This window comes from Campylobacter concisus (assembly GCF_902460415.1).
Taxonomy (GTDB): Bacteria; Campylobacterota; Campylobacteria; order Campylobacterales; family Campylobacteraceae; genus Campylobacter_A; species Campylobacter_A concisus_Y.
Genome location: NZ_CABPTY010000003.1, coordinates 1 through 56800 on the forward strand (window position 1 = coordinate 1; position 56800 = coordinate 56800).

Here is a 56800-nt window from a genome sequence, read left to right on the forward strand (position 1 = left end):
ACTTTTTAAATTCTATAACCTAGTTTGCCTGTTTTTTAAATTTTATAAATTAATAAGCTCATCTAATAGATCTTGTAAAGTAATACTTCTTAAACTATTCTCTAAAGCTTCTTGTGCTTTTAGGAAGTGACCAGTTAAGAGTCCCTCGATCTTGCCACCAAGCGGGCAAGCTTTAGGTGAGTCAGAGTGGATCTTAAAAAGTTTTTCTTTATTATTTACTGCGTTAAAAATTTGAAGCAAATTTATATCTTTTGGCTCTTTTGTAAGACTCACACCACCAACTCCAGCTACGACATTCACGAGTCCTGCAGCCTTTAGAGTACCAAGCAGACGCCTAACTATGACCGGATTCGTGTTTATACTACCTGCTATAAATTCGCTCGTGACTTTCTCGTCTTTGAAAAAACAAGCTGCTAAGACTACATGAATCGCGATTGAAAACTTAATCCCTACTTGCACAATCGTCCTTGAAATTTTTTCTGATTATACTTTAAATTTTTACTAAAAGCAGTTTATTTTTTAGTTTAGATTTGACAAGCCGGCTTTTTATGCCAGCTATGTCAAATCTATAATTTCATGCTCGCTCACTAACTGCTGTGAAGCGTTTTTGTATAAATTTTTTGTTTTTTAGCTCGTCTATGATCGCAAGCGCAAGGTCCGCATAGCTTATATAGCTCTCATTCTTTGAGTTTAAGATGAGATTATCTCCACCAAGCACGTATTTACCAGTACGAGCACCATTTGCGTCGTAGTCGCCTGCTGGACTTACGTATGTCCAAAGTAAATCGCTCCTATCTTTTAGCTCAAAATAAGACTCCGCAGTCGCCTTTGCCACACCCATATATGCAACTGGGAAGTCTGGCGTATCCATCACCATTGTGCCCTTATCGTCTACAAATAATGTACCAGCGCCACCAACTACAAGTAGTCTTGTGTTGCTACCCTCTAGCAAATTTGCAAGATGAGCAGCAACCTTTCTGTGGAGTGGGAAGGTCTCTGGTGTCCAAGCGGCAAATGCACTGATAACTACATCAAAGCCTGCTAGATCGGACTTGGCTAGATCAAAAATATCTTTATATATGACTTTAACGTTGTCATTTTTATACTCTTTATTTCTAACTATTGCTGTGACATCGTAGCCTTGTTTTAGCGCCTCATTTACTAAATTTGCACCGCTTTTGCCGTTTGCTCCGATGATTGCTATTTTCATTATTTCTCCTTTAAATTTTGTTTTTAAATTTTACAGCCAGCTTGGCTTTACGTCTTCAACTATCACGCCGTCACTCATAGTGTATTGTTCTAGGCTACCTTTTTTACTTTGGATACACATCATTTTTATACCACTTGTGCCAGCTCTAAAGCACCTTTTGCCTTCTGGATCTATGCGTAGTGCGTCTCCTTTGCTTACTTTTAGCACTTCACCGTCGATAAAAAGCTCACCATCACCTTCTAGGATGATGTAAAGCTCCTCATTTTGTTTGTGTGAGTGGACAAATGGCACGCTCACATTGGCTGGAAGCTCGTTTATAGATACCTCACAGCCACTTAAATTTAAAGCTTCTTTTAGCTCAACTCTTGGCTCGTTTGCGATCTTTGCAATCTGAAAATTTTTCATTTTGTTCTCCTTGTCTTTGTGTTGTAATATTTTTATTTACAACCGATGAGCGAAGTATAATAATTTTTTGTTGTAATGTCAAGAGTTACAACAAAAATTTATCAAAATTTGCAAATTTAGGCTATAATTTACGAAAAATTTATGATAACTTGGAGTTAAAATTTGCAAAATAACGCCTTTAAAACGCTAAAGAGCATAGCGACCGAGCACAATAAAAATCTCATTTTGACCTTTGCTTTGGTGTTAGCAGAGAACGGACTTTTTCTTGCTTATCCGATATTTGCGGGCTTTGCGATAAACGCAATCATGCAAGGAAATACGTTAAATGCCCTCATTTACGCACTTTTTGTGCTCATAGCGTGGCTTGTAGGAGCCATTAGGCGCCGCGTGGATACGCAAGTTTTTGCAAATATCTACGCAAAGCTTGCTGTAAATGTCATCATGAATGAAAAACAAAATGCCAAAGACGACTCCGCCATCATCGCTAGAGTAGCGCTCTCACGAGAGTTTGTAAATTTCTTTGAGACGCATTTTCCTATGTTTTTTACATCGGTTATTTCGATCATCGGCTCAGCGTTTATGCTCATCTTTGTCGAGCCAAAGGTCGCTGTGGCGTGCTTTGCCGTGATGACCTTTTTTCTTATATTTTTGCCAAGATATATCAAGAAAAATGACGACCTTTACCTTCGCTTAAATGACCGCCTAGAAAAAGAGGCAAAGGTGATAGGTGCTTTTAACAAAAGCACGCTAAATAGGCACTATGATGTCGTTTCTAAATTTCGTATAGCGATCTCAAACAGAGAGGCGATGAGCTATTTTATCATCGGCATTAGCGCTTCGCTACTCTTTTTGGTGGCGATAATAGTGCTAAGCTCGCAGCAGACAAATGCCGGCCACATCTACTCTGTGATGACCTATATATGGAATTTCGTCATCAGCCTTGACGACTCGCCAAAGCTCATCGAGGAATTTTCAAATTTAAAAGATATAGGCAAGAGGATCGACGCCCAAAAGAAGGATAATGATGCACAACAAGAGCGTTCTTAGAAATTCATTTTTTTTAATTTTCACGTTTATGATAGTTGAGGCCGTTTTTGGCTTTGTTTCAAACTCGCTTGCGCTCATTAGCGACGCATTTCACATGCTCTCAGACGCTGCGGCTCTCTTTTTGTCGCTGGTTGCTTTTAAGATCGCAGAAAAAAGGGCAAATTTACAAAAGACCTTTGGCTACAAAAGGGTCGAGATCATCGCTGCTTTCATAAATGCTATCGCTCTTATCGCGCTGGCTATCTTTGTCATAGTTGAAGCGATCATTAGGCTTTTTAATGAGCCAGAGATAGAGGCTAAAACGATGCTTTTTGTTAGTATTTTGGGGCTTGTGGTAAATTTGGTCGTGGCTGTTTATATGCATAAAAGCGCTGATACAAAAGAAAATTTAAACATGAAAGGCGCATATTTGCACGTACTTGGCGACACGCTTGGCTCAGTTGGTGCCATCATTGCAGCGCTTCTTGTGATGAAATTTAACTTCACGCAGGCCGATAGCATCGCAAGTATCTTTGTCTCGCTACTCATCATAAAAAGTGGCGCTAGCTTGCTAAAAGATAGCTTTAATATCCTGATCGAAGCCGTGCCACTTAAGCTTGATACGGATGAAATTTTAGGCATTATAAATGGTGTAGATGGCGTTAAAATCGTGCATGACCTGCATATCTGGGCGATAAATGCTGGCACAAACGCGCTCATAGCCCACGTGGTGGTGGATGATGCTTTAAGCGTGGCTGAAATTTCAAAGATGATAAAGCGCATCGAGCACGAGCTTTCTCACGTTGGCATCGGCCATGTCACGCTTCAGTTTGAGAGTGAGAGCCTTGGACATAAAGACGATCTCGTCTGCGAGCTAAATGATGATGAAGGACATGAGCACTTTGGACATTGTCATTAAGATTTTTGAGAATAGAGCCAAGTTCTATTGGCGGGCTTATGATAAAAATATATTTATTGGCATTTAAATCAACTTTAGGCAAAATAAAGCCCAAAATTTAGTAAAAAGTAAAGCTTATATGAAAAACATTAGAAATTTTAGCATTATCGCTCATATCGACCACGGCAAAAGCACGCTTGCTGACCGCCTCATACAGGAGTGTGGCGCCGTCAGTGACCGTGAGATGAGCAGTCAGATCATGGATACAATGGATATCGAAAAAGAGCGTGGCATCACGATAAAAGCCCAGTCTGTGCGCCTAAACTACGCACTAAATGGCGAAAATTTTGTTCTAAATTTGATAGACACTCCGGGTCACGTCGACTTTAGCTACGAGGTGAGCCGCTCTTTGGCTAGTTGTGAGGGCGCACTGCTAGTCGTGGATGCTAGCCAGGGAGTGGAGGCACAAACCATCGCAAACGTCTATATCGCACTTGAAAACAACCTAGAGATCATTCCAGTGATAAACAAAATCGACCTACCTGCGGCTGATCCTGCCAGGGTAAAAGACGAGATCGAGCATATCATCGGACTTGACTGCTCAGGAGCGATCGAAGTGAGCGCAAAAACAGGCGTTGGCATAAAAGAGCTGCTTGAAGCGATCATCACGAGGATCCCTGCGCCAAATGGTGATGCAAATAAGCCAACAAAGGCGCTAATTTATGATAGCTGGTTTGACAACTACCTTGGCGCGCTTGCACTTGTGCGTGTTTATGATGGTGAAATTTCAAAAAATGATGAAATTTTGGTTATGGGCACAGGTAAAAAACACATCGTGCTTGACCTCATGTATCCAAATCCTATCGCACCGATCAAGACCAAAACGCTTAGCGCTGGCGAGGTCGGTATCGTTGTTTTAGGACTTAAAAATGTTAGTGACGTGCAAGTTGGAGATACGATAACGCAGTCAAGAAATCCTCTAAAAGAGCCAGTTGGTGGCTTTGAGAGGGCTAAGCCGTTTGTTTTTGCGGGACTTTATCCTATTGAAACTGATAAATTTGAAGATCTGCGTGACGCGCTTGATAAGCTAAAGCTAAATGACAGCTCGATAAGCTATGAGCCAGAGACTTCGGTTGCACTTGGATTTGGCTTTAGGGTTGGCTTTTTAGGGCTGCTTCATATGGAAGTGGTAAAAGAGAGGCTGGAGCGCGAATTTGATCTTGATCTTATCGCCACAGCGCCAACCGTGACTTATGAAGTCATACAAACTGATGGGCTAAATTTAAAGATTCAAAACCCAAGCCAGCTACCACCAGTCAATAAAATAGACTCAATCCTTGAGCCATACGTGAAAGCGACTATCATCACACCAAGCGAGTTTTTAGGCAACATCATCACGCTTTTAAATAATCGCCGTGGCATACAAACAAAGATGGACTACATCACGACTGACCGCGTTTTGCTTGAGTATGACATACCGATGAACGAGATCGTGATGGACTTTTACGACAAGCTAAAATCAAGTACCAAAGGTTACGCGAGCTTTGATTATGAGCCAAGCGACTACCGCGTGGGCGATCTAGTAAAGCTTGATGTCAAAGTGGCCGGCGAGACGGTCGATGCGCTCTCCATCATCGTTCCTGAGAGTAAGGCACAAACAAAGGGTAGGGACTTTGTAAAAGCGATGAAAGAGATAGTGCCACGTCAGCTCTTTGAGGTGGCGATACAAGCTAGCATCGGTAATAAAATAATCGCTAGAGAAACCGTAAAATCAATGGGTAAAAACGTCACAGCCAAGTGCTACGGCGGCGACATCACTCGTAAGAGGAAGTTGCTAGAAAAGCAAAAAGAGGGTAAGAAGAGGATGAAGGCGATAGGAAAGGTGAATTTACCGCAGGAGGCATTTCTCTCAGTCCTAAAAATAGACTAGCGGCGTGCCGTGAGCGCCTTTGAATGAGCTTTAAATTTTCTCTCTTCGATGGACTATTTGTCCTATCTTGATCGAAAATTTATGCGCAACATCCAAAATCATCTCACGACATTATGACTTGTCTTGTGTTGTTTTGATAGGTTTAAATACTAAATTTGCAAAAAGGAGCATTATGCCGTTTGTGAAAATTTGCGTGACAAAAGAGGGTGATAGCCCAAGTGTGGAGCAAAAAGAAAAAATGATAAGCGGAGTTACAAAGCTAATAAGCGAAATTTTAGGTAGAAGCGCTCAAAATACCGTTGTCATTATCGATGAGATTGATACGAATAACTACGGCATCGCAGGCGAGAGTGTGAAAAATCTCCGCAAAAAACAAAAAGAGCAAAAGGAAGTGAAATGCTAAGAGCGACATTATTAGCAATTTTTGCAGCCGTCTTTCTAACTGGCTGCGTGGCAAAAGCTAGCCTTTGTCTATCGTGCGAGGGCATAGACGGCGTGCAAAGTGCAAGCATAAGTAGCGAAGATAAGACCTATTTTGAAGAGGTTATGAGGATCCCAGCTGACTGCAGCGCTTGCAGGGGCAGGGGCGATGGCGTCTTTATAAATGGCGTCAAGTATAGAAGCGACGTGGCGATAAACTGCTGCTTAGAAAAAAATATGATCGACATAAATGTTGGGCTAAAGAAGGTCTATTTTCATAGGATCGTGGATGCTAGAAGCAGCGCAAGGTCGATTTACTATACAAGAGAAGATGGTAGTGGCGTAGTCTTTAACTCAAATCCACGCCTTGAAGTGCTTTTTTACATGTTTTTGCAGCGTGAGTTAAATTCTCGCGGAATCGTTGTTGTCGATACTCAAACATCACCTTATACGTACAGGCTTGATTTTAGATTTGACGAGCTTAGAGGAAGCTATTCGGGAAGTTCAGAAATTTTAAATGGACATCTAAATGGGCTTCTTATTCTTTCAAATATAAATTTCAAAAAAACATTACCTATCTCGACCAGGCACCATGTGGAGAAGCTAGAGGCTTCAGAGTCTGGTCAGTTTGACTTTTTTATCGCACTTTTAGTTAAACAAGCTGCGATAAAAGTAGCCGATGAGATCACTAAACTTTAAAAGGAAAAACGATGAATAAATTTAAATTTTTAGCTATTTTTGGACTTTTTGTTTTGTTTTTAACTGGTTGTGCACCAAGTCAAAGTGTTGTCGCATTTGATCCATATAAGGCTGCTGCGAACCAGCAAAATAGCGGCTTTGAGGCCTATATAAGCGCAGTGCATGACAACCGCAAAAACAAAAGCACCATTGCTACGATCACTGATAGTAAAGGCACAGTAAAAGAATATGTCGTGCTTCAAAACGATCTTGCTACTTATTTTAGTGATTCGCTCAAAAAAGAGCTTATGGCGCGCGGTGCAAATGTAAATGGCATGGGTGGCGTCGTAGTTGAAATTTTTATCAACGAATTTGAAGCAAATATGAGTGGATACGGTACTGATAATACAAAAGGCAATATTAAGATTACACTTAAGATCCAAAAAGGCGATCAAAGCATCGTTAAAAACATTTCAAATAATCAAACCAAATTTGAGTTAATTCCCACAGGTGGAGCATTTAAATCATTTTTAACCGAGATCATAAATGATGCCATCAAACGCACAGCAATTGCTATTTTAAATAGCTAATGTTTTGTGCGTTTTGCAAGAGCTTTACGCTAAATACATTTTGTAAAATTTGCTCACAAATTTTAAGCGAGCCAAGCCCGATAGTAAGAGAACTAGAGGGCTTTAAAATTTATAGCTTTTACGGCTACTCTGAAATAAAAGAACTCATCCACTCCAAGCATCAAATGCACGGATATTTTATATATAAAAACTTAGCTAAATTTGCATTTAATCAATTTGCTAAAAGCTTTAGCTTACCGGAGAAAGTCTATGCTCTGCCGATAGATGATAGAGTGCATCACGGCTATTCGCATACGGCTATTTTGGCAAATGCGCTAAGGGCTAAAAATCTAAAGCCCATATTTCATGCACTGCATGCAACAAGCAAGATCAGCTATAGTGGTAAGGATTTGCAATTTAGACAAAACAACCCAAGAAATTTTAAAATCCTAAAAAAGATCACTGCGCCAGTTATTTTAGTAGATGACATTGTAACCACTGGCACAACGATACTTGAGGCTAAAAACACTCTAGAAAAAGCTGGCGTAAAAGTACTTTTTGCTCTAGTTTTGGCTGACGCTAAATATTAAAATTTTATTTTTTGCTCAAGTCTTTTTAGTAAAAATTTATCAAGCTCTAGCAACAAAGGTAAATCAGATAAAAGCGATAAAATTATAAATAAAGCATAGTGCCAAGGCGAATCATATTTGAGCCACATTTTATCGCTAGCTCGAAGTCGCTACTCATGCCCATCGAGCATATAGCTGCACCTTTTGGCTTTAGGCTCTCGTAAATTTTATAAGTTAGCTCAAAGCTCTTTTGAATCTCTTTTGGCTCATCCACATGCGCTCCTATACTCATCACGCCTTTTAGATTAATATTTTTACACTCGCTTTGGATACGCTCATAAATTTCTGCCGCATTTGCTACGCTTACACCTTGCTTTGTATCCTCATCAGCCGAGTTTATCTGAAGCAAAGTATCTAGCTTGTAGCTAAGCCTTTTATCAACCTCTACGGCCCTTTCAAAGCTATCGCAACTTTGCCAAAGTGTTGGCTTTAGACTTATCATTTGATTTATTTTGTTATTTTGCAAGCGGCCGATCATATGCCATTTTATATCAGCAAAATTTTGCAGTTCTAGCTCTTTTTTGGCTAGCTCTTGGACTCTATTTTCTCCAAAATTTCTTTGCCCTTGTGCGTAAAGCTCTCTTACTTCGACACTTGTGACATTTTTGCTAACGGCGATTAGTGTCACGTCGTTGCTTAAATTTTCGATCTTTTCTAATAGCTCTTTTAAAACTATCATCATAAACCTCCGCTTAATCTCATAATGTCATTAAAGGTTGCAAGCATCATTATACCAAGCAGTAATGCCCAGCCGCAGTAGGTAAGCGTCGTGAGCACTCGCTCATTTACCTCGCGTCTAAAAACTATCTCATATAGGTTAAAAAGTATGTGGCCGCCGTCAAGTGCCGGGATGGGGAATAAATTTAATACGCCTAAATTTACTGAGATTAAAGCGACAATCGTCAAAAGCACGCCAAGACTTATTTTTGCAGCTTTTGAGGTGACATCGGCGATTTGTAGGATACCGCCGACCTCTTTTAGCGGCACAGCTCCACTTACTAGTTTGGTAATGCTTTTAAAGATTAGTTTTGACGCCTCGATCGTCTCACTAAAGGCAAAATTTATGCCTGCAAGACCAGTGTGGTAAATTTTTATCACTTCTCCATTTGGAGAGATCCCGATCAATGGGCGTTGCACCTTTTCATTAAATAGATTTATCGTCTCGCCTATCTTTGGTGTTAAATTTATAGTCATTTGCGAGCCGTTGTGATCTATCAAAATGGTGCTTGGCTCAAGTTTTACATTTTTACTGATCTCATCCCACTCGTTTATCTTTATACCATTTATCGCTAAAATTTTATCATTTTTAACTAGTCCAGCGCTCGCAGCTGCCGAGCCTTCAGCTATGTGGCCTACACTTGGCGCAAGTCTTTCAACTCCGATAGATCCAAGCAAAAGGTAGATAAAAAAAGCTAGGATAAAGTTAAAAAATGGCCCTGCAAAGAGGATGTAAATTCGCTTTATGGGGCTTAGCACGTTGTAGCTGTCCGCGTCGTAGTTTTTGGCTTTTGGGTCGGTGTCATCTTGACCTTTTAGCTGTACGTATCCACCAAATGGGATCGCACTTAGGCAGTAGTCGGTGCCACCAATGTTTTTGGTATAAATTTTCTCACCAAAGCCGATACTAAAGGTATTTACCTTTACGCCAAGCGTTCTTGCTGCCAAAAAGTGGCCAAGCTCGTGAAAAAATATGAGAAAACTAATGGCTAAAACGGTCACTAAAAAATAAAATGAATACACATAAAGCCCAAGACAAAGTAGGGCTAGCGTGAAGAAAATACCTTTCAAAACTTACCTTTTTTTGAAAAATTGATGAGATTTTAGCCAAAATTTATAAATTTACTCTCAAACGGCGTTTAGCTAAAAATTTCTTTTAGCTAGGAGAAATTTTTAACTTAATTTTACTTATTTAGAAAATGAAGATTTGATTATTTTATATAAAATTTTGCAAGTAAAAACTTTAGGTCTTACGAACGAAAAAAATTTAGCTCTTTTTCATCGCCTTTACATAGGCAAAGATATATTCAAACCCAGAATAAAGCGTGAGCGCAACAGCGATCCAGAGTAAAAGTTCGCCACCAGGCCAGCTCATCAGTAAAAATCCAACCGCAAACATCTGCGAGACTGTTTTTACTTTGCCAGCCATCGAGGCCGCAACCTCTACACCATCACTTGCCATCACGACACGAAAGCCAGTTATAAAAAATTCTCTTACCAAGATGAGATAAACGGCCCAAGCACTCGCTCTACCAAGCATCATAAGACCTAAAAATGCAGCTAAGATCAACATCTTATCAGCTAGTGGGTCAAGGATCGCTCCAAGCTTGGTCTTTTGATCCCAGCTTCTGGCGATGTAGCCGTCAAAAAAGTCAGTCACCGAGGCGATCACAAAAATAAGAGCTGCGAAGTAGTTTATCCAACTTATGTGAATTTGCGTAAAAATTCCTGGCGCATTTACAAGCATAAAAAACATAAGCGGAGCCAGCAGTATCCTAAAAAATGCCAATGCGTTTGGTAAATTTAAACTCACAAATATGCCTTTATGCTTAAAATTTTAATTTTCTCATTTAAAAGTCGTGCCGCCATCTATTATAAATGTGTGCCCAGTTACCCAGCTAGCCTTAGATGAGCATAAAAATAGACATGCTCCGGCTAGGTCAGTTGGCTGTCCCATGCGGTTTAGTGGACTAAGCTTTGCTGTCATATCGCGCACCTCTTCGTAGTTTGTAAAGGCTCTTAGTGCGTCTGTCTCGATAGGACCGCCACTTACGACGTTTACGCGGATATTTTTTTCGCCAAGCTCGGTCGCAGCGTATCTTGCCATGGCTTCAACGGCTGCTTTTGCTGTGCCATGGCCTGCATAGTTTTCGATATAGACTAAATTTCCAGTTGAGCTTAGGCTAATGATACTACCGCCACCCACCTTTTCCATGCGTTTTGCAGCCTCTTGAGTACCTACGACAAAGGCATTTACTGTTGCTGTAAAGATATTGTTTATGCCTCTTGGTTTTAGTTTCATAAATTTAGTGTATCCGCCAGCTACTGCACGACCTGAGATGATAGCATTTGAGATGAAAAAATCAATCCTATCAAAATCCTCGTCTATCTTTAAAAATAGCTCTTTATAAGTCTCTGGCTCGAGGATATTTAGTGCATATGCTCTTGCTTTTATCTTGTAAGTAGTCTCAAGCTCTTTTGCTTGTTCTTTTGCAAGCTCTTCGTTTGAGTTGTAGGTAAATGCTATATTTACACCAGCTTTTGCAAATTCTTCAACTATGGCTCTACCGATGCCTCTGGTGCCGCCACTGATAACTAGCGTTTTACCTTTAAATTCGTTTAGTGTGTCCTTCATTAAAATCCCTTTATTTCGTAATTTTTTATTACTTCTTCGATTTTTTTAAAATTCTCTTTACTTGGTTTGCAAAGTGGCAAGCGATACTCTAAAGAGTCGATGAGTCCGGCTAGATACATCGCTGCTTTGATCGGTATCGGATTGCTTTCGCAAAAGAGTGTTTTATTTATCGTGTATAGATTGTCGTTTATTAGTTTTGCTTTTTTGTACTCTTCGTTCATTGCAAGGTGCGTAAGCTCTGAAATTTGATCTGGTAAGAGGTTTGCAGTGACTGAGATGACGCCCTTGCCGCCGTTTGAAAGGATAGGGTAGTTGATCGCATCTTCGCCGCTGATAACTACTAAATTTGGCTCGTGAGCCAGTAGATCGACACATCTATCTATGCTACCTGTAGCCTCTTTGATACCATAGATATTTTTACACTCTTTAAAAAGTCTAAAAACGGTCGCTGGCAAGATATCCACGCCAACTCTACCTGGAACATTATAAAGAAGCACAGGAATTTCAATGCTATTTGCAATGGCTTTGTAGTGCTCGTAAAGCCCTTCTTGTGTTGGTTTGTTGTAATAAGGCGCAACTGAAAGGATACCATCAGCGCCATGAGCTTGAGCAAATTTAGCGATACCAATAGCCTCGTGAGTCGCGTTGCTGCCAGCTCCAGCTAGTACTTTTACATTTGTGCCTTTACATGCATCTACGGCTATTTCGATACAAATTCTATGCTCATCATGCGTTAGTGTTGCACTCTCGCCGGTAGTTCCAACTGGCACAACGACATCTATGCCGTGTTTTATCTGTCTTTTTATTAATTTTTCAAAACTGACTTCATCCACTTTTTGATTTTTAAATGGCGTAATGAGTGCGGTCATCGCACCTTGAAGCGAATTTTCCACGTTTATTCCTTTTTTAATATTATTGTTGTGCTGGTTTTTTCATTGAAATATTTATTTGCTATCTCTTTTAAAAGCTTGGCATCTATCTTATCGATATTTTTTTCAAGCTCGTAAAGTGGCTTTATGTCGCCTCTAGCAAGATATGAGCCATATAAATTTGCAACTTTGCTTGCACTCTCAAATGAGTAAATAAAATCAGTTTTTATCAAATTTTTAACTCTTAAAACATCATCTTTGTCGATTGGTTTATTTTTTAAATCATCTATGATCTTTAAAATTTCAGCCTCAACTACACTTGCTTCGGCATCTGGGTTGCAAACTGCTAAAAATATAAATAAATTTTCATCAACGCAGCTCATATTATAAGCATAAATTTGATTTACGAGCATTAGCTCATCGATTAGACGTTGCTGTAAAACAGAGCTTTTGCCAGTGGCTAGATACTCGCTTATCGCATTTAGCCCCACTTGATCGGCATGCCTAAAGTCCGGGATCTTATAAGCGATAGCTAGCATTTGTGTTTGGCTATCTTTGTAGATGATAGCTCGTTTTGCGCCGTCTTGTTCAGGCTCTTTGCAGTGCAGTTTTGGTATAGCTCTTTTGTTCTTTATGCTGCTAAAGTTTTTCTTAGCTAGCTTAAATGCCTCGTCCTTGCCGATGTCGCCACTTATCATCAAAATGGCGTTTTTTGGCTGATAATACGTAGCGTGAAATTCTTTTATATCAGCGATCTTCCAGTTTTCGATATCTTTTATAAAGCCTATCGGAGTCCAGTGGTATGGGTGGTAGATAAATGCGTGGTTGTAGAGCCTAAAGTAGAGGTATCCCATGGGGTTGTTGTCTGTTCGCCACCTGCGCTCTTCGTGCACTACCTCGCGCTCTGGCTGAAATTCTTTATCTTTTAGGCTTAAATTTTTCATAAGCTCAGCAAAAAGACCAAGCGTTTTGTCTAAATTTTCATTTGAGGCTTTTATAAAGTAGTGAGTGTAGTCAAAGCCTGTACTTGCGTTATTTACGCCGCCAAAGCCCTTTACGATCTCGTCAAACTCCCCAGCGCGTAAATTTTTGGTTGATTTGAAATTTAGATGCTCTAGCATGTGAGCGATGCCGCTTTTGCCCATCACTTCGTTTCTGGAGCCAACTTTATAAAAGACATCGACGCTTATCACTTTTGAGCCAGGATTCACTGGCACGTGATAAATTTCAAGTCCATTTTCTAGTTTAAATTTATTAAATTTTATCAATCTCTTGCCCTCTATTTTTTAACATTTGCGCCGACTGCTTCGCTGATAGAGGCAAAGCCATCTCTTTTTAAAAGCTCTAAAATTTCTAAATTTATATCTCTTGCGATCATCGGCCCTTTAAAGATAAAGCTTGTAAAAATTTGGACTAAATTTGCTCCCATTTTTATGCGCTCATAAGCCTCTGCACCGCTATCTATGCCGCCACACGCGATAAGCGTCGTCTTGCCATAAAGCTCATCTGCCACGGCTTTAAATATCTCTTTTGACTTTTGAGTGATCACCTTGCCACTTAGTCCGCCAAAATCCTTTAAATTTGACGAGTGAGAGAGCGAATAATCAACGCTTGTGTTTGAAACGAGCACACCACTAGCGCCGTTTTCTACCGCACAGCTACAAAGTTTGATCGCATCTTCGTGGCTCATATCGGGAGCTATCTTAAAGATGATCGGCTTTTTAGTGAGTGGCAAAATGACGCTAAAAAGCTCTTTTATAAAGCTCTCATCTTGCAAAGCCCTTAAATTTGGCGTGTTTGGCGATGAGACGTTTATGACAAATGTATCGCAAATTTCACTAAATTCTTTTACTAAAATTTCATAGTCTTTTATCGCATCTTCGTTTGGTGTAACCTTGTTTTTACCGATGTTTGCCCAGATCGGTATGGTGAAAGGATATATTTTTTTTACTCTATTTTTGATAGCCTCACAGCCTTCGTTGTTAAAGCCCATCGCATTTTGAATACTCTCTTCATCTATGAGTCTAAAAAGCCTTGGTTTTGCGTTGCCAGGTTGTGGTTTTGGTGTAAATGTGCCAAATTCTAAATGTCCAAAACCAAGAGCCGTGAGTGCTTCAAACATCGTGGCGTTTTTATCAAAGCCACCTGCTATGCCAACTGGATTGTGATAGGTGCTTGAGAATAAATTTTGTTTTAATGCATTGTCATCAACAACGCACTTATTTGCTACAAAGCTTAATGATCCTGGAAAAATTTTATTTGCTCCGATCATTGCAAGTTCTGCGATTTTATGGGCTGTTTCAGGATCAAATTTAAAAAAAATAGATTTTAAAGTTTCGTAGTTTAAACTCATTTTAACCTCTTTAAAATGCCTAAAAATTTGTGCAAATCTTAGCAAAAATCGCCTTAAACTAAGGCTTTGCCTTTAAGTTTTGCATAAATTTCATTTCTCTTGCTAAGTTCTTCATCACTTCCAGTATCAACTATCCTTCCGTTACTTAAAACTGCGATCTTATCAGCACTTTCAACCGTACTTAGACGGTGAGCGATGACAAAGATGATCTTCTTGCTTCTTAGGTTGTTTATAGCCTTTGTGATCTCTTTTTCACTCTCGTTATCAAGCGCTGAGGTAGCCTCGTCAAAGATTAGGATTTGTGGGTTTTGATAAAGCGCTCTAGCGATAGCGATGCGTTGTCTTTGACCGCCTGAAAGGTTTGTTCCAAATTCGTTTAAAGTAGTGTTAATGCCGTCTTCTAGTTTACTCACAAACTCATAGGCATTTGCCATTTTTAGTGCATTTATCACGGCTTCTTCGTTAAATTCTCTGCCGTAAGCCACGTTTTTAGCGATTGTATCGTTAAAGATATAGACACGCTGTGTGACAAGACCGATATTTTGGCGAAGTGAGTGGATTTTGATATCTTTTAAATTTGTCTCATTTATTAAAATTTCTCCGCTATTTACGTCGTAAAATCTCATAAGCAGATTCATGAGCGAGGTTTTTCCGCCACCACTTGAGCCAACAAGGGCTATAAATTCTGACTTATTTGCCTCTAAATTTATCCCTCTTAAAACTTCTTTTTCACCGTAGTTTAGACATACGTTGTTAAATTTGATAAGTTTTATCTCTTCGCTTATCTCTTTTTCGCCATCTTTTATCTCGCTTACTTTATCCATCAAGAAAAAGGTTCTCTCGCTTGCAGCAACGGCGTCTTGCATTTTGTTGTAGATATTTACGATGCGTTTTAGTGGAGTGTAGAGCATAAAAAGTGCAGTTAAAAATGAAAAGAAAGCACCCATATTTATGTTGCCATCGATGACATCTTTGCCACCCACTATGATAACGGCTGCAACTCCGATGGAACCTATAGTTTCCATAAGCGGGCTTACTAACTGCTCGATTTTTACGGTTTTGAGATTTAGTTTAAAAAATTTATTATTTTCATCAACAAAGCGTGAATGCTCGTATTTTTGGGCATTATTTGCTTTAATTATCTCGATATTTGTAAAAATTTCACTCAAAGCCGAAGTGATATCGGATGTCTTTTCTTGCGACTGCTTTGAAATTTTTTTCATCTTTTTTGCAAGACGAGAAATCGGATAAATCGCTATTGGCATAACTACAAGTGCAAAAAATGCTAGTTTAGGGCTTTGATATATGACTACACAAAGTAGGCCAATGATCGTTATAAATTCCCTTGCAAACTCAGGTATCATGCTTGAGACTATCGATCTTATTCGGTCGATGTCGTTTGTGGTTCTACTTATTAGCTCGCCTGTTCGAAAATCATTAAAAAATTTCATATCCAAAGTTAGTAAATTTTCGACCATCTTCTCACGAAATCTTCTAATCGTATCTTGTCCGATATATGCCGTAAAATAGGCCTGCATAAAGGTTCCTATATTTTTTAGTACATAAATGGCAATGATCGCACATGGCAGCATATAAAGCAGTGTTTCATTTTTTTCAACGAAAATTTTATTAAGTACTGGCTCTACCAAATACGCACTGACCGCTGTTCCGCCACTTGCAAGGGCCATACCAATAAAGGCTAATATGAAGTGTGGAATGTAGTCTTTAAAATATGGAGCAAAGCGTTTTAGTACATCTTTTAAGCTAAAGTTATTCATTGTTTCTCTCCCAGACTACGCCATTTGGTGTGTCCATGATAGAGATGTTTATCTTTGCTAGTTCATCTCTTATCTCATCAGCTCTTGCGAAATTTCTCTCTTTTTTAGCTGCCGCGCGCTCATCAAGAAGCCTTTGGATATGCTCTTTTTGCTCGCCACTTACGCCAAACTGAAAATACTCCACATAGTTTGTGATAGCAATGCCTAAAATTTCGCTTATAAGACCCAAATTTGCCACCACTTCGGCCTTATATGCTTTATCTTTTGGGTTATTATCAAGTCTTTCATTTGCCGTTTTTACAAACTCATCGACACTTGCAAGTGCTTTAGATGCGTTTAGATCATCGCTTAGTGCTTCAAGTAGCTCATTTTTAAAGCTCTCATTTACTGCGCCTCCTTGCACACCGTCAACTCTTTTTTTGAGGCGGTAAATTTTATCAAGCCTCTTTTTAGAAGCTGAAAGATCCTCGTCTGAATAGTTAAAGTGTGCCCTATAATGGCTTGTCAGCAAGTAATATCTAAGTACCTCGCCATGGACATATTTCAAGGCATCTTTTACAAAAAAGCTATTGTTTAGGCTCTTGCTCATCTTTTCGTTATTTACTTTTATAAAGCCATTGTGCATCCAGTATTTGCTCAAATTTTTGTGATAAGCACATCTGCACTGGCTTGCCTCGTTTTCGTGGTGAGGAAAGAGTAGGTCGATGCCGCCAGCATGGATGTCGATCTCAAATTCTTTATTTTCTTTATCGCTTAGAAATTCTCTTATCATGGCCACACACTCGGTATGCCAGCCAGGACGACCCTTGCCAAATGGACTCTCGTACCATTTCTCATCAAATTTCCAAAGCACAAAGTCTTTTTCGTCTCTTTTTTCACCAAAGCTTGCCACGCGTGCGATGAGCTCGGTGTTATTCTCCTTACCGCTAATACTAAAATATCCACTATCCTTACTCGTATCAAAGTAAATTCCATCGCTGGTCTTATAAGCAGCTCCTTTTTTCATAAGCAGCTCGACATAGCTAATGATCTCCTCCAGACACTGCGTAGCCTTTGGTTTAAAGTCTGGATCAAGCACATTTAGAGCCTTCATGTCGCTCTCATAATGCGCTATATATTTGTTTGTGATCTCTTCTAGGCTTTGGCCAGTTTCAGCCATTTTCTTTAAAATTTTATCGTCAATATCAGTGTAGTTTCTTGCAAATTTGATCTTGTAGCCAAGCGCTTTTAAGACCCTTCTTAAAAGATCAAAGCTAACGGCTGACTTTGCATGTCCTAAATGCGCGTCGTCATAGACCGTTGGACCGCACAGGTAGATGCTGACCTCTTCATCTTTAATAGGGCTAAACTCAACCTTTTCTCTTTTAGAAGTATCAAAAATTCGCATTAAATATATCCTTTAAAAATGTTAAACCAAAATAGAGCAAAACCGCCAAAATAGCGATGGCGGCTATAAATTTAGGCTCGATTATAGCTAAAAATCGCTTAGCTCCAAAGGCTCTAATGTATAAAATAAGCTGTAAAAATCCCCCGAGCGAGCTTGCAAATGCAAGGCCAGCAGCTCCAAATTTTTGCATCAAAATGACTGCTAGAATCAAATTTATCACAAGGCAGATGATAGAAATTTTGGCTGCCTCTTTTTGCTTCATATTTGCATAGAGCCAAAGTGAGAAAATTTTAGCCAGTCCAAATGGCGTAAGCCCCACCAAATAGGCACTTAGCACCTTGGCACATTCAATGGTGTTTGCCCTTACGAAATTTCCTCTCTCAAACAATAGCCAGATGATAAACTCACTTAGCACGACGCCCGTGATCGTGGCTGTTAGCAGGGCGCAAAGTAGCAGATAAAAGCTCTTTTTTGTCCAAACTAGGGCGTTTGCTTCGTCTTTTTGCTTTAAAAGTCTGGTGATCTTTGGAAATAGCGCCTGAGAGAGCGCGATCGCGAAGATGGCAAGTGGGAGCTGAAAAATTCTATTTGCATAAAAAAGGTAGCTTATCGAGCCACTTACCAAAAAGCTAGCTAGCCAAGTGTCCATAAATGCGCTTATTTGCATCGCACTTGAGCCAAGTAAGCCGTGGTAAAAATTTACAAAAAAACCTTTGCTACTAGCTCTTTTGCCTTTAAAATATCCGCTTAGACCGCCCCAAAAAATTTTATTTAAGGCGTTAAATTTCATAGCAACTAGATGCACCAAAACTTGCAAAATGCCGCCTGCAACGACACCAAAACTAAGATAAAGTGCGACCACGCTCTCGCTCTTGCCGCTAGCCAAAAGTAGTGAAGTGATCATGGCTAAATTTAGCAGCGCAGTAGAAAATGCAGTCGTTGCAAAGTGCCCTTTATACTGAAGTAGCGCACCCATGAAAGTGACGATATAAACAAGGGCTAGATAGTAGAAATTTATGCGCACAAGCGGCACTGCGTCTGTGATATTTTGCTCGCTTAAACCGCTTGCGATGATCTTTATAAAATAAGGCGTAAATAAATTTACAAAAAGCGTCAAAACGCCTATAAAAAGTAAAAATTTGATAAAAATTTCAGCTTGAAAGACTGCTTTTTTCTTGCTATTTGTAAAATTTGGTAAAAATGCTTGTGTAAAGGCGCCCTCGCCAAAGATACGCCGAAATAAATTTGGGATTTTAAAAGCTATAAAAAAGAGGTCGCTAAATATGCCAGCACCAAGAATGGAGGCCGTAAGAAGATCTCTAACTAGCCCTAAAACCCTTGAAGTCATGATGCCAACCGAGTTTGAAAAAAAACCTTTTATAAACATCGCTCACCTAAATTAAATTTGAAAACGCAATAGTAACAAAAGATGCTTTAAAGCTTACATAACCCAAATTTAATAAAATTTTGGCGATAATAAGAGCCAAATTTTATGTGAAATGGATCAATTTTGAGCGAGAACGTGCAAGAAAACGAGAGATTTTTACCGCCAACGCAAATTCAAACTTCAACGCCTTATATATCGCTTAAAGAACTAAGCAAGCAACACAGCGTACCGGTAGAATTTATAGATTTTAAAATTTTAGATATTTTGACTTATTATAAAAATAAAGATAATGAAGAGCCAGTTTTTGTCCCTGAAGAAAATTTAGACTTTTTTGATGATAATGCATTTTATCTTGACGAGACACTAGAGATCGAGCAGGTCTATGACGTGGAATTTTTTGATGTTAGGCTAAATGCTGTACCAAAGCTTCCAAAGATAGAAATCGGTGTAAATTCAACGGTTACAAAAGTAGTCGCAAAGGTAAAAGCTACAAAAGATTGTGAATACGAACAGCATTACGAAGATAAACTTTTTGAATATATCGCCAAACAGCTTATGAAAGCTCAAATTTTAATAGGTATAAGGATCGGCAAACTAAAAGACGAGCTAAAACAAATCGCCTCAGTTGTACATGTAAAGGGCGAACTTGATAAAGACTACATACTAAACATAACACAAGGTATAAATCCAAAAAAAGCTACCGATGCAAAGATACTTTACTACTACAAAGATAAGCTTGATGCGATAAAAGAGGAAGATAAGGTTGATTACGCTGATAGAGGTTTTGTTTTTGGCGTGGCACAAGATGAAGTGATAATGGAAGAGAAAAAGTCTCACGAGGGGCAAAATGGCCGTGATGCGAGAGGTAAATTATTAGCAGTAGAAAAGCCAAAAGAAGATACTGGCAAAGAAATAAGTATAAGCGAAAATATAGAGAGAGTAGAAAATGACGATAGCATAATATATATCGCTAAAAAATCAGGATATGTAGTTGAGAAAAATGGCTCATTTGACATCGAAGAGCGTATAGAGATAAATGAAGCAAATTTTAAAACAACTGGCTCTATTCAAGCAGGTACTGATACAAATGTGACTTTGGTGGTTAGGGAAACCGATACTATAAAAGATGCCATCGGCACTGGTATCATCGTGGAGGCTGACGAGATCGAGGTTAAAGGAAATGTCGGCGCAAATGCGATGGTTAAAGCAAATGAAGTAATAATCGGCGGTCAAACACATCAAAAGGCTAAAATTTATGCAAAGAATGCAAAAATTTCTATCCACATCGGTAAGGTTGAAGCTGAAAATGTTGAGATAGATAGGCTAGAAGGCGGAAATGTCGTAGCAAAAAGAGTTAAGATAAATAGCGTCGTTGGTGGTTCTATAACTGCTCAAAATATCCAAATAAATACGCTTGGCTCAAACTGCACTATCACAGCTTCACACTTAATAGACGTAAGATATTTAAGAGGTACTGACAATAAATTTATAATCGATACTAGCAAAATGCCTGAGAGTGCTGAGGCTACGCAAGAGCAATTAAATAAGATCGAAAATACAAAAGTAGAGCTTGCCTCGCTTCTAAAAAATATTGAAACAAAGAAAAATGTCATAAATGAAAATAAAGACTCGATTTATACCATAAAAGCAAAGGTAGAAGAGCTCTCAAAAGCTAAAGTGATACCGCCAGTTACCTTTATGAAAAAGCTAAAAGAGTATCAAGGTCTAGTCAATGAATACAACACTTTGCTAAAAATTTTTAAAGATAAAAAAGAGTTGCTAGCTACTCTAAAAGATGAGCTTGAGATCATGCAAAATGGAATATTTTCTGCAAAAGTGATAAATAGAGGCAACTGGGTTGAATTAAATGAGATTAGATTTGTTATCGTTGATCCTCCGCAAAATGTCACTTATATCTCAAAGCAAAATGAAACCGCTCATGCTATTACTTTGGAGAAGATTGGCGATGGCGATGAGGCTGAGTATAAGATCAAAAAGTCAAATAAATTAGAAGACTACACAGATACAAATTTTTAAGAATAAAAGGTTAAATGATGATAAAAGCGATCGAAGGTATCGTCAGCAGAAAAGATCCCGCATTTGTGATACTTAAGACAAATAGCGGCGTAAGCTATGGGATTTTCATCTCGCTTTTTTGCTCAGCCAAGCTTAGCAAGGGCGAAAAAGTCGAGCTTGCCATAACGCAGATCATAAGAGAGGATGCAAATTTACTCTACGGCTTTTTAGACACAAATGAGCAAAAGATGTTTGAGATGCTAATAAAGCTAAATGGTATCGGAGCTAGCACGGCTATGGCGGTTTGCTCAAGCCTTAACTCACAAGCATTTACAAATGCCATAATAAGCGGCGATGCAGATACTTTTAAAAGCGTGCCAGGTATCGGACCAAAGACTGCTAGACGCATTATAGCTGAGCTAAGTGACGCAAAACTAATAAGTGATGAGAGCGTGCCAAGCTATCAAAACGAAGCGCTTTTGGCACTTGAGGCGCTTGGCTTTAAACGTGAGAAGATAGTGAAAATTTTGCCTGAGTGCAAGAGTGAAAATACGAGTGATCTTATAAAAGAAGCATTAAAGAAATTAGGATAAGGATTAAAAAGATGAATTTAGGTGTGATATTTGGAGCAAAGAGCTATGAACATGAGATAAGTATAGTTAGTGCGATAGTTTTAAAAAATGTCTTAAAACAAGAGCTAAAATTTATATTTTGCGACGCAAATAGAGATTTTTATCTTATCGAAGAGAAAGATATGAGAGCAAATTTCTTTAGCTCTGGTAAATACAAAAATTCAAAAAAGCTCATTTTATCTAAAGGCGGATTTTTCATACACTCTCTTTTTGGCGATAAAAAAGTAGAGTGCGATGTCATTATAAATTTGATCCACGGCATGGATGGCGAAGATGGCAAGATAGCAGCACTTTTTGACTTTTACGGCATAAAATATATAGGTCCAAGGCTTGAAGTAAGTGCACTTAGTTACAACAAAGAGCTTACTAAATTTCTAGCGCAAAAAGCTGGTGTAAAGGCGCTTGACTATGAGATGCTAACTCGTCAAAGTGAGCCAAAATTTCACTATCCTATTATCTTAAAGCCAGCAAGACTTGGAAGTAGTATCGGCGTAAATATAGTGCATGACGCCAGTGAGCTAGCTTATGCAAAAGACGTGGCATTTGAGTTTGATAAGGATGTACTTGTCGAGCCTTTTATAAAGGGAGTAAAAGAGTACAACCTTGCAGGCTGTAAGATAGATGGAAAGATAAAATTTTCTATCATCGAAGAGCCAAAAAAGAAGGAATTTCTTGACTACGAGCAGAAATATCTTAGCTTTGCAAATGAAAACAAGGTGAAAGAGGCTGAAATTTCTGAGGAGCTAAAACAAAAGCTTAAATTTAACTTTTCAAAAATTTATGATTGTGGATTTGAAGGAGCGATCATTAGATGCGACTTTTTCGTGATAGATGATGAGGTCTATCTAAATGAGATAAATCCAAATCCAGGAAGCCTTGCAAACTATCTATTTGAGGATTTTGAGAGCACTTTAAACGCTCTTGCAAACTCACTTCCAAGAGAGCGTAATATAAAGATCGATTATAGCTTCATAAACTCGATCACTTCAGTAAAAGGTCGCGGGAAAATTTAGACCATTTAGTAGATTATAAAGTAGTTTGTGATATTTTACGTAAAATTTTACACAAAGAGCGACAATGGTAACTTTTACAAAAGATGAAATTTATACAGCAACTGAAGTGGTTAGAAATTTTAGTTCAGTGCTCTCTCGTGTGGGAGCTAATGAATTAAAAAGAGCGGTCATTGTTAAAAATAATAAATTTGAAGCAGTGCTTTTAAATATGGAAGAGTATGAGCGCCTTTGCGAAGCAGTGAGTGTGCTTGAGAGCATTTATACTGCAAAAAAAAGAGAGAACGATGGCGAGTAGGGCGGTAAAGTACGGCTCAAATGAGTTTGATATAAACTACGAGATTGTAAATCCAAAATGTAAAAAAAAGGTACTTTTTCTGCACGGCTGGGGCGCTAATAAAGAGATAATGAAAAAGGCTTTTGACTCATATTTGAGCGAACTGTGCCACGTTTATATCGATATGCCAGGCTTTGGTAAAAGCTCCATTAGTGATCCGTTAAAAACAAGTGATTATGCAAAAATCGTTGAAAATTTTTGCGCTGAGCTTGGCATAAAGCCAGATATCATCGTAGGTCATAGCTTTGGTGGCAAGGTCGCAACGCTTTTAAAGCCACCGTATCTTGTGCTTTTGAGCTCAGCCGGTATAGTTGTCAAAAAGCCATTTATCGTGCGCGCAAAGATCGCTATTTTTAAAATTTTTAAGCTTTTTGGATTTGGAAAATTTTATAAACTCTTTGCCACAAAAGATGTAAGCGGTATGAGTAGAGTGATGTATGAGACCCTAAAAAATGTAGTCGATGAGGATTTTACGAAGCATTTTGCCAGCTTTAGTGGCAAAGCTTTTATATTTTGGGGCGAAAACGACAAGGCAACGCCTATAACAAGCGGAGAGAGTATACATAAGCTCATAAAAAATAGTTCATTTTTTCCGCTTAATGGTGATCATTTTTTCTTTTTACTTCACGCTAAATTTATAAGTGAAGAGATAGAAAAAGGGATAAATTTTGAGCCAAATGAAGCAAAAAATGTCGTGATAGATGACTATGAGAGCGGGATCGAGGAGATAAGATGAATATATTTTTAAGCATAAGCACAGTTTTATTTATCTTTGCGCTTGCTTTTTATGTGATCACTTGCTTTCAGTGGTTTTCATATAGGCCTGAGCGTGTGCTCTTTCACTTCACAAAGCCTGCTTGGCACGTCTTTTTCTTTATCGTACCGTTGGTATTATTTTACACGACTGGCAAGTGGTTTTTTATCTATTTTTACTTTGCGCTTTTGCCAGCTCTTTATCTTTGGCACAAAAAACTTGATAAAAAGCTAGTCTTTACCGCTAGGATCAAGCACTTTTTTGCCATCCTTGCTTGCGCTATCATCTTAAACTATGCTTTAAATTTCATCATCCACAAGGCATTTTTGGCCCCTATGCCACTTTTTGTCTTGGTTGTGAGCCTATTTTTTAGTGAAATTTTAGAAAAGATAAAATTTCAAGGATTTAAAAACAAGGCACTTAAAAAACTGGGTGCAAATAAAGAGCTAAAGATCATTTTAATCACCGCAAGCTACGGTAAAACGAGCATCAAAAATTTCTTATTTGAAATTTTAAAAGACAGCTTTGTCTGCTACAAAACACCTCGCAGCGTAAATACAATGGCTGGCATCATTAAAGATATCAACGAAAACTTAAGCGAGCAAACGCAAATTTACATCGTAGAGGCAGGCGCTAGGCTAAAGGGCGACATCCTAGAGATCACAAAATTTCTAAATCCGCAAATCGTAATCGTTGGCGAGATCGGCGCACAGCACATAGAATACTTTAAAACGCTTGATAATATCCGCTCTACCAAACTTGAAGCACTTCAAAGCACTCGTTTGCAGATGGCATTTTTACATAGCTCGACAAAGAAAGAGCCAAGCCAAAATTTAGAAATTTACGATGAAAGTCTAAAAGATATCAATGCAAATTTAGATGGAATTTCATTTATGCTTGATGACAAGAGTTACGCTTCGCCGCTACTTGGCAAATTTAACGCTACAAATTTAGCCGTTTGCGTCAAGGTGGCAAAATACCTAAAAATGAGCGATGAGGCGGTAGATAGAGCGCTATCTAAGATGAAAAACGTAGAGCACCGCCTAAGCAAGATCGAGGCTGGCGGCAAGCTGATAATTGACGATAGCTTTAATGGAAATTTTTCAGGTATGAGCTCAAGCTACGAGCTTGTAAGCACCTATGCTGGCAGAAAAGTACTGCTAACGCCAGGCATCGTAGAGAGCGATGCGGAGCAAAATGCAAATTTAGCCAAGGTGATAAATGAAATTTTTGATCTTGTCATCATCACAAGCTCGCTGAATGCCGAAGTTTTACTAAAGCACATCGTAAAGCCAAAGATCATCATCTTAAAGGATAAAAATAAAATGCAAGAAATTCTAGCTCAAAATACGCGTGCTGGCGATCTCATACTATTTTCAAACGACGCACCGAGCTTTATATGAAAAAGATAGTTTTTTTAATTCTGGCTTTAAATTTAGCATTTGGCTTTGACATCGATGATTATGACAGGGGCATTGAGACACTAAATGCTGGAGATTACGTAGCTGCGTATGAAATTTTTTATGATGGCTGTGAGCAAAAAGATGTGCTTTCGTGCGAGGCTTTGGGCGATATGTTTGTAAATGAAGAGATAAATGAGCAAATGGATAGTGATCTAAAAAAGCACTCAAATATCGAGCTTGGCGTGAGTTATTATATGAAAAGCTGCGACCTTGGCTACCAAAATGCTTGTGATGATGTGATGAGCTTAAGGGACGATTTAAACATAAGCCTACCAGTTGGTGTTTATGAAAACGCCAAAGCAAGGTACGATGAGATAAGACAAGAAGACGAAAAAGAAGAAGCCTTAAGCGAGCAAAATGCGACTTTGCAAAAATAAATTCTCTAGTTTTAGACTATATTTACTTTTAGCGTATGCTCTTTTAGGCTTGCTGGAATTTTACCATTTTCAAGCTCTATCAGTTCGCTAACTCTTAAAATATAAAAATCCTGCAAGCTTCTGTTTGTAAATTTTTCAAGCTTTTTTGAAAGCGTGTCAAATATATAAAACTCAGCATCATTGCTAGCTAGTAAAAAATCAGCCCCGCTATCAAACGCATTAAAGATGGTCTTACTTGCAAATGCAAATGCGAGCTTTTCGTTGACTTTTAAAAGTTTAAATCCGCAAGGGAATTTGATGTTTAGATTTATAAAATTTGCTCTAAATTTATCTAAATTTTCAGGGATTTTATCGCTTATGGCTATTTTGAACTCTTTAAATTTATCCAAACTCTTTATCTTTTCAAGCTCATTTTTTGAGGTTTCATCCTCTTTTATTCCTAAAATTTCTTTAAAAAACCTAATCGCTTCGTTATAAATTTCGCTTCCGCCAAAGATAAAATCATCAATCTTGCAAGCTATTAAAATACCATTTTCATTGTTGATAAGCCTCATGATCTCATCATTTTTTTCTTTTTTATAAAGATGATGAGCTAGTATGATGGCCGCTGCACCTATAAAATTTGGTTCGTATTCTCTCACAAAATCAGCATAAAAATATGGCTTTAAGTTTGCATAAAATTCTTTGTCTGCTTGATCGCAAAATTTATTAAGTGGCTTAAATTTCTCCCAAAAGTCGTCATCGTTTATCTCAAGATCTAAAACTGCTCTTTTTTCATCAAGTGGCGAAATCACAAGCTCGCCTGCAAATTTCTCATATAAATTTACTAATGGTTCAGCAGTACTCACTACGACATCATTTACTTTCACAAAGCCAGTTGTTGGCTGAAAATAGGGATCAATTTTTTTAATATGCAAAAATAGTTCATCAAGGTTTGCGTAATCTAAAATTTCTAAAGAATATGGTTTAAAATACGACAAAATATCCTTTTTTGCATTAAATCTAAAAATCTCTATTTTTTGCATTTGACTCCTTTTTTGGCTTATTTTATCCTAAAATTAAAAGGAGTTTCATTATAATGGCCCGATGGATAAAGAAAATTTTACGATTGAATGCTTTGGTAACGCTTATATTGGCGATGATGCGGCTGTGCTTGGCAAGCAGGTCTTTAGCAAGGATATTTTTGCTGAAAACTCGCACTTTAAGCATGGCTGGCTAAGCCTTGAAGAGATCGGCTACAAGGCGATGATCGTAAATTTTTCAGATACGATCGTGATGAATGCTAGGCCAAAATTTGCGCTTCTTGGACTTAGCTTGCCAAAGAATTTTTCGCCGCAGCAAATCAAAGAGCTAAGCGTAGGCATAAACAGAGCTTGCGAGGAGTTTGGCGTAAAGATAATCGGTGGCGATACGATAAGTAGCAAAATTTTAAATATAAGCGTTAGTGTAATTGGCGAGCTAAATGGCAAAGCTGTGCTTAGAGAAAATGCAAAATACGGAGATCTGGTGGCTTTTACTGGCGAGCTTGGAGGTAGCAAAAAGGGGCTAAATTCGCTTCTAAGGCTAGCTAAAATTTCAAAAAACTCACGATTTAAAAAGCCTATTTTAAGAGATAAATTTTTCTACAAAGCAGCTCATCTTATAAACTCTGCTATGGACATCTCAGATGGACTAAATGCTGATCTTGCTAAGCTTTTAAAGGCTAACAAAAAGGGTGCTAAATTTACAAAAAAGCTAAGTAAATTTGAGCTTAGTAGTGGCGAAGAGTATGAAATTTTATTTACTTTTAGTCCTAAAAATTTAAACGCTATCAAAAGGATCGCCGCAAAAACACGGACAAAGATTAGTATCTTTGCAAAAATTTCAAATAAAAGGTTAAAACAAAATGCAAGAAACCACCACTTTTAAGCCACTTTATGCACTCACTCATGCGCCCATAGAGGCTTACTTTTCTAAAAATTCAGATGATTTTGTCGTGCGCGAGATACCACTTTACGAGTTTAGCGGTGACGGTGAGCACTTGATCGTTGAAATTTCTAAAAAAGATATGACGACACAAGAGGCCTTGCATGTCTTAAGCGAGGTTACAGGAGCTAAGATGCGTGATTTTGGCTACGCTGGGCTAAAGGACAAGCAAGGCATGACGACTCAGTTTATCTCGATGCCACGTAAATTTGAGAGCAATCTAGCAAACTTTAGCCATGAAAAGATGAAAATTTTAAGCCTAAATGCGCATAAAAATAAGCTTCGCATCGGACATCTAAAGGGCAATAGCTTTTTTATCCGCCTTAAAAAGGTGCTACCAAGTAATGCCAAAAAGCTAGAGCAAGCATTTGTTAGCATCGATAAAATGGGCTATGCAAACTACTTTGGCTATCAGCGTTTTGGTAAATTTGGCGACAACGCTGCAACTGGACTGGAGCTTCTTAAAAACGGGACGATAAACGGTAAAAAGAGTAAAAATCCAAAGCTAAACGACTTTTTGATCTCGGCATATCAAAGCGATCTTTTTAACCGCTGGCTTAGCAAACGCGTGGAGATTTCAAGGTTTGCGCAGGATTTTAGTCTAGGCGAGCTAACCCGAATTTACCCGTATCTAGGCGGCGAAAATTTGAAAAATTTAAAATCGCAAAAGAGATTTTTTAAGCTGATAGAGGGCGAAGTCTTGGGCCACTATCCGCACGGCAAGTGCTTTTTGTGCGAGGATTTGGACGCGGAGGGCGCACGCTTTGACGCTAGAGATATCACTAGCTGCGGGCTGATCGCGGGCGCGAAGGCGTATGAGTCGCAGGGTGTGGCGAGAGTGGTCGAGGATCAAATTTTCGCGCAGGCAAATGAATATAAAGCTAAAATGACGGGATCTAGGCGCTTTGCGTGGTGCTACTTGGAGGATACGAGCTACAAATATAACGAAGAAAAAGCACACTTTACGATAAATTTCACGCTGCAAAAAGGAAGCTACGCGACGGTGGTGCTAGAAGAAATCTTGCACAAAAATATCTTTGAGTAGGGCGGCTTGTCTTGCGAGCGCTTTTAAATGATTTTTTGTGTCTATGCTCGCAATTGCAAGCAGAGCATAAATTTCGCTCCGCGATAGGCTGTATACCTTATCTTGGGACGAAATTTATTTCTTTTGTTTAGCTACGAGCATAGTGGCACATAAAACATTTAAAACCATCTCGCAAGACTTCACCTTAACTTTCAAGTTTAAATTTCACAAATCAAAATCTGCCTTGCCTAACGCTCTTTAAAAGCTGTGAGCGAAGCGGTGCAAAAACTTTACCTTGTCGTTTTAAGCTCAAATTTGCGCACTAAGACCCGCACCTTAACATCACTAAATTTTACCCGTAAAGCAAGATACGCTGGCGACGCGAAATGCGAGCGTTTCTAGGCTCGTTTGGATATAATGGGTTTGCAAATTTATATTTTAAAGGGATTAAAAATGGCAAATATTTTTCTTTGCTCTTATTTTGCGGAGGTTGCGAGCAAAATTAATGAATTGATAGATTTTCAAGGCAAGCACGTTGCTTTTATTGATACGGCAGCAAAATTTGAAGAGGTAAATTTTTATGTAGATGAAGCGGTGGAAATTTTAGAAAATTTTGGTGCGAAGCTAAGACGCCTTGACGTCTCTTGCGCCCAGAGTTTAGCTGTGCCAGTATCTGAGAAAGATGAGCTATTTTGTAACGATGAAATTTTGTCTGCCATTAGTCAGTGCGATATCATTTACATTAGCGGTGGAAATACGTTTTATCTGCTTAACGAGCTGCGAAAATCGCGCGTCTGGCAAGCTATAAAAAATGCGGTCAAAGCGGGTAAAATTTATATCGGTGAGTCGGCGGGAGCGATCGTGGCCGCACCAGATACTAGATATGCTACGCTAATGGATGAAAATAGCCAAAATATGAGCGATTTTACGGGGTTAAATTTGGTTGATGTTTACGTCGTACCGCACTTTGGCTGCGAGCCTTTTGCAGAGGCTACGCACGAGATAATAAAAAAATTTGGGGATTCGTACGATTTACGACCTATAAATAATGCTGAATTTATTTCACTTTGAGGTAAAAATTTATGTGATCTTTGATAAAACATACGCCAAATATTTACTCAAAGCATTTTCACTATAAGATCGCTTTTTGTCTGCAAATTTACCTTATAAATAAACAAAATAATTAAAACGCGTAAAGTTAAAATCTAAGGCTTTTTAAGGCTCGAAATTTAAGCCAAAACCGCTATAATTTTATCCTGGCACGGTAAGCGGTCGCTTTTGCACCACGCAAAAGAGGAAAGTCCGAGCTGCGATAAGACAAGGTTCCATCTAACGGATGGCTAGGGAAACCTAAGGGATAGTGTAACAGAAAGTAGACTTCCGCTTCGGCGGTAAAGGTGAAACGGCGGAGTAAGAGCCCACCGGCACGCTTGGTAACTTGCGTGGCCATATAAACCCAACCTGCAGCAAGAAGGGATGGTTTTGGTCTTATATTAAAACCCTTCGCTAGAGTTTGTTTGTAAAAGCAAGCGTAGATAAATGATCGCTCAAGACAGAACTCGGCTTAACGCCGTGCCTTTAAATTTATAAAAATTGATTAGTTTGTTACGTATTTTTGAGCTTTTTGTAGTTTTATAAGCTCATTTTGAATATGTGAAGACTTGCTTTTTAAAAGCTCTATTGCTCCGCCGATTAATGCTTGTGCTTCTTGTGCTGAAGCTAGGCTCGTAAACATATCCTCACTAAAATTTTGTGATAATGCAGCTATCTTGTCCGTGTCTTCGTTTATCAATGCTAATTTAAACTCATTAGTCCAACTATTCACCTGATGTTACCTCTCTCCATGCTTCAGATAGTTGCTTTACAACATTGGTTACTTCATTTAAAGCTGCGATATCGTTTTGTATATTTGCCATAGCAAGAAGCTGCATCTGTCTTGTATAAAGTCCGCTAAGATAGTGAGCTACATCACCTTGAGAATAATCAAGCGAATTTAAAAGCTCAACAAAAATAGCGTTTGTCCTATTAATATAATAAACTTTTTTCTCTATATCTCCAGCTTCTATCGCCTTTTTGGTACGAAATATAAATTTTAAAATTCCGTCATAAAGCATTTCTATTAATTTAGTTGGGGACTCGATGCCCCCAAAACTAGATTGTGCGTATGCACTATATGCACTTTGATTCATCTTTCTCTCTTATTTTCTGCTATTTATCTCTGCATCGATCATTGATTTTAGTGTTGAGAACTGATTTTCTAAACTCGCGATGATAGCGTTATACTTGATAAAGCGCTCTTGCATTGTTGTATATTTCTCATCTAAAAGCTTTTGTGTGCTCTCTTTATTTTTTGTGATCGACTCGTTTTCGTCTTTTAGCTGATTTTGCATAGCGATCATTGTGCCTTTTTTACCAACGACACCATCAAGCATTTTAGCTAGCTTTGTAAATAGCCCATCTGTCTTTTTGGTTACTGGATTTATGGTAGCTTCATTCATACCTAAAGCTGTTAAGGCTGAATTTTTACCTTTTACCTCGATATTTTCGCCATCGCTTCTTTTTAAGACGATTCTTTTGCCACTGTTATCAAGACTGGCTGTAACTCCAGTTATGCCAGCGTCATTTATGGCTTGTTGAAGTTTTAGTGCATTCTCTTCAGCTGTGGCAGTAGCAGTAGTTGAAAATGTAACTGACTTGCCGTTTATCGTAAGATCACCAGCTTTTATGTCTAGTGCTCCAGTGCTAACAGTCGATGCTCCCATATAGCTTATTGGCTCGATCTTGCTTGATCCCATGAAAAATTTCTGAATCTCTTCAGGATCTTTGCTAAGTGCTGCGTTAAATTTATTTAGATCAAGCTGAAGCTGACCGTCTTTATCAGGCACTATGCCATATTTACTTAATGCTTTGCCTTCGCTATCTTGTCCATTTACAAGACGGCCAATGTTTGATCTTAAACTTGAAATTTCGCTAACGCCTTGGAAAGTGCCAGCTCCTTTTTCCTCGTCATATTTTGTAGCTATGCCAAGGTTCATGGTCATTAGGTTGTAGTCTTTGATAAATTCTTCAACCGCTTTTATTACTTCTTTCGTATCTTGAGAGACGCTTACGTTTGTTTTACCAGTTTCATTTAATGTAATAGAAATTCCCGGCCTTAAGTCGTTGAAGGTATTTTTGCTTCTTTTTACATTTACTCCGTTATATGTAAATTCTGCATCTTGCGCCTTTAAAATTCTATTCTTTTCAAAATTTGATGTCATCTTTGGTGTGCCATCAGGATTTGTTAGCAGAGTGCCATTTGCATCTTTATCTTGAAACTGCGTACTATCCCAGCCAAGCTTATCTAAAACACCAGCTGTATCATTTGAAAATTTAATAGTCTGTGTTGCGCCAGTGTTGCCTGATTGAAGCATGATTTGATTTGGCTTATCTCCGCCAACATTTAAAATTCTAGCTTGTAATTTACCACCACTGATATCATTTATCTTGTCTACAATATCCTGATATGTGGTTGATCTAGTTACGCTAATAGAAAATTTTTGTCCATCGATCTCAACGTCAAAAGAGCCGTTATTTGTCGCACCTACTAAGCTTGAAGCGTTTTTGAAATTTGAGCTTTGAAATGTATCTTTTTGAGCAAGTTTTTGCACATCGATACTAAAATTTTGTACGCTAACGCCATTTGCCGCTGAGGCTGTTACGCTTTTGCCAGCATTATTTGTAGTTCTTTTTAGATAAAGTGCCTCTCCGCCAAGCGTTTTGCCACTTACATTTACGTTGCTAACTAGAGTTTTTAAGGCCGCAAGGTCTTTTTGCTTTAGATCATTTCTTTCTAGCCTTTTTGTTAAAGGCTTGATCTGCCCTGCTTCATCTGCTTCTTTTAGCTTTTTGATAAGATCGTCATTTAGACTACTATTTTTTGTACCTAAGCCTAAATTTGTTACGTTACCTACTGCCATTTTTAACTCTCCTTGTCAAAAAGTATTCCTATGCTCTCTTTGAAATACTCACTTATTCTTATAGCCTCTTTGCTTGGAAGCTGTGTTATCTCTTCGCCAGTTTTGGCATCTTTTACCTGTACGACCATTAAATTTAGCTTCTCGTTGTAAGCAAATCTTACATTAGTATCGAGCTGCTGCATTTGATAGTTTAGCTTGTCAGTGACCTCTCTTGTTCTTTTGGCAAGCTCTTCATTGCTAAGTCCGTCTAGCTCGTTAATGTCTTTTGTTTCATTGTTTTTATCAGCACTTAATTTAACATCAGAATGCTCGATAGGTCTGCTATCTATTTGACGCTGAGCAGATGTGCTCATGCTCGTATCTAGTACCTGATTTGCTGTTGCCTTAAAGATTTCCATAGTTTTACTCCTTAAAACTTACGTTAGCTTCTACATCGGTAAAATTTTAAAATCCTTTAGTGTTTATACAAATTTTTGATTATTTAGGCTAAAATCGAGCAAAAATTTATAGGAAGAGATATGAAAATTTCATTTGAGTGCGAGTGTATTTTACTTCAAAAGACACTGCTGCTTTTTTGTGGAAATTTAGCTGCTCATCATAAGGATTGTGATTTTGTAGTGAGTGACCGCGAGATTGCGACAAAAAAACCGCTATTTATAATAGGAAAAAATGCTCATCTTTCTCATCCTTTTACCAAGACGACACTTCTTGATACGCTTGAAGAATTTTACTCAGCTATGCAAATTTCAAAAGCAAATGAGCTAAATGAAGCTAAAAATGAAAAGAGCTTAGAAGAGAAAATTTTGCTTTTGATAGATAAATTTAAAGTTGATCTGCTTGAAATTTTAAGGGCAAATCAGTGAAACTCTATACCAAAATTTCAAGTGGTAAATTTAAAGGTAAAAGGCTTGAATTGCCAAGTCTAAGCACGACTAGAAGTACAAAAAGCATCGTAAAAGAGTCTTTTTTTAACGTGATTAGAGATGAAATTTACTCGCTTACATTTATAGAGGGCTTTGGTGGAAGTGGAGTGATGGCAAGCGAGGCCGTTAGCAACGGAGCACGTGAGGCTATCGCTATCGAAAAAGATAGAGCCGCTTTTAAGATCACGCAAAGCAACCTTGCAAGCCTAGAGTGCTCAAATTTAAAAGCGATAAATGGCGATACTTTTGTTCTTTTGCCTAATCTTGTAAATTCTCAAAGTGGTAAAGTTTTGCTCTATCTTGATCCACCATTTGACATAAGAACTGGCTTTGATGATATCTACAAAAAGCTTGTAAATTTGATCTCACAGCTAAAAAAAGAGAAAATTTATATGATAGTTTTTGAGCACAACAGCGACTTCAAATTTAGCGATGAAATTTCTACATATAAGCTTGTAAAATTTAAAAAATTTGGAGCTACTTCGCTCTCTTACTTTCTATAGAATTATAGTGGAACTTAATCAGATTTTATTTTTTATTGTTATTGGTAAAACACAGTAAACATTTTTTATATCATGTGCTGTATCTAAAACTTACTTCCAATGCTTATATTTTTTATGAAGTAGTAAGGGGGGCATAGTTATAGCTAAATTTTAAATATTTTTATGGTCAATAAAATCATCTAAGCTCCCTAATAATTAATTTAATATTTATTTGTGTTTGTTCAAGTTCCTTTAATTTTATTGTTTTGGGCTAGAATTTTAGCTATTTTTTCGCCAGTGGCTTTTATTGCTACGTCAGAGTTTAGTCCATATCGATTGCCTAGAAAATACGTTATTACAATCATAGAACCGTTTTTATTTATGAAGTAATAAAATTTCTTATCACCTGCAATATCTTCATTTATCTGTGCATCTTCTCCACCAAATGCAGTAATAAATTTGTTTTTATAGCTTATTCCTACACAAATTATTAAGCGCGGTTTATACTTCTTTGTCCACATCCTAAGTATAGGAAAACGATTTTGCTCTATCCAATGCATGTATGTACTTTTATTTTCTAGTCCAGTTGCTTTGGCAAATCCTTCACTCCAGAGACTATGACTAGTATTTTTAAATGCAAGTGGATACAAGTTTAGTTTAAAAAATCCTTTTGCTCCATGTGTAAATGGTTTTACTTTTTCGTTAAATTTTATGTGATTAATCTCACCATTAATCGCACAAAGCAGTTTAACGGCTTTGGTGTTGAATTGATAGGCCAAATTTAGCTCGTAACTCTCATATCCTGTTGGTGGTTTGCTAACGTCATTATTAAACTCGTCGGCTAATTGTTCTGGCTCAAATCCACCACCCCATTCTAGCCCGCACAGCCAAATACTCTGATTTTGTGGACTACCTATGTCACCACCGTCACAACCGCTAAAACCCAAAGCCCATTTTTTAAAATCTTCGTTTATCATTATTTATTCCTTATTTGCTTAAAAAATTATTTAATATGTTTTAAAATCAATAAAAACTATACCTCTCTTTTTTCGGTTATCGTATAAAAATTTTCAAAACCGCATTTATTACATTTGGTATAAATTTTTATATCTTTTATCCTAAAAGTTGTACTCATTGTCTTATTGTCTACTTTTTTAGTTCCCCTTACCAGCTCTTATCGCAGTATATCTTGTCCTATTTTTTTGGTGCAAAAACTATTTTTACAGTTTGGACATTTTGAATAAAATTTAAGTCCAAAGTACACTAAAGGAACAATAACTACAAACAATAAAGAAAATATATTATCTTTTAAAAAATTGACACATAAAATACTGACTCCAATACCGACAACAAACGATATAAAAATAGCCAAAAACTTACCGACGCGCCTCAAGTCTTCAATAAAAAACATTTTTATCCTTTGAAGTGAAATGGTAATGCATTTTACTTCTTTTTGCAACAAAATTCAATTAAAATTTATTATTTTTTTATTTGTAAAATTTTAATAAGAGTCATCTAAATAGCACTTAAACTATGATATTTTAGTCAATTTGCTATTTTATACCTTTAACACTAGATGAGAAAAATCATAAATTTCTTTATTTTTTTCTGAAATTATGCAACAAGCTGTGGATTTATTTTTATAATTTTTATTGTTGCTTAGTGTCCAGTTAGATTTTTATTAAGCCTAAATACTTTTGGAACATCTTTTGCTTTAAAAATCTAAAATAGCTAAATTTTAGGAAAAAATATGAAAAAATTTTTATCTTTTGTAGCAGCTTCGGTGATAGCTACTTCAGCCTTTGCTACGCAGATAAAAGAGCTTGCAAGCATAGTTGGTGTAAGAGATAACCAGCTAATAGGCTACGGCCTAGTTGTCGGACTAAACGGCACAGGTGATGGCTCAACGTCAAAATTTACGATCCAGTCTTTATCAAACATGCTTCAAGGTGTAAACGTAAAGATAAACCCAGATGATATCAAGTCAAAAAACGCAGCTGCTGTTATGGTAACAGCTAAGCTTCCTGCATTTGCAAGGCATGGCGATAAGCTTGATGTCGTGATCTCATCTATCGGCGATGCAAAAAGTTTGCAAGGTGGTACTCTTCTCATGACGCCACTAAAAGGCGTTGATGGTGATATTTACGCTTTGGCTCAGGGTGCTTTAAGCATCGGCGGAAAAAGTATGGGTAGATCAGGGGGCAACCACCCAACCGTTGGCTCTATTCTAAATGGAGCTTTGGTTGAGCGAGAAGTAACTTATGACATTTATAATCAAGATAGCATAAGACTAAGCCTAAAAGATACAAATTTTAAAACCGCTCTTGATATCCAAAATGCTATAAATGCAAATATCTCTGATGATGCCGCAAAGGCGATCGATCCAAGAACTGTTATCGTTAAAAAGCCAGATGATGTTAGCATTATCGAGCTTGCAAGCGCTGTGCTTGATCTTGATGTAGAGTATAAGCCAGATGAAAAGATAGTGGTTGATGAGAGAACTGGTACGATAGTAAGTGGCATAAATGCCGTAGTTAGCCCAGTTGTCTTAACGCATGGTGCAATCACAATAAAAATAGAGCCAAATAGTTATGAAGAAGCAGCGCAAAATGATGTAAATATAGGAAGTGATACATCTGTCGCGCCTAGTCAAAATTTACTTAAAATTTCAGGCGAAAAAACTACCGTTGCAAATGTAACAAGAGCTTTAAATAAGCTTGGGGCAACACCAAGTGATATCATATCGATACTTGAAAATTTAAAGCGAGTTGGTGCGATACAAGTTGATCTGGAGATAATATAATGCAAATAGATAACACCTTAGCGCTAAATTCATACAATGAAATTTCTACAAATAAGATAAAAAATGCAAATGCTAAACAAGATGCACTTTTAAAAGAGCAAACTGATGCATTTGAGGCTTATATGGTAAAGGCTGTGCTTGATATTGCTTTAAAAGAAGATGAGCACAACTCGCTATATCCAAAGGCTGCTGGTAGCGACATTTATAGGTCAATGTATAACGATGCAATGAGTAAAGCATTGAGTGGAAATCTTGGTTTTTCAGAACTTTTGTACGATTTTTTAAAGAGAGACTCTTAAGTAAATTTATATTCTGCCGATGTAGTGATATAAATATTTTATTTTAAGAGGTATGAATATGATAAGGCCTTTGAACCAAAGACCAAATTTTCAGGCAAATACGCTAAATAAAAATAGCGATGCCAAGGTCGAAACTCAGAGTAAAGAAGTAAGAACAAACGAAAACGCAAAGCTAAAAGAGATAACTGATGCCATAGCAAATGGCACTTATCAGGTTGATATCTCAAAAACGGCTAGGGCTGTGGCTGATGCGTTGCTGTAATTAAGGAATTTAAATGATAAAAAAGCTTTTGGACGAGGCTATAGGCGAGCTTGATGAGCTTATAAATTTAACCATACAAGATATCGCAAATATAAAAGAGGCTAAGCACTCAAGCGTTGATGAGAGTGTAAAGAAAAAAAATGCCTTAGTTCGTGCATTTGAAGATACAAAAAGAGCACTAGATAAAGAGCTTTTAAAGGTATCAAAAGAGAGCGGTACGACTACACTTGCTAGTGTTTTAGACGATGAAGTGAAGTCAAAGCTTGTTCTTATGCGTTCAAAGCTTGAAAATTTACATAAAGTCAATAAGGAATATGCAAGACATGTTGTTGCTGTTAAAGAATTTTTTGACTCACTTAATGAAAAAATTTTTGGCACTAAAGCAAGTGAATACGGTCAAGATGGAAATAGCATAGATAATAATTTTTATAAATCAAGGGTTTAAAAAATGGCTAATATTTTTATGTCATTAGGCACGGGTGTTTCAGGGCTAAATGCAGCCCAGCTTCAAATAAGTACAACCGGAAATAATATCGCAAACGCCGATAGCAACTACTATACAAGGCAGCGTGTTGTCCAATCTGCATCTCCAGCGATGAATACAGTCCCTGGCGGAGTTGGCACAGGTACACAAGTAGATACTATAACAAGACTTCATGATGAGTTTGCCTACTCAAGACTAAAATACTCATCGTCAAATTTAGAAAACACAGCCTATAAACAAAGAATTTTGCAAGAAGCTACAAAATATTTTCCTGATCTAAAAGATAATGGAATGGTGAAAGATATTCAGGAGTATTTTTCCGCGTGGAATAACTTTGCTTCAAATCCTAATGCAGGTGCTCAGAAAGTAAATTTGATAAATAAAGCAAGTGTATTGACTGCAAGTATTAACCGCTCGTCAAAGATGCTTTATGATATGCATGAAAAGATTGATGAAACAATAAAAATAAATATAAATGAGATAAATTCGCTAGGCAGGCAAATAGCAAATATTAATAAGCAAATCCAAAGAATAGAATCAGGCGCGGATGCTGGTATAAAAATAAATGCAAATGATCTTCGTGATAAACGTGATGAGCTTGAGCTTGCTATGTCAAAGCTGGTAAATACGGCAGTTTATAAAAGCGATCTAAAGAGCAATTCTAGGGTAGATACAGGAATAACAGATCAAGGAAAATACTACAATCTAAACATTGGCGGTGTAAGTATCGTTGATGGTGTAAATTTTCATGAAATTTCTATGAGTTCAACCGAAAGTGGACGATATACAAAAATTTATTATGAGAGAGAAGACGGTAGAAGAATCCCAATGGAAGAAAAGATTACAGGCGGTAAAATCGGAGCCGCACTCGATCTTAGGGGTAGAAACTACGAGCCAGATAATGATAAATTTAGCGACGGAACGATCCAAAAATACATTGATAATCTAAATACATTTAGTAAAACCTTAATAACAAGTACAAATAATATCTATGCCGAATCCGCAGTTGAAATTTCTAACTCAGATCCGATAAGTTATTTAGAAGGCGATAAGACATTGATGAATCATGATAATAGTATAAGAAACGGAAGTTTTGAAGCTATTGTTTATGATAACAAAGGCAATGTCGTGGCCAGAAAAACTATAAATGTAAATGGTACGACGACGATGAATGATACAAGATATGGCAACTCTATCGTAAAAGACTTTAACTCAAACTCAGATGACAATAAAGATAATAATATGCTAAATGACGTTGATGACTTTTTTGAGGCGTCATATTTTTATGATAAAAATACTCAAAAAGGTACATTTTCTCTCATTCCAAAACAAGCTCAAGGGCTTTATAGTATATCGATAGTCGATCACGGTACAAATTTTCCAGGCGCTGTTGGCATAAATAGATTTTTTTCAGGTACTGACTCAAATAGTATCGGCATAAATCAAAATTTTACCCAAGACCACACAAAGCTTCGTGCCTATTCAAAGCCAGTTATCGGAAATAATGAAGTTGCAAATAAAATGATCCAGCTTCAGTATCAAAAGCAGACCTTTTACTCAAGTGGTATAGCGCTTGATAGAGATGAGACGATCGAGGGATATTACCGCTATCTTACGACTGACATGGCGAGTGATACAGAGGCAAATAATACGATCCACGATACAAATACATCTTTGCAAAAGACAGCTGAAGAGGAATTTCAATCAACAAGTGGCGTAGACACCAATGAAGAGCTTACAAATTTGATCCGCTTTCAAGCTAGCTACGGCGCAGCCGCAAAGATCATCACAACCGTTGATCAAATGCTAGATACCCTTCTTTCATTAAAACAATGAGCGATCTAAAAAGCCTTTTAGACTCGCACGTACTTAGCAAAAATACAAATTTGGGGCTGTTTGAAGCCCCGGATCCACTTCAGGTAGCCACTAAATTTAAAGAGCCAAATATAGCACTCATTTGTGCGTTATTTGCTTATGGCAACGCAAAAATGATAGTGAAATTTCTAAATTCGCTTGATTTTGGTTTGCTTGATGAGAGCGAGCAAAATATCAAGAAAAATCTTTCAAGTTTCAAATACCGCTTTCAAAATGAAAAAGATGTAAAAGAAATTTTTATCACTCTCTCACGCCTAAAAAAAGAGGGTGACATAGAAGAAATTTTACGCCAAGGTCTTGCAAAAAATGGCGAGATGATAGAGGGCGTAAATGAGCTTATAAAATTTATATATAAGCTAAATTCTTACCGCTCTGACGGATATGAGTTTTTCTTTGGTAAGAGTTTTGACAAAGAGCCACAAAGCCCATATAAACGCTATAATATGTATCTTCGCTGGATGGTTAGAGATAACGACATCGACCTTGGGCTATTTAAAAATTTGCCAAAAGATAAGCTTTTGATGCCACTTGATGTGCATACACATAGAGTTTCTTTAAATTTAGGGCTTATAAACAGAAAGAGCTACGATTTCAAAGCAGTCATGGATCTTACAAAAAAACTTAGAGAATTTGACGAGTTTGATCCGATAAAATACGACTTTGCTCTTTATAGAATAGGGCAGAGCAAAGAGCTAGAAACTATCATAAAAAATCTTAATCAATAAAAATTATTGCTAAATTTTTAAATTTAGGATAGACTTGCCATACAATTTTATCCATAAGGAGCTTGTATGAAAAAAATCGTTTTGCTAAGTGCAGTTTTAGGAACTTTGCTTTTTGCTCATGAGGGTCATCACTTTGATGCAAAAGCCGGAGAGCATCTAGTCATACCTGTTAACGAGCTAAGCGAGAAGGGCGACAAGAGTGTCGGTGAAGTAGTAGCTGTTAAGACAAATTACGGCGTTGCATTTTTTCCAAATTTAAAGGGAATTACTGCAGGACTACACGGCTTTCACATCCATGAAAATGCTGACTGTGGTGCGACTGAAAAAGGCCTTGGCATGAAAGCAGGCGGTCACTGGGATCCAGCTGGCACAAAAATGCACTCTTTTGCATGGGATGACAAAGGCCACAAAGGCGATTTGCCAGCGCTTTACGTAGATGCTGAGGGCAATGCAAACTATCCAGTGCTAGCCCCAAAGATAAAAAGTCTTGACGAGCTAAAAGGTCACTCACTAATGGTTCATGTTGGTGGTGATAATCACAGCGACAACCCAAAAGCACTTGGCGGTGGCGGTGCTAGAATGCTTTGTGGCGTTATTAAGTAGTCACTTTAATAAACGAGTCTTTGAGCTAAATCCAAAGGCTCGTTAAAATTTATAAATTTTAAAAATCTCTCATTTCAAATATAAAAATTTTACAAAAAGATAAGTACAAATAAAATACAATCTGCTTTTATTTCAATTATCAAAAGAGCAAAAAAATGGAATTTGATCTACTTAGCTATGTCGTTTTTTTTGTAGCTGCGTTTTTAGGCGGTTTTATCGATTCTATTGCTGGCGGAGGCGGACTTATAACGCTTCCAGCTATTATGGCGATGGGCGTACCACCACATCTTGCACTTGGTACAAATAAGCTTCAAGGAGTTTTTGGTAGCTTTACAGCGACTTTAAATTTCACAAAACGGGGATTGATTAATTATAAAGAGTGCTTTGTAGGTATCGTTTTTACTTTCATTGGAGCTATCATCGGAGCAGTGGTTATTCTATTTTTAAATACAAATTTTTTAAAGATAATTATCCCATTTTTACTGATTGCTATTTTTATATATACGCTTTTTATGCCAAAAGTCGGCGAAAATGATAGAGCTGCAAAGATGAATGAAAAGCTATTTTATGTATTTTTTGGGCTAATACTTGGCTTTTATGATGGTTTTTTTGGCCCAGGAACAGGCTCTTTTTGGACATTTGCGATAGTGGCATTGATTGGGCTAAATTTAAAAAAGGCTGTCGCTCATACGAAACTCTTAAATTTTACTAGCAATATCGTTGCTCTTGGCATTTTTATAGCTGGCGGACAGATGCTTTGGGCTGTTGGGCTTTTGATGGCAGTTGGTCAAATTTTAGGAGCATATTTTGGATCAAATCTTGTCATTAAAAAAGAGGTAAAATTTATTAGAACAATGTTTCTAGTGGTAGTTGCAGTAACTATTTGTAAATTGATTTTCGATTATTTCAGAGTTTAAAATTAAAAATGTTTTAACAATAATTTTGTTACAATCACGCAAAATTCTAAATCCAAGGTAAATTAATGAAAGATTTGTTTCTATTTTCAAATTTCCTAAATAGCTCCCACGCCTTTATCTATGCGTTTCACTTTCTGCTTGTAGCTTTAATTGTTATCATAGTTGCTTATATAGCAAGGAGTAAGATGCAGCTTGTACCAAGAGGTCTTCAAAATATAGTTGAAGCTTATTTGGAGGGCGTTATATCTATGGGAAGAGATACTTTAGGTAGTGAAAAACTAGCTAGGAAATATCTTCCACTTGTTGCAACTATCGGTTTTATCGTATTTTTTTCAAATGTTGTAGGTATTATTCCTGGATTTGAGTCGCCAACATCAAGTCTAAATTTAACCCTAGTTTTGGCTTTAGTTGTATTTGTTTATTACAACTTTGAGGGCATTAGAGAAAATGGATTTTTTAAATACTTTGGACACTTTATGGGGCCGAATAAATTTCTAGCTCCTATTATGTTTCCAGTTGAAGTCATCTCGCATCTTTCACGTGTAGTTTCGCTATCATTTCGTCTTTTTGGTAATATCAAGGGAGATGATCTATTCTTGCTTGCGATGCTTACACTTGCACCTTGGTTTGCTCCGCTTCCAGCTTTCGCACTTCTAACGCTTATGGCTGTTTTGCAAACATTTATCTTCATGATGCTAACTTACGTTTATCTAGCTGGTGCCGTTGCTATTAGTGAGCACGAGCATTAAAATTTAAAGCCATATTTTTATATGGCTTTTTTCTTTTTAAAACTATTTAAATTTTTAAATCACCTTCTTTATTTTCCAGTCAAAACGCTCATTTTTAGATATTTTAAAAGAAAGTATCGCTAAAATACGCCTTAAAAATTTGTATAAATTTAAAGGTAAAAATATGTTTGAAGTCGTTATCGGTTTAGAAGTTCACACTCAGCTTAATACAAAAACTAAAATTTTCTGCTCTTGTTCGACTAGCTTTGGCGACGAGGCAAACACTCACGTTTGCCCGACCTGCCTAGCACTTCCTGGAGCACTACCTGTGCTAAACAAAGAGGCTGTAAAAAAGGCGATCAGTTTTGGCACGGCGATAAACGCTAAAATCAATAAAAAATCAGTCTTTAATAGAAAAAACTACTTCTATCCAGACCTTCCAAAGGCATATCAAATTTCTCAGTTTGAGATCCCTATCGTAGAAGGTGGTGAGCTAATAATTGACGTAAATGGTACTAAAAAACGCATCGGTGTAACTAGAGCGCACCTTGAAGAGGATGCTGGCAAGAACATCCACGAAGAAAACGAGAGCTTAGTTGATCTAAATAGAGCCGGCACACCGCTTCTTGAGATAGTTAGCGAGCCAGATCTTAGAAGCAGTGATGAGGCGGTGGCTTATCTTAAAAAACTACACTCAATCCTTCGCTTTTTAAACATCAGCGACGCAAACATGCAGGAAGGTAGCTTCCGCTGCGACGCAAATGTCTCTATCCGTCCAAAAGGCGATACCAAGCTTTATACAAGAGTTGAGATAAAAAATCTAAATTCATTTAAATTTATCCAAAAAGCGATCGATTATGAGGTAGAGCGCCAAAGTGCAGCTTGGGAAGATGGCAAATACGACGAAGAGGTCTATCAAGAGACAAGGCTGTTTGACACGACAAATTTAGTGACAAGATCGATGCGTGGCAAAGAGGATAGCGCAGAGTATAGGTATTTTCCTGACCCTGACTTGCTGCCTGTTGAAGTGTCAGAGCAGATGTATAATGAAGCGATAAAAATTCCAGAGCTTGCCGAGCAAAAGGTCGCAAGATATGTTAGTGAGCTAGGCGTAAAAGAGAGTGATGCTCTAAATTTAACTCAAAGTGTCGAGATGGCTAGATATTTTGAAGAGCTGATCGCTACTGGAATTCAGCCTAAACTTGCTACTACTTGGCTCATAGTCGAGCTTCTTGGCCGCTTAAATAACGGAGTAACGATCGAGACAAGCCCAGTTAATAGTGCTAAAATGATAAATTTACTAAAACGCATAGAAGATGGCACGATAAGCGGCAAGGCTGCAAAAGAGGTGCTAGACTACCTAATGGAAAACGATGCGGAGGTAGATAGCGTCATCGAAAAGCTTGGCTTAAAACAAGTGAGCGACGACTCAGCTATCATTGCGATCATAGATCAAATTTTAGCTGCAAACGCTGATAAGGTAGAAGAGTATAAAAACGGCAAAGATAAGATGTTTGGCTTCTTTGTTGGTCAGGTGATGAAAGAGGGCAAGGGTGCCTTTAATCCAGGCAAGGTCAATGAGCTTTTAAAGGCCAAAATAGGCTAAAAAAGGGCTAAAATGAGCATAGCAGTCATCGGAGCTGGCAAGTGGGGCAGTGCGCTATTTTATGCATTTAGTGAAAATAGCGAGTGTGTCATCAGCTCAAGAACGCCAAGAGAGATGCTAAATTTTGTAAGCTTAGAAGAGGCTTTGGAGTGCGAATATCTAGTCTGCACGATCCCAACGCAAGCTACAAATTTATGGCTAAAGCAAAACTACAAAAACAAAGGCCAAAAGATCTTAGTTGCTAGCAAGGGTATAGACACGGCAAATCTTAAATTTTTAAATGAAATTTATGAAGACTTTGTGGATAGAGAAAATTTGGCCTTTCTCTCAGGACCAACCTTTGCAAAAGAGATCATGCAGAAGCTTCCTTGCGCTTTGGTGGTAAATTCTAAAAATGAAAATTTAGCTTTGAAATTTGCCTCATTTTTCCCAAGCTATATGAAGGCATACACTTCTGATGATGTGATCGGTGCTGAGGTGTGCGGGGCGTATAAAAACGTGATCGCCATAGCTGGCGGTATCTGTGACGGTCTTGGCCTTGGCAACAACGCAAGGGCAAGTCTCATTTCGAGGGGGCTTGTTGAGATGGCTAGATTTGGCAAATTTTTTGGCGCAAAAGACGAGACATTTATGGGGCTAAGCGGTGCAGGAGACCTTTTCTTAACCGCTTCATCTATACTCTCACGCAACTACCGCGTAGGTCTTGGCATCGCAAGGCACGAGAGATTAGAAAAAATTTTAAATGAGCTTGGTGAAGTGGCAGAGGGTGTGGATACTGCAAGAGCTATTAGCAAGATCGCCAAAGAAAAGGGCATATATGTGCCGATTGCCAGTGAGGTTGAAAATATGCTAAATGGCAAAGATGTTTTTGAGAGCGTAAAATCGCTTTTGGGAAGAAGATGAGAGCTTGTAAATTTATAATTTTTTTGGCTATTTTTGCTTTGGGGTTAAGCGGCGCAGAGGTGAGCCTAAGAGCCAAGGTCTCGCAGATGATAATGGTTGGCTTTAACGGAGCTAGCACAAAAGACGCTGCGTTTCGCGCGATGTTAAGCGACGCTGGATATGAGAGATTTGGCGGTGTGATGCTACTTGGCAGAAACATCACCAATAAAGCCCAGTTAAAAGCTAGCATAAAAGCTATCAAAGAGAAAAGTCCTAAAATTTTCATCGCTATCGACGAAGAGGGTGGCAACGTAAGCCGCATGAAAGATAAGAGCTTTGATGGCCCATATCCTAGCGCATACGAGGTCGCAAGCACGCTTGATATCAAAAGCGCTTATGATCTCTACTCAAAAATGGCTATAAATTTAAAGGAGTGTGGCATAAATTTAAATTTTGCCCCAGTGGTCGATCTGCACGACGAAAACTCGCCGATCATCGCTGCAAAGCAAAGGGCGTTTAGCGAGTATGCGAGCAAAGTGGTGATCTACGCTGATGCCTTTATGGACGCATTTAAAGAGCAAGGTGTGATAACTACGATCAAGCACTTTCCAGGGCATGGCAGCTCAAAAGAGGACTCGCATAAAAATAAGAGCGAGATCACGCTAAGCAAAGATGCGCTGCTACCATACAAAGACGCCATAAGCACAGGTAGAGCGCAGATCATCATGGTCGGACACCTTTTTGTAAAGGGTATCGACGAGGATAATCCAGCCACACTTTCTAAAAAAATAATAACTGATCTACTGCGAAATGAACTTAAATTTAATGGTGTGGTCATTAGTGATGATATGCTTATGAAAGGTGTTGGCGACGAGGCTTTAGCGCAAAAAGTGGTGAAATTTATAAATGCTGGTGGCGATATCTTACTTTTTAGCGAGTTCAAGATAAATAACCAAAGGACAGCCGATCTAGTCACTCAGATCATAATTGACGCGGTAAATGAGAAAAAGATCAGCAAAGAGCGAATCGACGCTTCATATAAGAGGATAATGGCTCTAAAGGCGAAGCTGTAAACATATCTGATTTTTTTGTGTAGCATAAGACCAGATATTTTTGATCTCCTAAAATACTTTAAGAGAAAAGTGTTCATATAATATTATTCCGCTTTTGCACTCTTAATAAAGTTAGCATTTCTTTTCCATGTTCGCTAATCGCTTGTTTATATTCATCTATATTGTTGCCATTTATACATGCTGACATCAATATCAGTTTTAGGCTTTGTATTATTATATTTGGATATGTAGTTTGCTTTGCGGATGGGGCGAGATTAGAAAATTTAGAGTTACCAGAAGTTGTAACAAGCGCTAAGTTACCAAAAGAGTTCAAAATTTTGTCATCATTTATGCGCTCTATACTATCTCCAGAAGGATTTTGTGGGTAAAAATGCTCGATAGAGTCTCTAAATTTAAATTCCCACTCTTTTAAATTTTTTAAATTTACATTGCCAACCGCTTTAAAAGCATTTTGTAATTTTTCCTTGATTTTATTATCTTGAGTGCTAACTATACACTCTCTATATAAAATATAATCAAGATATGTAAGGATTATTCTCTCACACATAGGATAGGAATTGCTTTTTTCTAGCGCATTTTTTACCTTCTCATTTGTATAGGTTTCTAAAATTTCTTGCATATTGGCTGTTGTATTTTTGTTAAGTCCCTTAAGAAGCGTAAATATCCACTCCATAGTGCGCGGTGAGGTGTATGTTATGCGCAAACAAGATTGCAAAGCGACAACTAGCTTGTTGTCATCGAGCGTATCCACATAACTAAATGTAACTTTGTTGTTGGAGTATTTTTTGAGCATTTTTAGCGACCATTTTTCGTCGTCATTTTCATCGGTTTTTATAATAAATTTATCAAACAAAAATCTAAATTTTAAAAGGTTATAGATAAAATTTTTGGCATTTTCACTATTATTGAAGTGTTTTTTTAAATTATCAATCAATTTTTTATCATAAAGCAGCTCATTTGTACTGCTACTGCTTGTATTATTGCTCATAGTCGCATTTACTTGCAAAAGAAAATTTGGGAAATTTATGATAGATGAAAACCTTTCATTTTCGTTTTCATTTTGTGTTGTTTTTTCAGAAGTTAAATTTTTATTTTCTAAAATTTTGTTCAATGGCTCTTCTTTGGCATTATTGTTATTTTCAATAGAAATTTCAAAAAGTTCGCTTTCATTACAAATTTTATTCCAGTCATTGCCAAAAATTTGTTCTCTTAGATTCTTTTCAAAGCTCATCTGCACGTATCTATCCATGTCCGCACAAGCATCCCAAACCAATGCAGCTATTTTTCTGTCTTTTTCTTCTAAAATTTCTAAAATTTTTGCCTTTGCGATCTGATGAGCTTCAAGTTGCTCGCCTCTTGTGTTCATTATCTCAAAAAAATGATTTAGATCGGCATCATTTGGGACTGGTACGCGTAGAAGTTTGGCATTTAAAATTTTACTTTTAAAACTCTCGTCTTTTTTATTTTCCGAAAAATATTTTTCTATAATTTTAAACCCATCTACTATTTCAGTAGACGGCAAATCAGCACATTTATCATCATCGCAAATTTTTTCTAGCGTTTCGTTTGACTTTTGTCTAGCTTCAAATTTAAGTTCACCTTTTATGTCGTGCTTAAGATATCTTAGTATCAAAAATAGAGTTGTGAGTCTTTGTTGCCCATCTATAACTTCAAAAACACCATCTTTTTGCTTAACAACCAAACTCCCTATAAAATACCCATCATCATTACTTTTAATATCATCTAAAAGCATCCCTATCTCATAACTTTTCCAAGCGTAGTTACGCTGATATATTGGTATCAGATACTTGCTTTCAAAAATTTTTTCTACACTAAATTTTAGATCATCCGTTTTGCTCATTTTTAACCTCCAATCTATTTTTTATATCATCATATCCACCAACAATGGACTCAATATCACATAGCTCAACGCTGTAAATTTCATCTGGCGATCTCATGTGAGATATTTTTTCAAATAAATTTAATCCGTTATTTTCATCTTGATATCCAAGTGCATATTTGTTTATGCTCTCTAGATATACGGCCTGTTTTGCCAAACGCAAGGTATAAACGTATCTATAAAAAAATGCGCAAATATTTTCGCTAAGCTCATCAAAGCCAAATCTATCAACAAATGCCATTATAAAGCATTCAAAAAGTCTTACTATATATTTATCACCTCTCTTTTTCCTAGGCATGGCGTTGTCATCATATTTTGCTTCTACAAATTTCTTTATTTTATGGCAAAGGTTTAGATAGTGAGCTGTAAAGTAAAAAAAGTGTTTTCCACTTAACAAATCTTGAGTGAGTAAAAATTTAATACTATTTTTAGAGCTAAAAATATAAGCAAAATCATCACTTTTTTCTAAAAAAGTTACCGCTGCTTTATTAAATTTAGTCACATTATATAGCGAAGTATGGTCTATGCCTTTAAAAATATCTATGTGGTTTTTAGAATAATACAATCCGCTCTCTCTACGTTGCCATCTAATAATAGGGAACAAAAAATCGCTAAAAATTTCTTTTATATCATTGCTATTTTCGTTTTCCCAAGCTGATATTATCTGTACTTTTTTATTCTTGTCGGTATCAGCCATGTGCCTTAGATGATACGCTTTTAGTAGATCGTGTATCTCTAATGCTTTACCTCTGGTGTTTTGAGAGTCAAAGTAGTTAAATGCATCTAATTGATTATCTACAACGATTTCAACCATGGTACATTTTTCTAAGATAAAATTTTTAAAATTTACTTTTGCGTCATCTCTTAATAGCCCCACTCTTTGCTTTAAAATTTTATGATTGTTTGTGATACTGTTATAGGAGAGAGGATTAAAAGTTTGCTTCAATAACGGCAAATTTTCTTCTCCTAGTAATTTTAGTAGTATTGTAAGCGTAGTAAGTCTTTGTTGCCCATCGACAATATTATAATTTTCAGCTTCTTGATGCAATATGACAGAGCCTATACGGTACTCGTTTTTGTTATTTTCGTATTCTTTAAAAATATCATTAAAAAGCTCAAGAGTCGATTTAGTACTCCATGTATACGGACGTTGATAACTTGGTATTTTTAAATTTTTACTAAATATTTCAGAGAGATTTTTGATATTCGCTTTCATGTTCTATCCTCTTAAATTTTCTGCATTATGGCACAATTGATTTTTTATCTTAGTGTCTTAAATCTTTTTAAAAACAAATTCTATTTATGTAAAAAATCATTACAACCCATCAAATTCTCTTTTTAGCTCCTCTCTTAGCTCTTCAGCTCTATCTTCGCCGTTTTTGAAATTTCTCTTTATAAAGCTATCAAGCTCGTCCAAGATCGCAAAGAGTTCGCTCTCCCAGCTTAAATTCTCTTGCTTTGATAAAGTTTCCAGTTTTTCTCTTATTTGCTCTAAGGCATCTAATGCTTTATCTTTTTCAGACTCACTATTTAGCGCATCTTCAAATAAAATATCTTGCCTTAAGGCGTTTATTTTTTTAAATATTACGTTGCAAAATTTTGGATATTTCTCAGCATTGCTTAAATTTTCTAAAACCTCTTGCGCAGCCTTTTGATAAGCTGGCACCGCCCCCTCTTCGTCGAGCTTTCTGGTTAGTTTTTGTATCTGAAAATATAAAATAAGCGCCGCAAAAAACGCAAGCAGCAAATAAATCGTTACGCTATTCATCTTTACTCCTTTTTCTAAATTTATCTATGCTAATTATCGCAAGTGCCAGCCAGATCATACAAAACGAGATGACCTTGTAGCCGTCCAAATTTTCGCCGTAAATGAAGACTGCACAAAGGATCGCGATGGTCGGCGAGATGTATTGCAAGTAGCCAATCGTTGTTAAATTTATCCTTGTTGCAGCTGCGTTAAATGCGACAAGTGGCACGATGGTTACGATACTTGAAGCAATCATTAAAAGTGAGTTTTCATTTAGCCCAAAGTGGCTTTTACCTAAAAATGCTATGTAAAGGACGTAAGCAAGTGCAAATGGGAACATAAAAAATGTCTCTATAAAAAGCCCGTTAAATGCGCTAATCTTTGCCATCTTTCTAACTGCCGCGTAAAATCCAAATGAAAGCGGCAAGATGATGGAAACTAATGGTAATCCGCCTTGGGCATAAATTTGTACGCTAATGGCTAAAACGACTATACAAATGGCTAAAATTCCGCTTTTATTTAGCCTTTCTTTAAAGATGATAACACCAAGAAGCATGCTTATTAGTGGATTTATAAAATAGCCCAGGCTTGTGTCCAAAATTTTGCCATTGCTAACTGCATATACATAAACGCCCCAGTTTGTGGTGATAAATATACCACTCAAAAATAAGGTTTTTAGCGAACGAATATCTTTAAGTAAAGTAAAAATTTCGCCCATTTTGCCACTAAAATAAAGCACTCCAGCCATTAAGAAAAATGACCAAATGACTCTGTGGGCTAAAATTTCATAAGCATCGATATCTTTGCTAAAGAGGTTGAAATAAACCGCCAAAAACCCCCACATAAAAAAGGCGCTAAGCGCGAGAATAACGCCTTTTTGGCTCTCATTTAGTCTTGGTATTTTTGTCGCCTTTTATAGAATTTATACTATCTATCATCAAAAGTGTGACCGAGATGGCTAGGCAGATCATTAAAAAGTATGAGCTTTTCTCCAGTCTCTCGCCGATAGCAAATGAGACAAAAAGCATCATTATAGGCTCAAAATATGTAAGCAAACCTAGTACATTTATCGGCACGAGCGTGCTTGAGAGGATCTGGGCGATGAGGGCTATGCCGCTGATAGCACCAAGCAAGATGAGCAGATAGTAGATGTTTGGATTTTGGCTCATCACGTAGTTCATATCGGCTGTGAGCGCAAAATAAAATGAGAATAAAAACATAAAAATTATCTCTATAACAAAGCTTGAGAAATTTGCAAGGTTGTAGTACTTTCTAATGGCAAAATAGACTGGATAAAGGCAAAAAACTACAGCGCTCTCCCACGAGATGCCGCCGCTTAGTATAGCTGTGCTAAAGACGCCAAGGGCTGCAAAAAATATCGAGGCTAGCTTTGTTTTTGAGAGGTGCTCTTTGAAAAATATCCGTCCAAAAAGAGCCATGACTATTGGCATGATGAGGTAGCCTATTGATACCTTTAGTGCCGAGCCGTTGCTTGGCGCCCAGAGATAAAGCCACATCTGAAATGAGACGATGAGCGAGGTAGCAAGCAAAACTAGTAAAATTTTAGGTTTTAGCTTTATTTTTAGAAGTAAAAATTTGAAATTTCGCTGCTGTTTTAACAAAAAAATGGCGGCGATGACAAAAGGCATGGCAAAGATCATGCGGTATCCAATAAGAGCTTGCGTGCTGATGGGGTTCATGAGCACCGACATGTAGTAGATGCAGTTAAACAAAACAGATGCCAAAAGCGAATAAAATATGCCTTTTATCATGAAAAAAATCTTCTCTTTTTTTGGGTAAATTTAAAGTAGCGATTGTATGCAAAATATCTTTAATAACCCATTAATGGCTTTTATTTTTTAAGTTTGCCGTGATATAATCAGCGTCTAATTTAAGGTAAAAAAGATAGGAAAATAAATGACTTGGAACCGCGATAGCTGGAGAGAATTTAATATCTTGCAACAACCAAAATACCCAGATTTAAAAGAGCTTAAAGAGGTCGAAGAAAAATTAAAATCACTTCCTCCTTTGGTCTTTGCTGGCGAGGCTAGAAGCTTAAAAGAAGAACTTGCAAAAGTTTGCAATGGCGAGGCATTTTTGCTTCAAGGTGGCGACTGCGCTGAGAGCTTTACAAATTTTAATGCAAACAACATCAGAGATATGTTTAAGGTTTTACTTCAAATGGCGATAGTTTTAACCTTTGCTGGTGGCTATCCAGTGGTCAAAGTGGGCCGCGTAGCAGGGCAGTTTGCAAAGCCTAGAAGTAGCGATTTTGAAGAGGTAAATGGCGTTAAGCTTCCAAGCTATAGAGGCGACATCATAAATGGCTTTGAATTTGACGAAAAGGCAAGAGTGCCTGATCCAAAACGTATGATAGAGGCGTATTATCAAAGCGCATCTACGATGAACTTACTTAGAGCCTTTTCAAGAGGCGGTTTGGCCGACCTACATCAAGTGCATAAGTGGAATTTGGGCTTTGTTAAAAAGCCAGAGATCGGCGAAAAATACGCAAAACTAGCTGATGAACTAACAAAGACACTATCATTTATGGCAGCTTGTGGCATCACTTCAGCAAATACGCCAGTCATAAATCAAACCGCGGTTTACACATCTCACGAGGCACTTTTACTACCTTACGAGGAGGCTTTAACTAGAGTTGATAGTCTTAGCGGTGAGTGGTACGACTGCTCGGCTCATATGCTTTGGATAGGCGAAAGAACGCGTGGCATAAACGACGCTCACGTACATTTTTTAAGCGGTGTAAAAAATCCTATCGGTGTAAAGATCGGACCAAGTGCAAAGGCTGAGGATGTCATCGCGCTTGCAAATAAGCTAAATCCAGAAAATGAAGCTGGCAGACTAAATGTAATAATCAGAATGGGTGCTGATAAGATAGGCGAAAATTTACCAAAAATTTTAAGAGAGCTAAAGCGAGAAGGGCTAAATATCGTTTATAGCATCGATCCGATGCATGGCAACACTGTAAAAACCTCAAATAACTACAAAACCAGAGAATTTGACAAGATAATAAGTGAAGTTAGAAGCTTTTTTGAAATTCACAAAGCTGAGGGTACAAGAGCTGGCGGTGTGCATCTTGAGATGACAGGCCAAGACGTGACTGAGTGTACGGGCGGGGCATTAAATATCACTGAAAGTTCGCTTGAGCAAAGATATGAAACACAATGTGATCCAAGACTAAATGCTGATCAGGCACTTGAGCTTGCATTTTTGATGGCTGATCTGGTTAAAAAAGCTTAAAATTTATAAAATTTGGAGAAAAAGATGGTAAATGTTTATGATCTAATTGTTGTTGGTGGCGGACCTTGCGGGATTGCTAGCGTAGTTGAGGCAAAAAGAAATGGCTTAAACAACGTTTTGCTTCTTGAAAAAGGCGATAATCACAGCCAAACGATAAGAAAATTTTATAAAGATAATAAACGCGTAGATAAAGAGTATAAAGGGCAAGATAGCACGATACATGGTGTAGTTTCATTTGAGGATGGCACGAAAGAGAGCACGCTTGATTATTTTGACAAGCTGCTTGATACTGAAAAGATTGAAGCTTTTTTTAACTCTGAAGTAGAGAGCGTGAAAAAAGACGGAGAAATTTTTAAAGTAACTACCTCAAAAGCCGTCTATGAAGCTAAAAATGTGATGATATCAATTGGCAAAATGGGACGACCAAATAAGCCTGATTATAAAATCCCGCCTTCACTAAACTCAGTTGTAAATTTTAACCTCGATAGCTGTACAAACGGCGAAAAGGTGCTTGTCGTAGGTGGCGGAAACTCAGCAGTTGAGTATGCGATTGAGCTTTGCCAATACAATAAAACCACAATCGCTTATAGAAAAGATAATTTTAGCCGCGTAAATGAGACAAATTTAAGTGCACTTTGGGAGCTAGAAAAGCATGGTAAGATAAAAGTTAGGCTAAATCACGATATAAAAGAGATAGATAACGAATCAGGCAAAGTTAGAGTGCATTACGAAAATGGCAAAATTCGCGTTTATGACAGAGTTGTCTATGCAATAGGTGGCTCAAGTCCGGTTGATTTTTTACAAAAATGTCAGATAAAAATTGATGAAAAAGGTACTCCAATAGTTGATAGTAACTACCAAAGTAGCGTGCCAGGACTTTATGTGGGCGGTGACATCGTGCTAAAAAATGGTGGCTCAATAGTCGTTGCTCTAAATCACGCTCATCACGTCATAAAAGACATTTTAAAGGGCAAGGCATAAGCTTGATAAATAAAATTTTACTAGCTATTTTTTGTTTGATAGTTGGCTTTTGCCTATCGTTTTTTAAATCTCCAAAAGAAGATGAAGCGCCAAAAGATACTAATCAAACGATTTATTCTATAAATTTTGACAATTTGCCAGAAGAAGAGAGACAAAAATACATCAGTAAAGACGATCTTTACGAATATGGCGGATATATAACTCCAAAAAGCTATATCCAAAATTTTACTGAAACGAACGATCAAAATTTATCAAATGATGTAAACGAACTTCAAGAACAAGTTCGTGAGCTAAGCAAAAAAAATAAAATTTTAGCTACTGATAATGTTGATATCAGCGAGAAAAATTTAGACTTTATAGGCAAAATTTCAGAGATGAAAAAAAATATCGAAAATGAAAAAAATGAGATAGTTGAGAAAAACCAAAAGACGCTAGGCGAGCTTGAGGCACAACACTTTGAAAATATACAAACTCTCACAAAACGACTAAATGAAGCTCAAGCTGATATGATAGAGAGCTCAAAAGCCTATGAAAAAAAGATAATAGACCTTGAAAATGCGATAAATGAGGCAAAAAATGGCGATGAAAGTAAGGTAAAAGATATCGAAGCAAATTTTGCTAAATTTAAAGAGATGGCTGAGGCAAATTACACAGCTTTAAAAGAGCAAAATATAGAGCTAAATACGACACTGGCTCAAAAAGACGCGCTAATAAAAGAGTATGAAAATACTCAAAATGAAAAAGATAAAAACGAAAAAAGAGAAATTTTGCTTTTAAAAGAGGAGATCGAGCGAGCAAAAAATGACGCTAATACACAAAAATTTAACTACGAAAAAGAGATAAATGCACTAACTGATGGCTTTGAAACGCAAAAGAGTGTTATGGAGGATGAGCTTTCAAAAAAGGCAAATAAGATAATTGATCTTGAGGAAGCACTTGAGTCAAGCAGGACCGCCTTAAAAGACAGAATTTATGAGCTTGATGAGATAAAGAAAAATTTAAACTCAAAAGATTTGGCAGTTGAAAACTATAATGGTAAAAATTTAGAGCTAAACGCCTCTCTTGCAGCACTTCATAAAAGTTTTAATGATTTAAAAGAAAAAAATCTTAAAAGCGAGCAGGAAAATAAACTCGCAAATGAAAATATAAGCTCGCTTAAAAAAGAACTTGAACGGGTAAATTTGATAAACAAAAAGCTAGAGAAGCAAAATTTAGATGCAAATACAAGTCTAAATGAGCTAAATAAAAAGCTAAATTTAAGTGAAGAGAGCTTTAAAAATGCACGAGATGAGCTAAAGACGCTTGATACAAAGACAAATAAATTTTTAAAAACTTTGTTTGAGCAAAATCAAACTATCTCTTTGCAGACCCAAAAGCTTGGTTTAAATGACAGCGAGTTGAAAAATTTAAGTGCAAAGATAAACTCAAAAGATGAAAAGATAAAAGAGCTGGAAAATAATCTCACTCAAACAAGTCAAATGCTAGCAGCAAAGCAAAGTGAGTTAGAAGCTCAAAAAAGGACGCTAAAGATCGATATGCAAAACTATGAAATTTTGCGTCAGCAAATAAATATTTTGCAAAAGAAGATAGCTGATACGTCGGCCCTTTTTGCTGATAGCAATAAAAGCGGCGGTAAAAATTTACTAAGCTTACAAAATGAGCTTGAAAGCGCAAAACATAAGTTAAACGAGAGTAATAAGACGATTGAGAGGTTAAATTCTAAAATAAATGAACTTAGCTCATCTAGCGTAAAAGGAAGTCCGGTAAATGCCAAAATCATCGAACTTCAAAAAGATATCGAGCAAAATTTAAATAGGCAAGATGAGCTCGAAAATGAAAATGTAAATTTAAAAAATATTTTGCAAGCTACGACAAAACCTGAAACTCCAACAAAGCTAGTTTTGATCTCTAGCCTTGAGTGTGATGACATGGATGTAAAAGATAAGATTAGCGTGATGTGTAAGAATAGAGTGAGCGAATTTTTACAAAGATTTAACTCAAACTACCTTTATGAGATAATTCCGATCGTAGATAAGAAAAATTTTGTCATTCCATCAAATGTGGCTCAAAGCATCAAAAAAGACGATCTTGGTAGGCTAAATAACTATGTAAATTATGGCGTTGGTAAAGAGCGCGCAAAGGCAGCAGCCGAGCTTATAAAAGAAGAATTTGGCGATTTTGCAAGGATCAGCTTTAGCTCTGAAGTGATCGTAAAAGATGTCACGCGTGGCTTTATCATCAAGGTTTATAGATGATCTTGGCTCAGCTAAAAAGTGGCTATCGCTACAACAGCGATACGCTGGTACTTTATGATTTTATAAGATCAAGTTTGAAAAATTTTTCAGGCAGGATTTTAGACGTTGGCGCAGGGTGCGGGGTACTTGGGCTTTTGCTTAAACGCGACTTTAAAAATTCCAGCCTAAGCTTGCTTGATATCTTGCAGATAAATGGTGAAATTTCTAAATTTAATGCCAGTAAGAATGGCTTGGAGGCAGAAATTATAAATGCTAATTTTGCAGATTTTAAAGATAGTGAGAAATTTGACCTCATCGTATCAAATCCGCCATTTTATCACGAGGGTACGAAACAAAGCGAAGATGAGCATATAAAGGCTAGTAGATACACAAGCTCTTTGGGTCTAAAAGACTTTATAAAAGGTATAAGCATAAATTTAAAACCTCACAAAAGGGCATTTTTTTGCTATGCACCTGATGATCTTAGCCAGATCGTAATGTGTCTAAAAGAGTTTAAGCTAAATTTAGTAAGCCTAAAATTTATTCATACAAAGGCTGATAAGCCAGCAAATTTGGCCTTGTTTGAGGTA

The 56800-nt window shown here is 37.4% G+C and carries 60 protein-coding genes and 1 other RNA gene (1 of these 61 cut by a window edge); 36 read left to right on the plus strand and 25 right to left on the minus strand.

From position 1 onward, the window contains the following. Positions 1–42 precede the first annotated feature (42 nt). From FZ940_RS07450 to FZ940_RS07460, 3 genes are all read right to left on the minus strand, one after another. Positions 43–459, minus strand: a complete 417-nt coding sequence (locus FZ940_RS07450) for an Rrf2 family transcriptional regulator (protein WP_107792906.1) — start codon at positions 457–459, stop codon at positions 43–45. A 115-nt stretch (positions 460–574) separates the two neighbouring features. Then, entirely contained in the window at positions 575–1210 is a 636-nt protein-coding gene (locus FZ940_RS07455) for an NAD(P)-dependent oxidoreductase (protein ID WP_103579403.1), read from the minus strand. A gap of 30 nt (positions 1211–1240) precedes the next feature. Further along, a complete protein-coding gene (locus tag FZ940_RS07460; protein WP_148822114.1) occupies positions 1241–1615 on the minus strand; it encodes a cupin domain-containing protein in 375 nt (124 codons plus the stop codon). A gap of 162 nt (positions 1616–1777) precedes the next feature. Here FZ940_RS07460 and FZ940_RS07465 point away from each other — a divergent pair, with 162 nt between their 5' ends. The 7 genes from FZ940_RS07465 (at position 1778) to FZ940_RS07495 (ending at position 7726) form a co-directional block, all read left to right on the plus strand. Beyond that, positions 1778–2662 (plus strand): ABC transporter six-transmembrane domain-containing protein, encoded by an 885-nt coding sequence (locus FZ940_RS07465; RefSeq protein WP_148822115.1) that lies wholly within the window; start codon positions 1778–1780, stop codon positions 2660–2662. Continuing rightward, positions 2640–3560: a cation diffusion facilitator family transporter gene (locus tag FZ940_RS07470; protein ID WP_148822116.1), complete on the plus strand. Its 921-nt coding sequence runs from the start codon at positions 2640–2642 to the stop codon at positions 3558–3560. The genes FZ940_RS07465 and FZ940_RS07470 overlap by 23 nt, the downstream gene beginning before the upstream one ends. Before the next feature lie 118 nt (positions 3561–3678). Next, entirely contained in the window at positions 3679–5469 is a 1791-nt protein-coding gene (gene lepA / locus FZ940_RS07475; protein ID WP_103603796.1) for a translation elongation factor 4, read from the plus strand. Between the two features lie 172 nt (positions 5470–5641). Then, entirely contained in the window at positions 5642–5872 is a 231-nt protein-coding gene (locus FZ940_RS07480) for a 2-hydroxymuconate tautomerase family protein (RefSeq protein ID WP_009294206.1), read from the plus strand. After that, the gene (locus FZ940_RS07485; RefSeq protein WP_148822117.1) at positions 5866–6588 is read left to right on the plus strand and encodes a hypothetical protein; all 723 of its coding nucleotides are present in this window, start codon (positions 5866–5868) and stop codon (positions 6586–6588) included. Before FZ940_RS07480 ends, FZ940_RS07485 begins: the two co-directional genes overlap by 7 nt. Before the next feature lie 11 nt (positions 6589–6599). Continuing rightward, positions 6600–7157, plus strand: a complete 558-nt coding sequence (locus FZ940_RS07490) for a YajG family lipoprotein (RefSeq protein WP_084107836.1) — start codon at positions 6600–6602, stop codon at positions 7155–7157. Continuing rightward, complete coding sequence (locus tag FZ940_RS07495) at positions 7157–7726, plus strand: ComF family protein (protein ID WP_107784761.1); 570 nt, start codon at positions 7157–7159, stop codon at positions 7724–7726. The genes FZ940_RS07490 and FZ940_RS07495 overlap by 1 nt, the downstream gene beginning before the upstream one ends. A gap of 82 nt (positions 7727–7808) precedes the next feature. Here FZ940_RS07495 and FZ940_RS07500 read toward each other — a convergent pair whose 3' ends face one another. From FZ940_RS07500 to murJ, 10 genes are all read right to left on the minus strand, one after another. Then, positions 7809–8447 (minus strand): YggS family pyridoxal phosphate-dependent enzyme, encoded by a 639-nt coding sequence (locus FZ940_RS07500; RefSeq protein ID WP_187422155.1) that lies wholly within the window; start codon positions 8445–8447, stop codon positions 7809–7811. Continuing rightward, positions 8444–9553, minus strand: a complete 1110-nt coding sequence (gene rseP, locus FZ940_RS07505; RefSeq protein WP_148822118.1) for an RIP metalloprotease RseP — start codon at positions 9551–9553, stop codon at positions 8444–8446. Before rseP ends, FZ940_RS07500 begins: the two co-directional genes overlap by 4 nt. 196 nt (positions 9554–9749) lie before the next feature. Beyond that, positions 9750–10295 (minus strand): CDP-diacylglycerol--glycerol-3-phosphate 3-phosphatidyltransferase, encoded by a 546-nt coding sequence (gene pgsA / locus FZ940_RS07510; protein ID WP_085657289.1) that lies wholly within the window; start codon positions 10293–10295, stop codon positions 9750–9752. 33 nt (positions 10296–10328) lie between these two features. Further along, complete coding sequence (locus FZ940_RS07515) at positions 10329–11117, minus strand: enoyl-ACP reductase (protein ID WP_021091937.1); 789 nt, start codon at positions 11115–11117, stop codon at positions 10329–10331. Then, complete coding sequence (gene dapA / locus FZ940_RS07520) at positions 11117–11986, minus strand: 4-hydroxy-tetrahydrodipicolinate synthase (RefSeq protein ID WP_222862003.1); 870 nt, start codon at positions 11984–11986, stop codon at positions 11117–11119. Before dapA ends, FZ940_RS07515 begins: the two co-directional genes overlap by 1 nt. Before the next feature lie 26 nt (positions 11987–12012). After that, entirely contained in the window at positions 12013–13254 is a 1242-nt protein-coding gene (locus FZ940_RS07525) for a M16 family metallopeptidase (protein ID WP_148822120.1), read from the minus strand. A gap of 11 nt (positions 13255–13265) precedes the next feature. After that, complete coding sequence (locus tag FZ940_RS07530; RefSeq protein ID WP_148822169.1) at positions 13266–14339, minus strand: quinone-dependent dihydroorotate dehydrogenase; 1074 nt, start codon at positions 14337–14339, stop codon at positions 13266–13268. Positions 14340–14392: 53 nt separating this feature from the next. After that, complete coding sequence (locus FZ940_RS07535; RefSeq protein ID WP_148822121.1) at positions 14393–16117, minus strand: ABC transporter ATP-binding protein; 1725 nt, start codon at positions 16115–16117, stop codon at positions 14393–14395. Further along, positions 16110–17504, minus strand: a complete 1395-nt coding sequence (cysS, locus tag FZ940_RS07540) for a cysteine--tRNA ligase (protein ID WP_148822122.1) — start codon at positions 17502–17504, stop codon at positions 16110–16112. The genes FZ940_RS07535 and cysS overlap by 8 nt, the downstream gene beginning before the upstream one ends. Further along, the gene (murJ, locus tag FZ940_RS07545) at positions 17491–18891 is read right to left on the minus strand and encodes a murein biosynthesis integral membrane protein MurJ (protein ID WP_148822123.1); all 1401 of its coding nucleotides are present in this window, start codon (positions 18889–18891) and stop codon (positions 17491–17493) included. Before murJ ends, cysS begins: the two co-directional genes overlap by 14 nt. A gap of 123 nt (positions 18892–19014) precedes the next feature. On the opposite strand from murJ, the gene FZ940_RS07550 reads away from it, so the two are divergent. From FZ940_RS07550 to FZ940_RS07580, 7 genes are all read left to right on the plus strand, one after another. Then, on the plus strand, positions 19015–20928 hold the full coding sequence (locus FZ940_RS07550) for a flagellar assembly protein A (RefSeq protein ID WP_148822124.1): 1914 nt from the start codon (positions 19015–19017) through the stop codon (positions 20926–20928). Positions 20929–20945: 17 nt separating this feature from the next. Beyond that, the gene (gene ruvA, locus FZ940_RS07555) at positions 20946–21500 is read left to right on the plus strand and encodes a Holliday junction branch migration protein RuvA (RefSeq protein WP_107776519.1); all 555 of its coding nucleotides are present in this window, start codon (positions 20946–20948) and stop codon (positions 21498–21500) included. Between the two features lie 11 nt (positions 21501–21511). Further along, on the plus strand, positions 21512–22552 hold the full coding sequence (locus FZ940_RS07560; protein ID WP_107776520.1) for a D-alanine--D-alanine ligase: 1041 nt from the start codon (positions 21512–21514) through the stop codon (positions 22550–22552). A 64-nt stretch (positions 22553–22616) separates the two neighbouring features. Further along, complete coding sequence (locus FZ940_RS07565) at positions 22617–22847, plus strand: type II toxin-antitoxin system Phd/YefM family antitoxin (protein ID WP_021091404.1); 231 nt, start codon at positions 22617–22619, stop codon at positions 22845–22847. Further along, positions 22837–23622, plus strand: a complete 786-nt coding sequence (gene estV, locus FZ940_RS07570) for an EstV family lipase (RefSeq protein WP_148822125.1) — start codon at positions 22837–22839, stop codon at positions 23620–23622. The genes FZ940_RS07565 and estV overlap by 11 nt, the downstream gene beginning before the upstream one ends. Then, positions 23619–25043 carry a UDP-N-acetylmuramoyl-tripeptide--D-alanyl-D-alanine ligase gene (locus FZ940_RS07575; protein ID WP_148822126.1) on the plus strand — a complete coding sequence of 475 codons (1425 nt, stop codon included), beginning with the start codon at positions 23619–23621 and terminating at the stop codon, positions 25041–25043. Before estV ends, FZ940_RS07575 begins: the two co-directional genes overlap by 4 nt. Next, positions 25040–25480 carry a hypothetical protein gene (locus FZ940_RS07580; protein ID WP_148822127.1) on the plus strand — a complete coding sequence of 147 codons (441 nt, stop codon included), beginning with the start codon at positions 25040–25042 and terminating at the stop codon, positions 25478–25480. Before FZ940_RS07575 ends, FZ940_RS07580 begins: the two co-directional genes overlap by 4 nt. 11 nt (positions 25481–25491) lie before the next feature. Here FZ940_RS07580 and FZ940_RS07585 read toward each other — a convergent pair whose 3' ends face one another. Continuing rightward, the gene (locus FZ940_RS07585; protein WP_148822128.1) at positions 25492–26505 is read right to left on the minus strand and encodes an HdrB C-terminal domain-containing protein; all 1014 of its coding nucleotides are present in this window, start codon (positions 26503–26505) and stop codon (positions 25492–25494) included. Between the two features lie 61 nt (positions 26506–26566). Between FZ940_RS07585 and FZ940_RS07590 the strand changes: the two genes are divergently transcribed. From FZ940_RS07590 to rnpB, 4 genes are all read left to right on the plus strand, one after another. Beyond that, the gene (locus FZ940_RS07590) at positions 26567–27388 is read left to right on the plus strand and encodes a thiamine-phosphate kinase (RefSeq protein WP_148822129.1); all 822 of its coding nucleotides are present in this window, start codon (positions 26567–26569) and stop codon (positions 27386–27388) included. After that, the gene (gene truD, locus FZ940_RS07595) at positions 27366–28490 is read left to right on the plus strand and encodes a tRNA pseudouridine(13) synthase TruD (protein WP_148822130.1); all 1125 of its coding nucleotides are present in this window, start codon (positions 27366–27368) and stop codon (positions 28488–28490) included. The genes FZ940_RS07590 and truD overlap by 23 nt, the downstream gene beginning before the upstream one ends. A gap of 432 nt (positions 28491–28922) precedes the next feature. Then, on the plus strand, positions 28923–29540 hold the full coding sequence (locus tag FZ940_RS07600; RefSeq protein ID WP_187422156.1) for a Type 1 glutamine amidotransferase-like domain-containing protein: 618 nt from the start codon (positions 28923–28925) through the stop codon (positions 29538–29540). A 185-nt stretch (positions 29541–29725) separates the two neighbouring features. After that, an RNA gene (gene rnpB / locus FZ940_RS07605) (RNase P RNA component class A) lies at positions 29726–30052 on the plus strand. A gap of 14 nt (positions 30053–30066) precedes the next feature. Here rnpB and FZ940_RS07610 read toward each other — a convergent pair. The 4 genes from FZ940_RS07610 to flaG are packed head-to-tail and all read right to left on the minus strand — an operon-like array spanning position 30067 to position 32826. After that, positions 30067–30294 (minus strand): hypothetical protein, encoded by a 228-nt coding sequence (locus tag FZ940_RS07610; protein ID WP_148822132.1) that lies wholly within the window; start codon positions 30292–30294, stop codon positions 30067–30069. Continuing rightward, on the minus strand, positions 30287–30658 hold the full coding sequence (fliS, locus tag FZ940_RS07615) for a flagellar export chaperone FliS (protein WP_035167483.1): 372 nt from the start codon (positions 30656–30658) through the stop codon (positions 30287–30289). The genes FZ940_RS07610 and fliS overlap by 8 nt, the downstream gene beginning before the upstream one ends. Positions 30659–30667: 9 nt before the next feature. Further along, the gene (fliD, locus tag FZ940_RS07620) at positions 30668–32428 is read right to left on the minus strand and encodes a flagellar filament capping protein FliD (protein WP_148822133.1); all 1761 of its coding nucleotides are present in this window, start codon (positions 32426–32428) and stop codon (positions 30668–30670) included. A gap of 2 nt (positions 32429–32430) precedes the next feature. Continuing rightward, positions 32431–32826, minus strand: coding sequence for a flagella length regulator FlaG (gene flaG, locus FZ940_RS07625; RefSeq protein ID WP_148822134.1), 396 nt, complete (start codon positions 32824–32826; stop codon positions 32431–32433). 120 nt (positions 32827–32946) lie between these two features. Between flaG and FZ940_RS07630 the strand changes: the two genes are divergently transcribed. Further along, a complete protein-coding gene (locus FZ940_RS07630) occupies positions 32947–33291 on the plus strand; it encodes an ornithine carbamoyltransferase (protein ID WP_107792932.1) in 345 nt (114 codons plus the stop codon). After that, entirely contained in the window at positions 33288–33854 is a 567-nt protein-coding gene (rsmD, locus tag FZ940_RS07635) for a 16S rRNA (guanine(966)-N(2))-methyltransferase RsmD (protein ID WP_107792933.1), read from the plus strand. Before FZ940_RS07630 ends, rsmD begins: the two co-directional genes overlap by 4 nt. A 221-nt stretch (positions 33855–34075) precedes the next feature. On the opposite strand, the gene FZ940_RS07640 is transcribed toward rsmD, so the two are convergent. Both FZ940_RS07640 and FZ940_RS09475 read right to left on the minus strand, forming a co-directional pair. Then, positions 34076–34810, minus strand: coding sequence for a hypothetical protein (locus tag FZ940_RS07640; RefSeq protein ID WP_107776532.1), 735 nt, complete (start codon positions 34808–34810; stop codon positions 34076–34078). Positions 34811–35007: 197 nt separating this feature from the next. Further along, positions 35008–35244, minus strand: coding sequence for a hypothetical protein (locus tag FZ940_RS09475; protein ID WP_187422157.1), 237 nt, complete (start codon positions 35242–35244; stop codon positions 35008–35010). Positions 35245–35583: 339 nt separating this feature from the next. On the opposite strand from FZ940_RS09475, the gene FZ940_RS07650 reads away from it, so the two are divergent. From FZ940_RS07650 to FZ940_RS07705, 12 genes are all read left to right on the plus strand, one after another. After that, on the plus strand, positions 35584–36636 hold the full coding sequence (locus FZ940_RS07650) for a flagellar basal body P-ring protein FlgI (protein WP_107776534.1): 1053 nt from the start codon (positions 35584–35586) through the stop codon (positions 36634–36636). After that, on the plus strand, positions 36636–36935 hold the full coding sequence (locus tag FZ940_RS07655) for a rod-binding protein (protein WP_054196705.1): 300 nt from the start codon (positions 36636–36638) through the stop codon (positions 36933–36935). The genes FZ940_RS07650 and FZ940_RS07655 overlap by 1 nt, the downstream gene beginning before the upstream one ends. A gap of 58 nt (positions 36936–36993) precedes the next feature. Further along, positions 36994–37197, plus strand: a complete 204-nt coding sequence (locus tag FZ940_RS07660) for a flagellar biosynthesis anti-sigma factor FlgM (protein WP_178139949.1) — start codon at positions 36994–36996, stop codon at positions 37195–37197. 13 nt (positions 37198–37210) lie between these two features. After that, entirely contained in the window at positions 37211–37642 is a 432-nt protein-coding gene (flgN, locus tag FZ940_RS07665; protein ID WP_021091397.1) for a flagellar export chaperone FlgN, read from the plus strand. Positions 37643–37645: 3 nt separating this feature from the next. Continuing rightward, positions 37646–39517 carry a flagellar hook-associated protein FlgK gene (gene flgK / locus FZ940_RS07670; RefSeq protein ID WP_103600858.1) on the plus strand — a complete coding sequence of 624 codons (1872 nt, stop codon included), beginning with the start codon at positions 37646–37648 and terminating at the stop codon, positions 39515–39517. Further along, positions 39514–40281, plus strand: coding sequence for a TIGR02757 family protein (locus tag FZ940_RS07675; protein ID WP_148822135.1), 768 nt, complete (start codon positions 39514–39516; stop codon positions 40279–40281). Before flgK ends, FZ940_RS07675 begins: the two co-directional genes overlap by 4 nt. A 66-nt stretch (positions 40282–40347) precedes the next feature. Next, positions 40348–40884 carry a superoxide dismutase family protein gene (locus FZ940_RS07680; RefSeq protein ID WP_148822136.1) on the plus strand — a complete coding sequence of 179 codons (537 nt, stop codon included), beginning with the start codon at positions 40348–40350 and terminating at the stop codon, positions 40882–40884. A 155-nt stretch (positions 40885–41039) separates the two neighbouring features. Next, positions 41040–41801: a TSUP family transporter gene (locus FZ940_RS07685; RefSeq protein WP_103582860.1), complete on the plus strand. Its 762-nt coding sequence runs from the start codon at positions 41040–41042 to the stop codon at positions 41799–41801. Between the two features lie 65 nt (positions 41802–41866). Beyond that, positions 41867–42550 (plus strand): F0F1 ATP synthase subunit A, encoded by a 684-nt coding sequence (locus FZ940_RS07690; RefSeq protein ID WP_054196701.1) that lies wholly within the window; start codon positions 41867–41869, stop codon positions 42548–42550. A gap of 163 nt (positions 42551–42713) precedes the next feature. Further along, entirely contained in the window at positions 42714–44135 is a 1422-nt protein-coding gene (gene gatB / locus FZ940_RS07695) for an Asp-tRNA(Asn)/Glu-tRNA(Gln) amidotransferase subunit GatB (RefSeq protein ID WP_148822137.1), read from the plus strand. 12 nt (positions 44136–44147) lie between these two features. Beyond that, positions 44148–45038: an NAD(P)H-dependent glycerol-3-phosphate dehydrogenase gene (locus FZ940_RS07700; protein WP_148822138.1), complete on the plus strand. Its 891-nt coding sequence runs from the start codon at positions 44148–44150 to the stop codon at positions 45036–45038. Next, positions 45035–46090 (plus strand): glycoside hydrolase family 3 N-terminal domain-containing protein, encoded by a 1056-nt coding sequence (locus FZ940_RS07705; protein WP_148822139.1) that lies wholly within the window; start codon positions 45035–45037, stop codon positions 46088–46090. Before FZ940_RS07700 ends, FZ940_RS07705 begins: the two co-directional genes overlap by 4 nt. Positions 46091–46163: 73 nt before the next feature. Here FZ940_RS07705 and FZ940_RS07710 read toward each other — a convergent pair whose 3' ends face one another. From FZ940_RS07710 to rarD (FZ940_RS07730), 5 genes are all read right to left on the minus strand, one after another. Next, positions 46164–47951, minus strand: a complete 1788-nt coding sequence (locus tag FZ940_RS07710) for a GmrSD restriction endonuclease domain-containing protein (RefSeq protein WP_107792938.1) — start codon at positions 47949–47951, stop codon at positions 46164–46166. Further along, on the minus strand, positions 47935–49206 hold the full coding sequence (locus FZ940_RS07715; protein ID WP_107811184.1) for a DUF262 domain-containing protein: 1272 nt from the start codon (positions 49204–49206) through the stop codon (positions 47935–47937). The genes FZ940_RS07710 and FZ940_RS07715 overlap by 17 nt, the downstream gene beginning before the upstream one ends. A 99-nt stretch (positions 49207–49305) precedes the next feature. Further along, positions 49306–49758: an aryl-sulfate sulfotransferase gene (locus tag FZ940_RS07720; protein WP_148822140.1), complete on the minus strand. Its 453-nt coding sequence runs from the start codon at positions 49756–49758 to the stop codon at positions 49306–49308. After that, a complete protein-coding gene (rarD, locus tag FZ940_RS07725; RefSeq protein ID WP_103628832.1) occupies positions 49751–50638 on the minus strand; it encodes an EamA family transporter RarD in 888 nt (295 codons plus the stop codon). The genes FZ940_RS07720 and rarD (FZ940_RS07725) overlap by 8 nt, the downstream gene beginning before the upstream one ends. Continuing rightward, positions 50622–51509, minus strand: coding sequence for an EamA family transporter RarD (gene rarD, locus FZ940_RS07730; protein WP_087578872.1), 888 nt, complete (start codon positions 51507–51509; stop codon positions 50622–50624). The genes rarD (FZ940_RS07725) and rarD (FZ940_RS07730) overlap by 17 nt, the downstream gene beginning before the upstream one ends. A 145-nt stretch (positions 51510–51654) precedes the next feature. On the opposite strand from rarD (FZ940_RS07730), the gene FZ940_RS07735 reads away from it, so the two are divergent. The 4 genes in view from FZ940_RS07735 to FZ940_RS07750 are tightly spaced (at most 24 nt apart) and all read left to right on the plus strand, a layout consistent with a single transcriptional unit that may run on beyond the window. Beyond that, positions 51655–52995, plus strand: coding sequence for a class II 3-deoxy-7-phosphoheptulonate synthase (locus FZ940_RS07735; RefSeq protein WP_148822141.1), 1341 nt, complete (start codon positions 51655–51657; stop codon positions 52993–52995). A gap of 24 nt (positions 52996–53019) precedes the next feature. After that, positions 53020–53976 (plus strand): NAD(P)/FAD-dependent oxidoreductase, encoded by a 957-nt coding sequence (locus FZ940_RS07740; RefSeq protein WP_072594292.1) that lies wholly within the window; start codon positions 53020–53022, stop codon positions 53974–53976. 2 nt (positions 53977–53978) lie between these two features. Further along, positions 53979–56231: a coiled-coil domain-containing protein gene (locus FZ940_RS07745; RefSeq protein WP_148822142.1), complete on the plus strand. Its 2253-nt coding sequence runs from the start codon at positions 53979–53981 to the stop codon at positions 56229–56231. Then, a protein-coding gene (locus FZ940_RS07750) for a tRNA1(Val) (adenine(37)-N6)-methyltransferase (protein WP_103583673.1) crosses the window boundary here: on the plus strand, positions 56228–56800 show its 5' portion. It continues 135 nt past the right edge of the window; 573 of the gene's 708 nt are visible here — the first part of the coding sequence; the start codon lies at positions 56228–56230; the stop codon falls past the right edge of the window. Before FZ940_RS07745 ends, FZ940_RS07750 begins: the two co-directional genes overlap by 4 nt.

Excerpts from the sequence above, each read along its gene's own strand:
- FZ940_RS07455 (WP_103579403.1), bottom strand. The coding sequence starts at position 1,210 with ATGAAAATAGCAATCATCGGAGCAAACGGCAAAAGCGGTGCAAATTTA.
- FZ940_RS07460 (WP_148822114.1), bottom strand. The coding sequence starts at position 1,615 with ATGAAAAATTTTCAGATTGCAAAGATCGCAAACGAGCCAAGAGTTGAG.
- FZ940_RS07470 (WP_148822116.1), top strand. The coding sequence starts at position 2,640 with ATGCACAACAAGAGCGTTCTTAGAAATTCATTTTTTTTAATTTTCACG.
- lepA (WP_103603796.1), top strand. The coding sequence starts at position 3,679 with ATGAAAAACATTAGAAATTTTAGCATTATCGCTCATATCGACCACGGC.
- FZ940_RS07480 (WP_009294206.1), top strand. The coding sequence starts at position 5,642 with ATGCCGTTTGTGAAAATTTGCGTGACAAAAGAGGGTGATAGCCCAAGT.
- FZ940_RS07485 (WP_148822117.1), top strand. The coding sequence starts at position 5,866 with ATGCTAAGAGCGACATTATTAGCAATTTTTGCAGCCGTCTTTCTAACT.
- FZ940_RS07490 (WP_084107836.1), top strand. The coding sequence starts at position 6,600 with ATGAATAAATTTAAATTTTTAGCTATTTTTGGACTTTTTGTTTTGTTT.
- FZ940_RS07495 (WP_107784761.1), top strand. The coding sequence starts at position 7,157 with ATGTTTTGTGCGTTTTGCAAGAGCTTTACGCTAAATACATTTTGTAAA.
- FZ940_RS07500 (WP_187422155.1), bottom strand. The coding sequence starts at position 8,447 with ATGATGATAGTTTTAAAAGAGCTATTAGAAAAGATCGAAAATTTAAGC.
- FZ940_RS07515 (WP_021091937.1), bottom strand. The coding sequence starts at position 11,117 with ATGAAGGACACACTAAACGAATTTAAAGGTAAAACGCTAGTTATCAGT.
- dapA (WP_222862003.1), bottom strand. The coding sequence starts at position 11,986 with ATGACCGCACTCATTACGCCATTTAAAAATCAAAAAGTGGATGAAGTC.
- FZ940_RS07530 (WP_148822169.1), bottom strand. The coding sequence starts at position 14,339 with ATGAGTTTAAACTACGAAACTTTAAAATCTATTTTTTTTAAATTTGAT.
- FZ940_RS07535 (WP_148822121.1), bottom strand. The coding sequence starts at position 16,117 with ATGAATAACTTTAGCTTAAAAGATGTACTAAAACGCTTTGCTCCATAT.
- cysS (WP_148822122.1), bottom strand. The coding sequence starts at position 17,504 with ATGCGAATTTTTGATACTTCTAAAAGAGAAAAGGTTGAGTTTAGCCCT.
- murJ (WP_148822123.1), bottom strand. The coding sequence starts at position 18,891 with ATGTTTATAAAAGGTTTTTTTTCAAACTCGGTTGGCATCATGACTTCA.
- ruvA (WP_107776519.1), top strand. The coding sequence starts at position 20,946 with ATGATAAAAGCGATCGAAGGTATCGTCAGCAGAAAAGATCCCGCATTT.
- FZ940_RS07560 (WP_107776520.1), top strand. The coding sequence starts at position 21,512 with ATGAATTTAGGTGTGATATTTGGAGCAAAGAGCTATGAACATGAGATA.
- FZ940_RS07565 (WP_021091404.1), top strand. The coding sequence starts at position 22,617 with ATGGTAACTTTTACAAAAGATGAAATTTATACAGCAACTGAAGTGGTT.
- estV (WP_148822125.1), top strand. The coding sequence starts at position 22,837 with ATGGCGAGTAGGGCGGTAAAGTACGGCTCAAATGAGTTTGATATAAAC.
- FZ940_RS07575 (WP_148822126.1), top strand. The coding sequence starts at position 23,619 with ATGAATATATTTTTAAGCATAAGCACAGTTTTATTTATCTTTGCGCTT.
- FZ940_RS07580 (WP_148822127.1), top strand. The coding sequence starts at position 25,040 with ATGAAAAAGATAGTTTTTTTAATTCTGGCTTTAAATTTAGCATTTGGC.
- FZ940_RS07585 (WP_148822128.1), bottom strand. The coding sequence starts at position 26,505 with ATGCAAAAAATAGAGATTTTTAGATTTAATGCAAAAAAGGATATTTTG.
- FZ940_RS07590 (WP_148822129.1), top strand. The coding sequence starts at position 26,567 with ATGGATAAAGAAAATTTTACGATTGAATGCTTTGGTAACGCTTATATT.
- truD (WP_148822130.1), top strand. The coding sequence starts at position 27,366 with ATGCAAGAAACCACCACTTTTAAGCCACTTTATGCACTCACTCATGCG.
- FZ940_RS07600 (WP_187422156.1), top strand. The coding sequence starts at position 28,923 with ATGGCAAATATTTTTCTTTGCTCTTATTTTGCGGAGGTTGCGAGCAAA.
- fliS (WP_035167483.1), bottom strand. The coding sequence starts at position 30,658 with ATGAATCAAAGTGCATATAGTGCATACGCACAATCTAGTTTTGGGGGC.
- fliD (WP_148822133.1), bottom strand. The coding sequence starts at position 32,428 with ATGGCAGTAGGTAACGTAACAAATTTAGGCTTAGGTACAAAAAATAGT.
- flaG (WP_148822134.1), bottom strand. The coding sequence starts at position 32,826 with ATGGAAATCTTTAAGGCAACAGCAAATCAGGTACTAGATACGAGCATG.
- FZ940_RS07630 (WP_107792932.1), top strand. The coding sequence starts at position 32,947 with ATGAAAATTTCATTTGAGTGCGAGTGTATTTTACTTCAAAAGACACTG.
- FZ940_RS07640 (WP_107776532.1), bottom strand. The coding sequence starts at position 34,810 with ATGATAAACGAAGATTTTAAAAAATGGGCTTTGGGTTTTAGCGGTTGT.
- FZ940_RS09475 (WP_187422157.1), bottom strand. The coding sequence starts at position 35,244 with ATGTTTTTTATTGAAGACTTGAGGCGCGTCGGTAAGTTTTTGGCTATT.
- FZ940_RS07650 (WP_107776534.1), top strand. The coding sequence starts at position 35,584 with ATGAAAAAATTTTTATCTTTTGTAGCAGCTTCGGTGATAGCTACTTCA.
- FZ940_RS07655 (WP_054196705.1), top strand. The coding sequence starts at position 36,636 with ATGCAAATAGATAACACCTTAGCGCTAAATTCATACAATGAAATTTCT.
- FZ940_RS07660 (WP_178139949.1), top strand. The coding sequence starts at position 36,994 with ATGATAAGGCCTTTGAACCAAAGACCAAATTTTCAGGCAAATACGCTA.
- flgN (WP_021091397.1), top strand. The coding sequence starts at position 37,211 with ATGATAAAAAAGCTTTTGGACGAGGCTATAGGCGAGCTTGATGAGCTT.
- flgK (WP_103600858.1), top strand. The coding sequence starts at position 37,646 with ATGGCTAATATTTTTATGTCATTAGGCACGGGTGTTTCAGGGCTAAAT.
- FZ940_RS07675 (WP_148822135.1), top strand. The coding sequence starts at position 39,514 with ATGAGCGATCTAAAAAGCCTTTTAGACTCGCACGTACTTAGCAAAAAT.
- FZ940_RS07680 (WP_148822136.1), top strand. The coding sequence starts at position 40,348 with ATGAAAAAAATCGTTTTGCTAAGTGCAGTTTTAGGAACTTTGCTTTTT.
- FZ940_RS07685 (WP_103582860.1), top strand. The coding sequence starts at position 41,040 with ATGGAATTTGATCTACTTAGCTATGTCGTTTTTTTTGTAGCTGCGTTT.
- FZ940_RS07690 (WP_054196701.1), top strand. The coding sequence starts at position 41,867 with ATGAAAGATTTGTTTCTATTTTCAAATTTCCTAAATAGCTCCCACGCC.
- gatB (WP_148822137.1), top strand. The coding sequence starts at position 42,714 with ATGTTTGAAGTCGTTATCGGTTTAGAAGTTCACACTCAGCTTAATACA.
- FZ940_RS07700 (WP_148822138.1), top strand. The coding sequence starts at position 44,148 with ATGAGCATAGCAGTCATCGGAGCTGGCAAGTGGGGCAGTGCGCTATTT.
- FZ940_RS07705 (WP_148822139.1), top strand. The coding sequence starts at position 45,035 with ATGAGAGCTTGTAAATTTATAATTTTTTTGGCTATTTTTGCTTTGGGG.
- FZ940_RS07710 (WP_107792938.1), bottom strand. The coding sequence starts at position 47,951 with ATGAGCAAAACGGATGATCTAAAATTTAGTGTAGAAAAAATTTTTGAA.
- FZ940_RS07715 (WP_107811184.1), bottom strand. The coding sequence starts at position 49,206 with ATGAAAGCGAATATCAAAAATCTCTCTGAAATATTTAGTAAAAATTTA.
- FZ940_RS07720 (WP_148822140.1), bottom strand. The coding sequence starts at position 49,758 with ATGAATAGCGTAACGATTTATTTGCTGCTTGCGTTTTTTGCGGCGCTT.
- rarD (WP_087578872.1), bottom strand. The coding sequence starts at position 51,509 with ATGATAAAAGGCATATTTTATTCGCTTTTGGCATCTGTTTTGTTTAAC.
- FZ940_RS07735 (WP_148822141.1), top strand. The coding sequence starts at position 51,655 with ATGACTTGGAACCGCGATAGCTGGAGAGAATTTAATATCTTGCAACAA.
- FZ940_RS07740 (WP_072594292.1), top strand. The coding sequence starts at position 53,020 with ATGGTAAATGTTTATGATCTAATTGTTGTTGGTGGCGGACCTTGCGGG.